The sequence below is a fragment of the Streptomyces sp. NPDC034085 genome, assembly GCF_055575555.1.
Genome location: NZ_JBVISL010000007.1, coordinates 340,576 through 393,381 on the forward strand (window position 1 = coordinate 340,576; position 52,806 = coordinate 393,381).

Here is a 52,806-nt window from a genome sequence, read left to right on the forward strand (position 1 = left end):
AGCGCGCAGGTCAAGCAGCTGGAGCGGGAGCTGGGGCAGCGGCTGCTGGACCGCTCGGGGCGGCGGGTCGCGCCGACGGAGGCGGGCGAGGCGGTCCTCGCGTACGCGCGGGCCGCGCTGGCGGCGGTGGAGGGCGTGCGGCGGACCGCCGACGAGTTCTCCGGACTGCTGCGGGGGCGGGTCGCCCTCGGGCTGATCCCGGGGGCGGCGTCGGCGGCGGTGGGCGCGGTGGACGTGGTGGGGCTGCTCGGGGACTTCCACGACGCCCACCCCCAGGTGGAGATCTCGCTCACCGAGGACACCTCGGAGCGGATGCTGGCGGCGCTGCGGCGCGGGGAGCTGGACCTGGCGGTGGTCGGGCTGGGCGGCGAGCCGCCCGCGGGGGTCGGCGTACGGGTGGTGCTGGACGAACCCCTCGTCGCGGCGGTCCGCGCCGACGACCCCCTCGTGCGGTCCGCGGTGGACGGCCGGATCCCGCTGGCCGCGCTGCGCGGGCGGGCGCTGATCGCCCTGCCGCGCGGGACGGGGCTGCGGGGGGTGCTGGAGCGGGCCTGCGCGGAGGCCGGTTTCGCGCCCCGGGTGGACTTCGAGGCGGCCGCGCCGGGGGTGCTGGCCCGGCTGGCTGCGCGGGGGCTGGGGGTGGCGGTGGTCCCGGCCGGCGCGGAGTCGGCGGGCGGGCCCGGGCTGCGGGCGCTGCGGATCACCGGCCCGGAGCTGAGCGGGCGGGTCGCGCTGGCCTGGCGCACCGACGCCCCGCCCACCCCGGCGGCCCGCCGCCTCCTGACCCGCTTCCACGCGGCCCTGGCCCCCCCCGGGGGGGGCGGGCCGTAGGGGGTGACGACGGGCCCCCTGCCGGTGCGTGACCCGCTTCACCCGGCCCTGGCCCCCGCGGGGGGCGGCGGGGCGTAGGGGGTGACGACCCGGTGCCGGCCGGGGCTGTGGCGGCGGGCCGTGACAGGGGCGGGGGGCGGGTGGGAGGATCCCGGCATGCCCCTCGTACCCCCTCGTCTCAGCCGGCGCCGCCTCATGCTGGGCCTGGCCGCCGTGCTGGTCGTGCTCGGCGGGCTGCTGTGGTGGCCCAAGCCCTTCGGGGAGCCCGGGCTCAAGGGTGAGCTGACCTTCAGCACGGGGGTGCGTACCGGCGTCTACCACCGCTACGGCCAGCTGCTGGAGCAGGCCCTCGCCCAGGACATGCCCGAGGTGAAGGTCCGCCTGGAGACCAGCGAGGGCTCACAGCAGAACCTCCAGCGGGTCGCCGCCGGGGTGGCGGACTTCACGGTGGCGACGGCGGACGCGGTCGGCAAGTACCGGGCCGACGGGAAGCCGGGCGCCGACCGGCTGCGCGGCTGCGCGCGGCTCTACGACGACTACGTCCAGCTGGTGGTGCCCGCCGGGTCGCCGGTGCAGTCGGCCCGGGACCTGCGGGGCAAGCGGGTCGCGGTCGGCCAGGACGGCTCCGGGGTCCGGCTGGTCTCCGACCGGCTGCTGACGGCGGCCAAGCTGAACCCGCGCACGGACATCACCGCCGTCGCGATCGGCATCGACACCATGCCCGCGGAGCTGGAGGCGGGCCGGATCGACGCCTTCTTCTGGTCCGGCGGGCTCCCGACCAACGCCGTGCGCGAGCTGTCGGAGCGCTTCGACATCCGGCTGGTCCAGCTGGGCGACCTGGTCGAGCCCCTCCAGGCCAACGGCAGCCCGGCGCGGTACTACCGCCCGGCGGTGATGCCGCAGGACGCGTACGCGCGGGCCCGCAACACCTCGGCGGTGGCCACCCTCGCCGTTCCGAACCTGCTCGTGACCCGCGAGGACACCGGCGCGGAGCTGACGGAGCAGTTCACCCGGACGGTGATCGCGAGCCGCGACCGGATCGGGCACCAGGTGCACGCGGCGCAGCTGGTGGACCTGCGGACGGCGATCTACACGGACCCGCTGGACCTGCACGAGGGGGCCCGGCGGTACTACCGCTCGGTCAAGCCGTAGCGGGGCCGCCGTTCCCGGCGGGCAGCAGCATCATCGCGGCGGCGGCCGCGCCGATCAGCCCGGCGTGGGTGCCGAGGGCGGCCGGGACGACCCGGAGGTCCCTGACGAAGGACAGGGCCGCGTACGCGTCCAGGTGCCGCCGGATCGGCTCGAAGAGGATGTCCCCGCTCGCGGCGACCCCGCCCCCGATGACCGCGATGTCGGTCTCCACGAGGGTGGCGGTGCCCGCGATGGCCGCGGCCAGGGCGCGCCCGGCGCGGTCGAAGGCGGCCAGGGCCACCGGGTCGCCGGCTTCGGCGGAGGCGGCGACGCCCGCGGCCGTGGGGTCGGGGCCGGTCCAGCCCTGGGCGAGGGCCCAGCGGGCGATGGCGGTGCCCGACGCGAGGGACTCGACGCATCCGTGGCCTCCGCAGACGCACCGCTCGCCGTCGAACGCGACGCTGATGTGGCCGATGTGACCGGCGTTGCCGGTGGGGCCGGGGTGCAGCTGGTTGTTCAGGATCAGACCGCCCCCGACCCCCGTGGAAACCACCATGCACAGGGCGTTGGCGTGCCCCTGGGCGGCTCCCAGCCAGTGCTCGGCGGCGGTCATGGCCACGCCGTCGCCGGCCAGGACGGTCGGGATCCGGGCTCCCCGGGCGCTCAGCTCGGCGGCGACCCGCTCCTGGACGGGGTAGTCGCGCCAGGCCCCGATGTTGACCGGGCTGACGGTGCCCCGGGAGGTGTCCACCGGGCCCGCGCTGCCGATGCCGCACCGGACGGCCTGCTCCCACTGGGGGGCCCGCGCCAGTTCGGCGACGACCTCGCGGACCGCCGCCATGACCCCGTCGGCGTCCGTCCCGCGCGGGGTCGGGCGCCGGGTCACCGCGGTCATCGCGCCGTCGGGGTGGACCAGCGCCCCGGCGATCTTCGTGCCGCCGATGTCGATCGCCACGGTCAGGCCGGCGACGGCTGCCGCCGCGGCGGTGCGCGGCGTGGGGAGGGCTGAGGCGGGGGTCGTCACGGTGGCGCTCCTGCGAAGGGGTCGGTTTTCAGTATGCGGCCGGCGGCGGGGCGGTACTCCCGCGGGGTTCCGGCCGGGCGGCGCCGGCACACCCGCCGCAGAAGGCGCGGACACCCCCGAGGCCGGACCGTACGGGATCGCGTCGCTCTCCGGCGGTCCGCTCCCGCGGCCGGCCGTGGCCGCCGCCCGCCCCCTCTGCTGCCCGGGCCGGGCCGCCCGCGTACCACCGCGGTGGAAATCCGGCCGCCCCGCCGCGGGCCCTGTTGACTCCGCCGCGCCCGGCCCGGCAGGTTGACCGGCGTCCGGCGCCTTCCCCACCTCCCCGGGACCCTCCATGCAGCGCGCCCCCCGCACCCTGCGCTTCGGCGTCAACTACACCCCGTCACGGGGCTGGTTCCACCACTGGCTCGACTTCGACCTCGGCGAGGCCGGGGCCGATCTCGACTCGATCGCCGCGCTCGGCCTGGACCACGTACGGGTGTTCCCGCTGTGGCCGCTCTTCCAGCCCAACCGCACGCTGATCCGGCCGCGCGCCGTCGAGCAGCTCGTCTCGCTCGCCGACGCGGCCGCCGCGCGCGGCCTGGACGTCGTCGTGGACGGCCTCCAGGGGCACCTGTCGAGCTTCGACTTCCTGCCCGCCTGGACCCGCACCTGGCACCGGCGGAACCTCTTCACCGACCCGGAGGTGGTGGCCGGGCAGGAGGAGTACCTGCGCACCCTCGCCGCCGCCCTCGCCGACCGGCCGAACTTCCTGGGGATGACCGTCGGCAACGAGGTCGACCAGTTCTCCGGCCCCCCGCACCCCGACCCGGACCGCATCACCCCCGAGCAGGCCGGCCACTGGCTGGAGCGGATGCTCGCCGCCTGCGAGCGGGGCGCACCGGGGCGCCTGCACGTGCACGCCGCGTACGACGCCGCCTGGTACCGGGACGGGCACCCGTTCACCCCGGCCCATGCGGCCCGGCTGGGCGCGGCCACCGTCCTGCACTCGTGGGTGTTCAACGGCACCGCGCAGCGCCACGGGCCCACCGGGACGGCGACCGAGCAGCACGCCGCGTACCTGATCGAGCTGTCCAAGGCCTGGGCGCCGGATCCGCGGCGGCCGGTCTGGCTCCAGGAGATCGGGGCGCCGGCGCCGCTGATCGCGCCGGAGCGGGCCGCGCGGTTCACGGGGGCGACGCTGGCGGCCGCGCTCGACTGCCCCGGCCTGTGGGGGGTGACGTGGTGGTGCTCGCACGACGTGTCCCGGGAGCTCGCGGACTTCCCGGAGCTGGAGTACGGCCTCGGCCTGCTCACCAACGACCGCCGCACCAAGCCCGCCGGGACCGTCCTGGCCCGCGTCGCGGCGGCGTGGCGCGACCGCGAGCACCGCCCGCCCGTACGGTCCAGCGCGCTCGTGCTGGACGAGGCCCAGGGCCGCTCGGCATGCGCCCCGGGCGGCACCTTCTTCGAGGCCTGGGCCTCCCTGACGGCCCAGGGCGCCCGCCCGGCGGTGATCCTCGCGGACCACGCCGAGGACGCGGCGCGGCTGTCGGCGCGGGGGATCACGGAGGTCCTCCGCGTCCAGGACGTCCGGTAACACCGGCGCAGCCGCCCTCCGGCACCGCCTCCGGCGCCCGCGGCAGGCGTCCACCGCACGCGCGCCACCGCACCCGCCGACCGCGCCGCCCACCGAGCCCGCCCACCGAGCCCCGTGCAGCAGCGCCGCCCCCGTTCCACGCCCGAGCCCCCCCGTACGGTTCCCGTCCGACCCGCCACCCGAGGAGCCCCGATGCCCGAGACCGGCGATGGCCCCGATCCCCGTACCCCCGACGCCCGTTCACGCCCCTCCCGGCGCACCGTCCTGGCCCTGGCCGCCGCCGGGGCGGGGGCGGCCGCCGCGCTGCCCGCGGCCACCCCCGCGCGGGCCGCCGCCCCCGCCGCACCCCCGGCCGGCCTGGCGCCGTACGCCTCCTACTGGTTCCCCGACTCGCTCCCCGAGGGCGCCCCCGGCCCGGGCGTCGTCTGGCGCTCGCTCAGGCACTGGACGCCCGAGTCTGACCCGGACCTCGCCCACAACACGGCGACCGTGCCGCTCGCCCCGCGTTTCACCCCGGTGCCGGTGACCCGGGAAGCCCGCGCGGGCCAGGCCCGGATCGCCGCGCTCGTCTCCTTCGGGCCGACCTCCCGCAACCCGTCCCAGGGTTCCGCGGGCGCCGACCACTACGCGCTGACTCACTGGGCGTACCTCGACGAGCTGGTGTTCTGGGGCGGCTCGGCCGCGGAGGGCATCGTGCTGGCCCCGAACGCGCCCGTGGTCGACGCCGCCCACCGCAACGGCGTCCGGGTGCTGGGCAACGTGTTCCTGCCGCCCGTCGCCTACGGCGGCGACCTCCAATGGACGCGGGACCTGGTGCGCCAGGAGGCCGGCGGCCGGTTCCCGGTCGCGGAGCAGCTGGTCCGGGTGGCGCTGGCGTACGGCTTCGACGGCTGGTTCGTCAACGCCGAGACGGACGGCGGCGACAGCGCCCTCGCCACCCGGATGCGGGCGTTCCTGCGGGCGCTGCGGGCGGCGGGCGCACCGCACGGGCTGCGCATCACCTGGTACGACGCCATGAACTGCACGGGGAGGGTCGGCTGGCAGGGCGCCCTGAACGCGCTCAACCAGGAGTTCTTCGAGGACCGTTCGGGCCGGGTCGCCGACACCGTGTTCGTGGACTTCCGCTGGACGGCGGACACGCTCGCCGACTCCGGCGCCCTCGCCGACCGCCTCGGCCGCAGCCGCCACGAGCTGTGGGCGGCGGTGGACGTGGAGGCCAAGGGCTGGGACTCGGAGGTGCGTTGGGACGCGATCGTGCCGCGCGGGCGCGACCACGTCGTCAGCCTCGGCCTCTACCGGCCGGAGTGGACCCGCAACCACCTGGAGGACCGCTCCCCCGGGGCCTTCCACCGCGCCGACGACCGGTTCTGGACGGGCGCCTCCCTGGACCCGGCCCGTCCCGGGCCACCCGGGCCCGGCTGGCGGGCCCCGGCCGCGTTCACGGCCGACCGCTCCACCGTCACCGGGCTCCCCTTCGGCTGCTCCTTCAACACCGGGCACGGGCTGCGCTGGTACGAGGGGGGTGCGGTCACCTCCGAGGAGCCCTGGAACCACCTCGCGCTCCAGGACCGGCTTCCGGGGCGGCGCTGGGTGGTGGACACCGCCGGGGCGCGCCCCGCGGTGACCCTGGACTTCGAGGACGCCTGGCGCGGGGGTTCCAGCCTGCTGGTGGCGGGCGCCCTGACCGCGCCCGCCGCCGTCGGCCTGCACGCGACGCGGCTGCCGCTGACCGGCGGGGCCGTCGCGGAGCTGGTCCACGCGAGCGGTGCGGGGCCGGTCGACGTCGAGCTGGGCGTCGCCGTCCGCGAGCCGGCCGCCCCCGGCGCGCCGGTGCCGTACACCTGGCTGGCGGCCGGGACGGCGGGCGCCGGCCGGGGCTGGCGGACCTCCCGCGTCCCCCTCGCGCCGCTGGCCGGGAGGACCGCGTACGCCCTTGCCGTACGGATCACCGCGCGCGGGAAGGCGGCGGTGTCCTGGCGGCTCGGGGCCCTGACGGTACGCGACACCACCGCCCGGCGGCCCCCGGCCCGGCCCGCGCACCTGGGGGTGGAGGCCTGCGCCCGGCAGGGCGACGGGGTCGAACTGCGCCTGCGCTGGGCCCGGGCAGCCGGGCCGGTCCGGCACTACGAGCTGTACCGCCGCCTCCCCGACGGCACCCGCCGCTTCCTGGCCGGCACCTGCGCCGCCGCCCTCCACGTGCCCTCCGTCACCCGCGCCGGCGGGGAGCGCGCGGCGCTCTTCGAGCTGCGGACGGTGGACGAGACGTACGCCGTCTCGGCGCCGGCCCGAACCTACTTGCCCTGGGTTTAGGCGCCGTGGGGGTCGGTGCGGGGTACCGACACGGTCACCCGCAGCCCGTGCGGCGGGTTCGTCTCGTAGGAGAGGGATCCGCCGCCCGAGGCGAGCAGGGCGCGGGAGATGGACAGGCCCAGGCCGGAGCCCTTCACGTTCTGGTGGCGGCCGCTGCGCCAGAAGCGGTCGCCGACGCGCAGCAGTTCCTCTTCCGTCAGGCCGGGCCCCCGGTCGGCGACGACGACGAGCGCGCTGCGTCCCTCGGCGGAGACGGAGACCACGACCTCCTCGCCGGCGGGGGTGAACTTCAGGGCGTTGTCGATCACCGCGTCGAGCGCGCTGGACAGGGCGATGGGGTCGGCCCAGCCGGTGACGGCGGAGCGGCCCGCCTCGGTGAGCCGTACGCCCTTCTCCTCGGCGTAGGACCGCCAGGCGGCGACCCGTTCGGCGGCGAGCTCCCCGATGTCGGTGAGGCTGATCTCGGCGGAGGCGTGCTCGGCCAGCGCCAGGTCCAGCAGGTCGTCGAGGACCTGGGCGAGGCGTTTGCCCTCGGTGCGCACGGAGGCGATCTCCTCGTTCCCCTCGGGGAGTTCGAGGGCGAGGAGTTCGATGCGCAGGAGCAGCGCGGCGAGCGGATTGCGCAGTTGGTGGGAGGCGTCCGCGACGAACGCCCGCTGCTGCTCCAGGACCTCTTCGACGTTGTCGGCCATCTCGTTGAACGAGCGGGCCAGGCGTCTGAGTTCCGGCGGGCCGCCCGCCGCGGCGACGCGGGAGTTCATCCGGCCGGTGGCGATGCCGTGGGCGGCGGCGTCCAGGGTGCGGACGGGCTTGAGCACCCAGCTGGTCAGGCGCAGGGCGGCGCCGAAGGCGAGCAGCATGGCGGCGGCGAGACCGGCGGCGATGACGAGCCAGCCGCGCAGGATCCGGCCGCGCATCTGGTCGGTGGGTGATTCGGTGGCGACGACGGCGACCACGTCCCCGTCGAGGACGACCGGGGAGACGACGAGGAGTTTGCCGCTGGTCTGCCAGGGCCAGACCTGGCCGGGGTCGTGGCTGCGCCGGCCGGCGAGGGCCTCGTCGAAAGCCCGCCGGCCCTCCCCGGACTCCGGCAGCTGCCACCAGCCGGGGGCCCGCACCATGGCGTTGTCGTCGCGGTAGAAGATGCCGGCGCGGATGCCGTACAGCTCCTGGTAGCGGGCGAGTTCGAGCTGGAGGGTCTCGCGGCGCTCGTCGGCGCCGGTGTCTCCGGAGCCTTCGGCGTCGATGACGAACTGGGCGAGGGCGGCGAAGCGGGCGCTGTCGTCGATGCGGTCGACCACCACCCGCTGCTGCTGGGCGGCGGCGAGGCTGACGGCGAGCGGGAGGCCGAGCGCGATCAGCACGCCCGCCATCAGGACGACCAGGAGCGGGAGGAGCCGGGTGCGCACGGCGGGGTCCCGCTAGGGGGCGGGCGGGGTGACGAGCCGGTAGCCCACCCCGCGGACGGTCTCGATGAGCGCGGGCATGCCCAGCTTGGAGCGCAGCGAGGCGACGTGGACCTCGAGGGTGCGGCCGGTGCCCTCCCAGCTGGTGCGCCACACCTCGCTGATGATCTGCTCGCGGCGGAAGACCACGCCGGGCCGCTGGGCGAGCAGGGCCAGCAGGTCGAACTCCTTGCGGGTCAGCGGTACGTCGGCGCCGTCCACGGTGACGCGGCGGGTGGGCAGCTCGATGCCGACGGGGCCGAGCCGGACCATGCCGGGGGCGCTCGCGGGGGCGGCGGCGGCTTCCTCGGAGGCACCGGTGCGCCGGGCGACGGCGTGGATGCGGGCGAGGAGTTCGCCGGTGTCGTACGGCTTGACCACGTAGTCGTCGGCGCCCATGTTCAGGCCGTGGATGCGCGAGCGCACATCGCCCCGGGCGGTGACCATGATGACGGGCGTGGAGGTGCGCTTGCGGATCTTGCCGCACACCTCGTAGCCGTCCTGGTCGGGCAGGCCCAGGTCCAGGAGGACCACGCCGAAGGGCTTGGCCCCGGCGGGCAGCAGCGCCTGGAGGGCCTCCTCGCCGTTGCGGGCGTGGGTCACCTGGAAGCCGTGCCGGGCGAGGATCGCCGACAGGGCGGCGGCGACGTGGTCGTCGTCCTCGACGAGCAGCAGCCTCATGGCGTCCCCCTTCCCTCTTTTTCCGCTTCAGCTTCCGTACACATGGTCACCATGCATCCACGCCCATGGGAGAGTCCCACGTCAAGGGGGTTCCGGTCCGGCGAGTCTTCCGTTATGCACCCGGTACGCGTACGCCGCGCCCCTCGCGGGGGTCCGCGTACGGAGCGTATCGGTGCGAGGCCGTTTCGTTATGCTCAATTCTCCCTCAGATGTGATGACGGTGTGCACGCGTCATCACTACTGTCCTCCCAACCGACGGAGGACGGAGCAAGAAGCCGATGAGCGGAGTATCAGTGACCAAGGACGTGCAGGATGCGGCCGGTGCCGCGGACGGCCTGGTCGTACTGAGCAACGTCAACAAGCACTTCGGCGCGCTGCACGTGCTTCAGGACATCGATCTGAGCATTGCCAGCGGTGAGGTCGTCGTGGTGATCGGGCCCTCGGGCTCGGGCAAGTCGACGCTGTGCCGGACCATCAACCGGCTGGAGACCATCGACTCGGGCAGCATCACGCTGGACGGGAAGCCGCTGCCGGCCGAGGGCAGGGAACTGGCCCGGCTGCGCGCCGACGTCGGGATGGTCTTCCAGTCGTTCAACCTGTTCGCGCACAAGACGGTGTTGCAGAACGTGATGCTGGGTCAGCTCAAGGTCCGCAAGACGGACCAGGCTGCCGCCCTGGAGAAGGCGAAGGCCCTGCTGGACCGGGTGGGGGTCGGTGCGCAGGCCGACAAGTACCCGGCGCAGCTGTCCGGCGGTCAGCAGCAGCGCGTGGCGATCGCCCGGGCGCTGGCGATGGACCCGAAGGTGATGCTCTTCGACGAGCCCACCTCCGCGCTGGACCCGGAGATGATCAACGAGGTGCTGGAGGTCATGCAGCAGCTCGCCCGCGAGGGCATGACGATGGTGGTCGTCACGCACGAGATGGGCTTCGCCCGTTCGGCGGCCGACCGGGTCGTCTTCATGGCGGACGGGAAGATCGTCGAAGAAGCCGCCCCGGAGCAGTTCTTCAGCGCCCCGAAGAGCGACCGCGCCAAGGACTTCCTCTCGAAGATCCTGCACCACTGACGCTCTCGTCTGGTAGTGATCCGATCGACGGCTCGTGCCGTCGCCCACGACGTGTCCAGCTCGTCGTCCAACAACGTCTCACCCGAGGGAAGTTCACCATGAAGGTTCTCAAGACCGGCGCGGCCGTGGCCACGGCCGTCGTTCTCGCCCTGACGGCGACCGCCTGTGGCGGCGGCAGCAAGGACACCGCGAGCGACGCGGGCCCCTCCGGCGGCGGCAAGTCGGACAAGATCGTCATCGGCATCAAGTTCGACCAGCCGGGTCTCGGCCTCAAGACCCCGGACGGCAAGTTCGAGGGCTTCGACGTCGACGTCGCCACGTACGTGGCCAAGGAGCTCGGCTACCAGCCGGACCAGATCGAGTGGAAGCAGGCGGTCAGCTCCGAGCGCGAGAACCTGATCTCCAACGGGGACGTCAAGTTCATCGCCGCGACCTACTCGATCAACGACAAGCGCAAGGTGAAGGTCGACTTCGCCGGTCCGTACTTCGTGGCCCACCAGGACCTGCTGGTCCGCGCCGACGACAGCTCGATCACCAAGGTCGAGGACCTCAACAAGCGCAAGCTCTGCTCGGTCACGGGTTCCACCTCGGCGCAGAACATCAAGAAGGACCTGGCCAAGGACGCCGACCTGCTGGAGCAGGGTGGCTACTCCGAGTGCCTCACCGCGCTGGAGAACAAGTCCGTCGACGCGCTGACCACGGACAACTCGATCCTCGCCGGCTACGCCGCGCAGGAGAAGAACAAGGGCAAGTTCAAGCTCGTCGGCCTGAACATGAGCACCGAGAACTACGGCATCGGTCTGAAGAAGGGCGACAAGGACCTCCAGACCAAGATCAACGCCGCGCTCAGGAAGATGGTCGCGGACGGCGCCTGGGAGGCGGCCGTGAAGAAGAACCTCGGCCCGGCCGACTACAAGAACGAGCCTGCCCCGCAGATCACCGAAGGCAGCTGATTTCCCGGCGGGGTGCGCCGCCGTCCGCCCGTCCGCGGGCGGCGGCGCGCCCCGCCGGCCATCCTGGGGAGAGCGCAGGGCAACGTGTTCGACTTTCTTGATTCCGGGCAGTACGACCTGCTCGGAGCCTTCTGGGTGACGGTTCAGCTCACCCTCTACTCGGCGGTGGGCTCCCTGATATGGGGCACCGTCCTGGCCGGGATGCGGGTCAGCCCGGTCCCGCTGATGCGGGCCTTCGGCACCGCGTACGTCAATCTGGTCCGCAACACGCCGCTGACCCTGCTGATCATCGGCAGCTCGCTGGGCCTCAGCCAGACCCTCGGCATGAACATGGGCGGCGACACCTTCAAGGAGACGGGCTTCCGGCTCGCCGTCCTCGCGCTGGCCGCGTACACCGGCACCTTCGTCTGCGAGGCGCTGCGCTCGGGCATCAACACCGTGCCCGTCGGTCAGGCCGAGGCGGCGCGCGCGCTGGGGCTGAGCTTCTTCCAGGTGCTCACCCTGATCGTGCTCCCCCAGGCCTTCCGGGCGGTCGTCGCGCCGCTCGCCAACGTACTGATCGCGCTCACCAAGAACACCACGGTGGCCGCGGCCATCGGCGTGGCCGAGGCGGCCCTGCTGATGAAGGAAATGATCGAGAACGAGGCGCAGGCGCTCTTCGCCGTCTTCGGGATCTTCGCCCTCGGTTTCTGCCTGCTGACCCTGCCCACCGGTCTGCTGCTGGGCTGGGTGGCCAAGCGAGTGGCGGTGAAGCGATGAGCTCCGTGCTGTACGACGTCCCCGGCCCCAAGGCCAGGATCCGCAACTGGATCTTCACGGCCGTCTTCCTGGCGGTCTTCGCGCTCGCCGCCTGGTGGATCCTGTCCGTCATGGCGGAGAAGAACCAGCTCGACGCCGACAAGTGGACCCCCTTCGTCACCGACAGCCGGATCTGGACCACGTACCTGATCCCGGGCCTGCTGGAGACCCTGAAGGCCGGCGCGATCGCCATGCTGATCGCCCTGCCCCTGGGCGCCCTGCTGGGCATCGGCCGGCTCTCCGACCACGCCTGGGTCCGCGTCCCGGTCGGCGCGGTCGTGGAGTTCTTCCGCGCCATCCCGGTGCTGATGCTGATGATCTTCGGCTCGGCCTTCTTCGTCCAGTTCGTCCCCGCGGTGTCCTCGGACTTCCGGCCGCTGTACGCGGTGATCACCGGTCTGGTCCTGTACAACGCGGCGGTCATCGCGGAGATCGTCCGGGCGGGTGTGCACTCCCTGCCGCGCGGCCAGACCGACGCCGCCAAGGCGATCGGCATGCGCAAGGGCCAGACCATGGTCCACGTGCTGATCCCGCAGGCCGTCACGGCGATGCTGCCCGCCCTGGTCAGCCAGCTGGTGGTGATCCTCAAGGACACCGCCCTCGGCGGCTCGCTGCTCGGCCTGACCGAACTGCTGGCGACGAACCGGCAGATCTCGGCGAACTACAGCAACACCATCGCCACGCTCGTGGTGATCGCCCTGATCTACATCGCGGTGAACTTCGCCCTCACCTCCTTCGCCTCGTGGATGGAGGGCCGGCTGCGGAAGTCGAAGAAGAGCACCGGCGCGGTGGTCGAGGTGGCCAAGGTCGACGACATGGCCACCGGCGCGGCGGCCACCTGATCAGGCCCGGCCGCGAGGCCGCCTCAGCGCTGACATAGGGTCAGTCATCGTGCGTAGCCCGTGTGGTGCGGCGGAATCCTCCGCCGCACCACACGCTGCTGTCCGGGGCCGGTGTCACTTGACGTAGGAACCTTCAGTGGGTTGCATACGTTCTGTGATCACATACCGGACATCGGAAGCCGCATCATGGACCCGGTGATCGTCGTCGGCGCGGGGCCCGTCGGGCTGTCCCTGTCCCTCGCCCTGGCCGGCCACGGAGTGCCCAGCGTCCTGCTCGACGAGGGGCCCGGCAAGGACGAGCCGCGGCCCGCCCGCAGCGTCGTCCTGCACTCCGACACCGCCGCCATGGCGCACCGGCTGGGCTGTACGACCCTGCGCGACGAGGGCGTCCCGTACGCGGCCTGGCGGACGATGAGGCGCCGTCAGGAGTCCCGGCGGATCACCTTCGAGGGCCAGAGCGCCCCCCTGCACCTGCCGCAGCACGCCCTCACGCGCGGACTGCGCGACGCCGCCGCGGCGCACCCCCTGGTACAGCTGGTCACCGGCACCAAGCTGGACTCCTTCGAGCAGGACGAACGCGGGGTCACCGCGCGCACCCGGGGCACCGAGAGCACCTGGTGGCGCGGCAGCCACCTGGTCGGCTGCGACGGGGCCCGCTCCACGGTGCGCAAGCTGCTCGGCATCCGCTTCCCCGGCCGGACCGCCGTCGAGCGGCACGCCGTGGCCGCGCTGCGCGCCGAACTGCCCTGGCCCGGCGAAGCGCTGCTGCACCGCAGCCCGCCGTCCGGGCCCGAGGAGATCACCGCCCGGCCGCTGCCCGACGGGGTGTGGCGGCTGGACTGGCTGCTGGCCGCCCGGGGGGAACTCGTCACGCCGGACGCCCTCGTCACCCTCATCCGGGACACCCTGGCCCTGTGGTGCGGCGGCAAGACGCCCCCGTACGACCTGATCGACACCGGCGTGCACACCCTGCACCACCGGCTCGCCCGGCGCTGGCGCGACTGCCGGGCCTTCCTCGCCGGGGACGCCGCGCACCTGCTGGGCGCGCTCGGCACCCAGGGCGTCGAGGAGGGACTGCGCGACGCGGAGAACCTCGCCTGGAAGCTCGCCCTGGCCTGGCACCAGGGCGCCTCCGAGGCCCTCCTCGACAGCTACGAGGGCGAACGGCGCACCGCCGTCGCCGCCCGGCTGCGCGCCGCCGACCAGGCCGTTCCCGTACTGCGCGGCGGGGGCGGCCTGCGCACCCTGCTGCCGGGGACGGGCCGGTCCGCCGAAACCCTGCTGACCGACGGCCACCTGGGCCGGGGCCCGCTGGGCGCGCCGCCGGTGTACGCGCCGCCGGTGGCCGTACGCGAGGTCCCGACGGCGACCGAGCCGGGCGGGCCCGTGGCGAACGTACCCGTGACCGCGCCCGACGGAGCCACCGTCCCGCTGCGCGACCTGCTGGGGCGGGGCCGGCTGCTGGTGCTGCTGGTCGCGCCGGGCACCGGGGTGTGGGACCGGCGGCACTGGCTGGGCGCCGGGCTGATGCCCCGGCTGGCGGCGGCCGTGAGCGCCCTGCCGGTGCCGGCCGACCTGCTGGTCGCCGACGGCTATCCGGGGGCGCCGGCGCACACCGTGCTCCTGGTCCGGGCCGACGGACATCTGGCGGCCACGTTCGCGGGCGTCCGGCCGGCCGAGCTGTACGAGGCGGCCGACGCCGTCCGCGCGGGGGCCCCGGCGGGGGCTCCGGCGACACCCGCTCCTGTGATCGATTGACCGTCCTCGGGGGCCCGTGGTTCACTCGCGGACATGACCGGCAACGACGTACGCCTGTGGCGGAGGGTTCACATGGACCTGCTCCGCTACGCGGGCTGCGTGTGTCGCCCCTCCTGCTGATTCGCCCTTCCTCCGCGCGCCCCCGTGCCCTTTCCGGGTAGGCGCGCGCACCTCCGCGAACCCCCAGGACGGTCACCACCCATGCCTTCTCCCGTGTCCACGCACGCCCCTGCCCGCTCCGCGGCTCCGACCGCGGCGGAACTCCTCGCCTTCGCGCTGCGCACCGCCTCCGACACCGAGATCGTCGACTCGCTCCCCCTCGACCCGGAGGGCCGCACCTGGATCCGGCTCGACGGTCCCGGCGGCAGCGAGGCCTGGCTGATCGGCTGGCCGCCGGGCACCGGCACCGGCTGGCACGACCACGCCGAGTCCCGCGGCGCGTTCGCCACGGCGCGGGGCCGGCTCATCGAGCACTCCCTGACCGTACGCCTGCCCTCGGAGGGCTGGCAGAGCCTCGAACTGGCCCCCGGGGTGGACCGCACCCGCAGCCTCGGAGCGCTCAGCGGCCGGGCCTTCGGCGAGCACCACGTCCACGAGGTGCTGAACGGCTCCGCCACCGAGCACGCGGTGTCGGTCCACGCGTACTACCCGCCGCTGCCGCTGATCCGGCGGTACGGCCGGAGCGGTCCGGTGCTGCGCCTGGAGCACGTCGAGCGCCCGGCGGACTGGCAGTGAGCGCCGTGGGCATCGACGAGCTGCTGGAGCGGGTCCGCGCGACGTACGACCGCGTCGGCCCGCGGGAGGCGTACGAGGCGTCGCTGGACGGGGCCCTGCTGGTGGACATCCGCTACCAGGCGCTGCGCGAGCGGGACGGAGTGATCCCGGGGGCGGTGGTCGTGGAGCGCAACGAACTGGAGTGGCGGCTGGACCCCTTGGGCTCCCACCGCCTCCCGGAGGCCGTCTCGCACGACCTGCGGGTGGTGGTGATCTGCAACGAGGGCTACGCGTCTTCGCTGGCTGCGGCGTCGCTTCACGCGCTGGGGCTGCGGCGGGCGACCGACCTCACGGGCGGCTTCCAGGCGTGGCGCGCGGCGGACCTCCCGGTGATCGCCCTTTCCTGACGCGCCGCACGCGCCGCCCGTCCGTGGCCGGCCACGCCTTCTCCGGGCGCCGCCGGCCTCGCACCGCCGTCGGCCCTGGCGGGCGGGGTTCGTGGGGGGGGTGCCGCTGAGCCGGGCCCGGGTGGCCGGCCGCTGCGCGGTGCGGCCCCCCTCCCCGCCCTTCGCCCGTTCCCCGGGCTCTGCCCGGACCCGCGCCTCATACGCCGGCGGGCTGGGAGAATTCGCGCAGCGAATTTCCAGCCCGCGCGGCGTTTGAGCGCACCGGGCGCGCAGCGCCCGGTACCGGGGTCAGGGGCGGAGCCCCTGGGAACGGTGGAAGGGCGGGGAGGGGACCGCACCGCGCAGCGGCTCCCCCCACCCGCCCGGCCAGGGCAAGGGCTACGCCTTCGACGTGGCCACCTCCACCGGGCGCGGCCGCAGCGCCCCCCGGCCCGCGAGGCCCGTGGCGGTGAGCGCCAGCACCCCGGCCGCACCGACCACCACCGCGTACACCAGCGGCAGCACCGCCGGCGCGGCCGACCCCGTCATGCCCACGCTGAAGGCCGTCAGCACCGCCAGTGCGATCCCGGATCCCAGCCCCACCCCCATCAGCAGCACGGCGAGCGTCTCGGTGCGGAGCATCCGCAGCACCTGCCGCCGCTTCGCCCCGGCCAGCCGCAGCATCGCGAACTCCCGGAACCGCTCCGCGGTGGACATCGCCAGGGTGTTGACCACCGCGATGGCGGTGAAGGCCAGGACCAGGCCCATGGCCAGCAGGTTGATCTCGGCCCCTGCGGCCTGCCGCCGCTCCCGCGCCGCGTCGGCGTCCGCCGCGGACAGCACCGCCACCCCCGGGACGTCCCGTACGGCCGCGGCCAGCCGCTCCCGCCCGGTCCCCGGCTCCGCCGCGACGAGCACGCTGGCGGCGAGGGGGTTGTCGACGTGCGCGGCCACGAGCGCGTGCGGCAACGTCAGGTCCCCGAAGCCGAGCCCCCGCGCGTACACGGCGGCCACCGTCAGCGTCACCGGCGTGCCGTCGCCCAGGGTCAGCTTCAGCGGGCTGCCCGGCTCCAGTCCCAGCTGGTCGGCGGCGAGTTCGCTGACGGCGGCGCCGCCCTCGCCGAAGCCGTCCAGGCTGCCCCGGGTGACCCGCGGGTCCCAGGTGCGGGTGAGGCCCGCCGGGGTCACGCCCTGGGCCGCGTACTTGGTCAGGCCGACCCGTACCGAGGTGTGCACGATCTCGGTCGCCGCCGTGACGCCCGGCGTACGCCGGATCCGCTCGGCGGCGCCGGCGCTCACGCCCGGGCCCTGTGCGGCGAGGACCCAGGGGGCGCGTACCCCTTCGCGGGCCTGCGCGCGGGCCGCGTCTGCGAGCGTGGGGGTGACGAAGAGCACGGTGCAGGTCATCCCGATCAGCAGGGTGAGCGGGGTGACGGCGGAGGCCATGCGGGTGGCGTTGCCGCGCAGGTTCGCGGTGGCCAGGCGGCCCCCGGGGCCGGTCAGGTGCAGCGGTCCGGCGAGCAGCGCCGTCGCGAGGCGGACCAGGAGCGGGCCGAGCAGCGACACCGCCCCGGCCAGCACCACCACGGCGAGGAAGGTGACGGGGGTGGAGGCGGGCTCGGTGCGCAGCGAGCCGAGGACGACCACCAGTACGGCCCCGCCCGCCAGCAGGAGCAGTCCGGCCGCGGTGCGGATCCAGGCGGGCCGTCCCCGCTCGACGGCGGCTTCGGCGAGCGCCTCGGCGGGGCGGATCCGGGCGATGCGGCGCCCGGTGATGCGCGCGGCGGCCCAGGCTCCGAGCAGGCTCGCCGCGACGGCGGCGAACATCGGGAAGATCCCGGCGGTGCGCTCCAGGGTGGCCGGGATCACTCCGGCGGCGACGAAGCGGCCGTGCAGCCAGGCGGCCAGCGGCAGTCCGGCGAGGGAGCCGGCGACACCGCCGGCGAGGCCGACGAGCAGCGCCTCACGGCCGATCATGCGCCGCAGCTGCTTGGGGGTGGCTGCGACGGCCCGCAGCAGGGCCAGTTCGCGGTAGCGCTGCTGGACGGAGAGGGCGAAGGTGCCGACGACGACGAGGACCGCGACGAGCAGGGAGGTGCCGCCCATGGCGCCGCCCATGGAGACCAGCTTGACGCGTGCTCCGGCGGCGTCGAGGAACTCGACCGGCCCGCGCGCGTCCCCGTGGGCCACCTGCGCGGTGGCGCCCTGCGGGGTGTCGGCCAGGGCCCGTCCGACCTGGCCGGCGAGTTCTGCGGCGTTCACTCCGGGCCGGGGCAGCACTCCGATGGCGGTGACCTGTCCGGCGCGGGCCGCGAGCCGTTCGGCCTCGGTGTCGCTGAAGAAGAGGGAGGTCTGCCGGCCGAGGTCGCCGCGGGCGGCCCGCGCGACGCCGCTGACGGTGTACGTCTTCGGCTCGCCGGTGGCCTGCACGGTCAGCCGGGCTCCTGCGCCCAGCCCCGCCCGGGCGGCCAGGGCCCGGTCGATGACCACCTCGTCCCCGGCCCGGGGGGCGCGGCCTTCGGCGAGCGTGAAGGGGGTGAGGACGGCGGAGGTCCAGGCGTGCCCGTACGAGGGCTGCGCCGCACCGTCCGGTTTCCCAGGGCCCGGCGCCTTGATCATCGGGACGGCCTGGAAGGTCAGCTCGGGCACGGCCCGTTCGACGCCGGGCACGGAGCGGACGGTCTCCACGGCCGAGGCCGGCAGCCAGGCCCGCTCGGCGACGGGCTTGGCCTTGTGCTTCGTCTTGGTCTTGCCCTTCTTCTCCTTGACCGTCGTCTGGTGGACGCTCTGGTCGGCGGAGACGACCACGGGGGTGCCCGCGTAGCGCTCGGAGGCGATCCGGCCGCGCAGTCCGGTCTCCAGGAGCGTGCCGCAGGCGGTGATCAGGGCCGCCGCGCACAGGAGCGCGACGAAGGCTCCGAGGAAACCGGCTTTGCGGTCCCGGACGGTCTGAAGGGCGTAACGCAGCATCATGCGGTCAACTCTGGCCGCGGGCCGGTCTTCCGGCACTGGAGCGCCCCGGCGTCCTCGCCCGGGGGCTACCCCCACCCCGGCGTCCGCACCCCGGGGCCGGCCTGCGCCTCAGGGCCCGGGGTATCCCAGGTCGTCGGCGTCCTCGCCCTCGGCCTCCAGCGCGCGCCGGACCACCCGCAGGGCCATGCCCTCCGGGTATCCCTTGCGGGCGAGCATCCCGGCGAGGCGCCGGATCCGCTTGTCCCGCTCCAGGCCGCGCGTGCCGCGGAGCTTGCGCTCCACGAGGTCCCGGGCGGTCTGCTCCTCCTGGTCGGAGTCCAGCTGTTCCAGCGCCTCCTGGACGAGGGTGTGGTGCACCCCCTTGGTCCGCAGCTCCTGCGCGAGCGCCCGGCGGGCCAGGCCCCGGCCGCGGTGCCGGGACTCCACCCAGGCGTCGGCGAAGGCGGCGTCGTCGATCAGGCCCACCTCCTCGTACCGGGAGAGGACCTCCTGCGACACCTCCTCGGGGATGCCCCGTTTCGCCAGGGCGTCCGCGAGCTGCCGCCGGGTGCGCGGCATCCCGGTGAGCAGGCGCAGGCAGATCGCCCGCGCCTGCTCCTCGGGACTCTGGGGCGGCAACTCCTGGCGGCCCTCACGGCCGCCGCCTGCGCCGCCCCTTTCCTGCTCCCGCACGGATCAGCTCTTGGCCACGGCGGCCTTGGCCGTCGTCTTGGCCTTCGACGCGGGGGCGGGGACACCGGCTGCGGCGTCGGCGGCCGGCGCGGCGGCGGGCTCGTCGGCCTCGACGTCCTTGCGGACGCCCACGCCGAGCTTCTCCTTGATCTTCCGCTCGATCTCGTTGGCGAGGTCGGGGTTGTCCTTCAGGAAGTTGCGGGCGTTCTCCTTGCCCTGGCCGAGCTGGTCGCCCTCGTACGTGTACCAGGCACCGGCCTTGCGGATGAAGCCGTGCTCCACGCCCATGTCGATCAGGCCGCCCTCGCGGCTGATGCCCTGGCCGTAGAGGATGTCGAACTCGGCCTGCTTGAAGGGCGGCGCGACCTTGTTCTTCACGACCTTGCAGCGGGTGCGGTTGCCGACCGCCTCCGTGCCGTCCTTCAGGGTCTCGATGCGGCGGATGTCGATGCGCACGGAGGCGTAGAACTTCAGCGCGCGGCCACCGGTGGTGGTCTCCGGCGAGCCGAACATCACACCGATCTTCTCGCGGAGCTGGTTGATGAAGATCGCGGTGGTCTTGGACTGGTTCAGCGCACCGGTGATCTTGCGCAGCGCCTGGCTCATCAGGCGGGCCTGGAGACCCACGTGCGAGTCGCCCATCTCGCCCTCGATCTCCGCGCGCGGGACGAGCGCCGCGACGGAGTCGATGACGATCAGGTCGAGCGCGCCGGAGCGGACCAGCATGTCGACGATCTCGAGCGCCTGCTCACCGGTGTCCGGCTGGGACAGGATGAGGTTGTCGGTGTCGACCCCGAGGGCCTTGGCGTACTCGGGGTCGAGCGCGTGCTCGGCGTCCACGAAGGCCACGGTGCCGCCGGCCTTCTGGGCGTTCGCCACGGCGTGCAGGGTCAGGGTCGTCTTACCGGAGGACTCCGGGCCGTAGATCTCGACCACACGGCCGCGCGGCAGCCCGCCGACGCCGAGGGCGATGTCCAGCGCGGTCGACCCGGTGGGGATGACCTCGATGGGGTCGTTCGGCTTGTCGCCGAGGCGCATGACCGCACCCTTGCCGAATTGCCGTTCAATCTGTGCGAGCGCGGCGTCGAGAGCCTTCTCGCGGTCGGTGCCTGCCATGGGTTCCACCCGGTTTGCTTGAGTCGATCGCTTCACGCCATTGACGCTAACGCCTGCCACTGACAATGCGCTCCCACACCCGTTCCGGCTGTGGATAACCCATCAGAATGGATGTTCGATTTCCGTGTCAAGCGAGCCACGCCCGCCCCGGCGCCCGACGGCGCGAGCCCCGGCGGCACGGGGCCGACGGGGCTCGCGGGGCGGAGCGGGGCGGGGTGAGCGGGGCGGGACGGAGCGGGCGGAGCGGGCGGACCGGGCGGCTACGGCTTCGGCAGCACGCAGCCCGGGCGGTTCAGGTCGATCTGGTTGCCGGGTCCGATGCAGGGAACGAGGGTGTAGGTCTGCTGGGCGTAGTTGATGCCCTGGCGGACCGTGACGTTGCCGCTCTCGTCCACCTCGCACGGGTTGTTGTCCGTGCAGCGCTGGCCGTCCTCGTTGCCCGTGTTGTTGACGGCGACGACCCTGCCGGTCGCCGTGTCGATCACCGGCGAGCCGGAGGTGCCTCCGATGGTGTTGCAGGAGGAGGTGTAGCGGACCGAGTCCTTCCAGGTCCAGGCGCCCTCCTTGAGGCGGTACGCGAACCCGTCGACGTTGCAGCTGTAGGTCCGCTTCCAGTACCCGGAGACCACCTTGATGGACGTGCCCTGCACCGGGTGGGTGTCGTTGAGGGTGAGGGCGCTGATCCCGTACTGGCTCTGGATCTGCGCGTACGTCTTGGTCAGCTGGTAGAGCGAGACGTCCGTGTCCGTCATCGTCCCGTACGCGATCTTGCTGGCGCGCAGCGTCGCGACCCTCGAGCCCGCGGCGTTGAGCAGGGAGAAGGAACGGCTGGACGCCCGGTTCACGAGGACCTCGCCGGGGGCCGGGAAGCCGGTCTCCAGGCAGTGGCCGTTGGACAGGACCAGCGCGGGGTCGCCCGGCTGGGAATTGGGGGTGCGGACGACGGAGCCCGAGCAGTTGCTGAGTGCGACCGTGCCCGCGTAGGTGACGGCGACGGCGGACGCGGTGTCGGGGGTCGAGGCCACGGCCGGGGCTGCTGCCACTCCTGTCAGGAGCAGGGAGAGCACGGCGCCGGCGAGAGGCTTCTTCATGTGGGGGTTCCCCTCTGGTGACGAATGCGACCGAAGATCCTTCGGTTGTCATGCGCATTCTCAAACCCTCCCGGTCAACTCACAAGAGGGCATGGCCAGTTGGAGATGCCGCCCGCCAGAACGGCTGAAAGGGGATCCGGAACCAACTATTCCAACACCCCACGAGGCGGGCGTCGGCGCCCATACCCGGGCGCATGGCCAACCACCCCGGGCTGGCGCGAAATCACCCCTCGACGGCCGGTACTCTGCGGTGCCCCCGATGACGGGGGCCGTGACATTCCGCTCAGGAGGACCCATGGCCGTCAAGAAGGCCACGATCCAGCAGCAGGTGGCAGACGCCCTCGCCCAGGCGAACCCCGCCGACCGCCCCATCGTCACCATCCAGGCCATCGCCGGCCCCAGCGTGTGGCTGATGAGCATGCTCGGCCTCATCGGCCAGGCGTTCCTCTCCTACTACTTCGTCACCGTCACCGAGCAGGCGGTGGTGCTCCACAAGGCGAGCCGGATGAGCAACCGCCCCCAGGAGATCGTCTTCGCGATATCGCCCGCCGAGGCCGTCGGCAGCATCACGGAGGTCAAGCGCAACGCCATCTGGAGCTCGTTCCGCATGCAGCTCCCCGGCCAGGCCGCGCCGACCCGGATGAACGTGCACCGCATCTGGCGCGCCGAGATGGACCAGCTGCTCGGCCTGCTGACGGGTCAGAACCAGCCCACCGCGTGACACCTGACGGCCGGTGACCGACCGGTCGGCGGAGGGGTCTCGTCCCCAGCCCCCTCCGCCCCCGGCTCACCACCAGTAGACCGGGTACCGCACCGCCCCCCGCCGTGCGCGCGAGGCGGCCATTCCCGCCAGCACCAGCAGCACCGCCGCCCCCACCAACAGCGGTACGAACACCACCGGATCCGGCGCCTGGAGCACCACCACCACGGTGGTCGCCGCCGCCGGCGAATGCGGGGTCCGGGCCAGGGTCATGACCCCCACCGCCACTCCGGCCCCGAGCGCCGCCACCCACGGCGCGCTCCCCAGCAGCGCCAGCCCCAGGTAGCCCACCGCCGCGCACAGCAGGTGCCCGGCGACGACACTGCGCGGCTGGGCCAGTGGCAGCGCGGGCACCCCGTAGACGATCGCCGCGCTCGCCGCGATCGGCGGGATCAGCACCGGCTCGTGCAGGACCGCCCCGACGGCGACGAGCGCCAGCAGCGCGGCCGCCGCGACGCCACCGCTGTGCAGGGCGGTGGCCGGGGCCGGCGGCGCGGGCGCGGGGGCACGGCCCGCGAACGGGTTCCGGGGCGCCGGGCGGGCCCGGCCGCCGGCCGCCACGGCCCGCCCGGTGCTCGTGTCACTCGTGTCCACACTCATGCGCCCGGTCTACGCGCCCTCCACATCGCGGCCCTATACGGACAGCGCGGCCGGATCCGCACACCTGGAGGCCGGCAGCCGACGACACCGGCGACGGACGACACCGGCAGCCCGACTGACAACCACGGGTTGACACCCTCCGACTGTCAACCTAGGGTTGCGCTCATGACGAACCCTTCGATGGAACCCGTTCGCATGGCCAATCCGGTACGCCTCGACGAGCTGATCGAGGCCATCAAGAAGGTCCACTCCGACACCCTCGAGCAGCTCAGCGGGGCGGTCGTCGCCGCCGAGCACCTCGGCGACGTGGCCGACCACCTCATCGGCCACTTCGTGGACCAGGCCCGCCGCTCCGGCGCCTCCTGGACCGACATCGGCCGCAGCATGGGCGTCACCCGCCAGGCCGCCCAGAAGCGCTTCGTACCCAAGGCGGACAAGGACGGCGACCCCGGCCTCGACCCGAGCCAGGGCTTCGGCCGCTTCACCCCCCGCGCCCGCGGCGTCGTCGTCTCGGCGCAGAACGAGGCGCACGCCGCCCGCAACACCGAGATCCGCACCGAGCACCTGCTCCTGGGCCTGCTCGCCGAGACCGAGGGCCTGGCCGCCCAGGTCCTCACCTCCCGCGGCATCGAGCCGGAGCCGCTGCGCGCCGCCGCGACCGCGGCCCTGCCCCCCGCCGCGGCGGAGCTCCCCGCGCTCGTCCCCTTCGACGCCAACGCCAAGAAGGCCCTGGAGCTCACCTTCCGCGAGGCCCTGCGCCTGGGCCACGGCTACGTCGGCACCGAGCACATCCTGCTCGCGCTCCTGGAGCTGGAGAACGGCGAGGGCCCGCTCAGCAGCGCCGGCCTCGACAAGGCCGCCGCCGAGGCGACCGTCACCGAAGTCCTCGCAGCCGTACTCGGCGAGGGCGAAGAGAAGTAGCCCCGCCGGCCGCGGCGCCCGTCAGCTCGTACCGCTTCACGTACGCGCCGAGGAAGGCCTGCAGGGTGGCGACGGCGGGGATCGCGATGAGCGCGCCGACCGCGCCCAGCAGGGCGGTGCCCGCGACGACCGACCCGAAGGCCACGGCGGGGTGGATGTCCACGGTCCTGGCGGTCAGCTTGGGCTGCAGGACGTAGTTCTCGAACTGCTGGTAGACCACCACGAACCCGAGGACGTACAGCGCGTACCAGGGATTGACGGCGAAGCCGATCAGGATCGGCAGCGCGCCCGCCAGATAGGTGCCGATGGTGGGGATGAACTGGGAGACCAGCCCCACCCAGACGGCGAGCGCGGGCGCGTAGGGCATGTCGAGCACCGCGAAGAGGACGTAGTGCGCGACACCGGAGATCAGCGCCATCAGCCCGCGCGAGTACAGGTAGCCGCCCGTCTTGGCCACGGCGATCTCCCAGGCGCGCAGCACCTCGCGCTGCTTCGCGGGCGGCAGCACGGAGCACAGCGCGCGCCGCAGCCTCGGCCCGTCGGCGGCGAAGTAGAAGGCGAACAGGCCGATCGTCAGCAGCCGGAAGAGCCCGCCGAGCACGGTGGTGGAGACGTCGAGCACGCCGCTCGCGCTGTTCTGCACGTACTTCTGGAGCCACTGCGAGTGCAGGAGGCTGTCCTGGATCTCCAGCCGGGAGAGCTGGGTGTGGAAGGTGCTGTTGATCGAGTCGATCACCGAGTCGAGGTAGCGCGGGAAGCCCTCGACCATGGCGACGATCTGCCCGGCGAGCATCGAGCCGAGCAGCGCGAGGAACCCGGCGCCGAAGACGAACACGGCCAGGAACACCAGGAAGGTGGCGAGCCCGCGGCGCATGCCGCGGGCCGCCATCCTGGACACGGCCGGTTCGATCGCGAGTGCGAGGAAGAACGCGATCAGGATGTTGACGAGCAGCCCGATCAGCTGGTGGAAGGCCCAGCTGCCGAGCTGGAAGCAGGCGATCAGGGCCAGTACGAGGACCACCGCGCGCGGCAGCCAGCGCGGCATCCGCGCGTCCGCACCGGCCGCCCCGCCGGTCAGGGCCGTGCCGGGCGGGACACCGCCCGCGCCGGCCGTGTCCCGGCCGCCCCCTGCGGGCCGGCCCGCCGTCCCGGGGCCCGTGTCACCGGGCCCCTCTCCGGGCCTGTCACCAGCCGCCGCACCTGCCGTGCCCGCGGCCGCCGCCGCCCCCGTCGTCCCGTCGCTTCGTCCGTCTGTCGCTGCCACGCCGTCCAGTCTGTCCCACCGGCCGCCCCGACCACGAAGCCGCGCACCCGGTCCGCGCCCCGGCGCCCGCCGCCGCGGCGGCGTCAGCGCAGCGAGGCCGGCACGTCCACCGCCGAACACACCGCGCGCCACACGTCCTTGGCCTCCCAGCCCGCGTCCAGCGCCTGGTGGACGGTGCGTCCGCCCAGTTCGGCCATCACGTGGTCCCGGGCGAAGGAGTCCGCGTAGCCCTCGCCGAAGTGCTCGGCCATCCGCTCCCAGAAAATCGTCAACCGCATGCCTCCAGTATCCCGCTCCGGAGAGTGCACCCGACCCGTTGCCGCCCTGCGCCCCGGTCCGCGCGCCCTACGGTGTCACGCATGCCTGGAGACGAAGCTTCCGCGCCGGCGGCACCGAGCCCGGCGGCCCCCTCGGCCCCCTCCGCTCCGCCGGCCGCACCGACCGCACCGGCCCGCGCCGAGCAGTTCGTCTGGCTCACGGCCAGGGTGCTGGAGCAGCGGCGGTTCGCGTTCCACTTCCTCGGCGGGAGCCCCGATCCGGTGGACACCGCCCTCGGCTCCTACCTGGGCGAGGACGGGGGCTACGGCCACGGCCTCGACCCGGACCTGCGCGGCCCGCTGAGCCAGCCTCTGCACACCGCGCACGCCCTGCGGATCCTGGACGGCCTCGGCCGGTGCGCCGGCCAGCGCATCGAGCGGCTCTGCCGCCACCTGACCCGGATCTCCACCCCGGAGGGGGCGCTCCCGCTGGTGCTGCCCGGCCCGCGCGCCTACCCCGCGGCCCCGTACCACCCGGTCTGCGACGACCCTCCGGGTTCGCTGCTGACCACGGGTCCCGTCGTCGGGCTGCTGCACCGCAACCGGATCTGGCACGCCTGGCTGTTCCGGGCGACGGACTTCTGCTGGGAGCGGGTCGAGACGCTGCGCCACTGGCACCCGTACGAGGTCCAGAGCGCGGTCGCGTTCCTCGACGGGGCCCCCGACCGGGCCCGTGCCGCGGCGGCCGCGGACCGGCTGGGGCGGCTGGTGCGCGAGCGGCGCCTGGCGGTGCTCGAACCGGAGCTGCGCGCGCAGTACCCGACCTCCCCCGGCTACGCCCCGGGCGAGCAGCTGTTCCCGTACGACTACGCGCGGCGGCCGGAGTCGCTGGCCCGCGGCTGGTTCACCGACGAGGAGATGCGGCGCTCCCTGGACTTCCTCGCGGCGGAGCAGCGGCCCGACGGCGGCTGGCCGGTGCGCCGGCGGGCCTGGGCGCCGGGCAGCTCGCTGGAGCGGCGGCCGATCGCCACCCTGGAGGCCCTGCTGACGCTGCGGGCGTACGGGCACCCGTCGACGGCGCCGGCCGGGGACGGCGGGGTCAGCCTCCCAGGGCCCGGACGCCCGCGGTGACGACCACCGCGGCGCCGACGACCAGCAGGAACGGGGCCCGCAGCAGCAGCGCGACCCCGGCCGCGGCGAGCCCGGCGGCCCGGGCGTCGAGGACCAGCTCGTGCCCGGTGCTGAAGGTCTGCTGGGCGGTGAGCGCGGCCAGCAGCGCGACCGGCAGCAGCGCGGAGAGCCGGCGCACCGCGGGCCGCTCCAGGGCGCCGGCGGGGACGAGCAGTCCGGCGAGCTTGACGGCGTAGCAGCCGGCGACGGTGAGCCCGATGGCGATCCAGACGTTCACGAGCGTCCTCCCTTCGGCGATCGGCGGCCCGTCATCCACAGCACCACGGGCGCGGCCAGCGCGGCGATCAGTACGGGCACCCCGGCGGGCAGCACGGGCAGGAAGCCCAGCCCCAGCACCAGGGCGAGCGCGGCGACGGCCCGCTCGGTGGCGCTCTTCAGCATCGGAGCGAGCAGCGCGAGGAAGACGGCCGGACCGGCGGCGTCCAGCCCCCAGGCGGCGGTGTCCCCGATGGCCTCGGCACCGAGCGCGCCCAGCAGGGTGGTGAGGTTCCACAGCAGGTAGAGGGCGAGCCCGGTGACGGTGAACCCGAGCCGGGCCGACCTGCGGTCGGGCTGGGCCAGGGCGACGGCGGTGGTCTCGTCGATCACCCAGTGCGCGGCGAGGGGCCGTACGGCCTTCGGCAGCGCCAACAGCTGGGACAGCCGCAGCCCGTAGAAGGCGTTGCGGGTGCCGAGGAAGAACGCCCCGGCGGCGGCCGTGAACGGGTTGCCGCCCGCGGCGAGCGCTCCGACCAGCGCGAACTGCGAGGCGCCGGTGAAGACGAGCAGGCTCAGCACGCACGCCTGGAGCACGCTGATCCCGGCCCCGGCCGCGGTCACCCCGAACGCGAACCCCGACAGCCCGACGGCCACGCCGACCCCGAGCGAATCCCGTACGACGGCGGCCGCGGGCCGTCCCTCGCCGACCCCTTCGGGGGCCTCCTGCATCACCATCCGATGTTCTCCCACGCCCCGAACGTACGCAGGGCGGGGCGGCCGAGTCTTGTACGTTCTTGCGGGCGGGCCGGTGACCTGCGGCCTAGCCCGCGCGCTCGCGCCGGTAGGCGCCCGGCGGGACGCCCACGATCCGGGTGAAGTGCCGGTTCAGGTGCGGCTGGTCGGTGAAGCCGACGGTGACGGCCGCCTCGGCGGGCGGGGTCCCCGCGTCGAGCAGCCGGCGCGCCCTGCGGACCCGGGCGTCGGTGAGCCAGGTGTGCGGCGGCATCCCGTAACGGTCCCGGAAGGTGCGCAGCAGCGCGAAGGGGCTGGTCCCCAGCTCGGCGGCGAGCTGCTCCAGCGAGGGCGGCCGCGCCATCCGCTCCTCCAGCACGGCCCGGGCCCGTTCGGCTTCGGCGGCGCCCCCGCCGCGGACGGTACGGGCGGGCAGCGGGCCGGCGTGCCGGGCGAGCATCCGGGCCACGACGCCCCGCAGCAGGGTGTCGGCGGCCAGCGCGTTCCCGGCCTCGGCGGCCCGGTGCACTTCGGTGATGGCCCGCGCGCCTGGCGCGTCGGCGACCATGTCGGCGGTGAAGCCGGGGGTGCCGCGCAGGGTGGCGATCTCGGCGGCGACCTCGGCGATCAGGTCCCGCGAGGGGTAGAGGGTGGCGTACGCCCAGCCTTCGGGGACGCCGGCCCGGGCGGTGTGCGCGACTTCCGGGTTGATCAGCACCACGCTGCCGGGGCCGGCCCGCACCGTGCCGCCGGGCAGGCCGATCTCCTCGACGCCGCCGGTGACGGCCGCGATGACGTACCCGTCGTGGGCGTGGCGCGGGAAGGTGTGGCGTACGTAGTGGGCGCGCAGCAGGTCCAGCCCGGGCAGTTCGTCGTACTGCCAGTGCCGTGCCCACTCCCGGTGTCCGCCGTCCGTGCCCATGTGCTCATTCTGCGCCCCGCTCCGGCGGCGCGTTTGCCCAGGTGGGGCCTGTTGTCAGTGGCGGGGTGCACGATGGGGGCATGGCAGGCGCTGCGCTCGACTCGTTCTCCCCCGCGACCCGCTCGTGGTTCACGGGGGCCTTCCGTACGCCCACCTCCGCGCAGGAGGGCGCCTGGCGGGCCATCGGGGAGGGTTCGGACGTCCTGGTCGTGGCGCCGACCGGTTCCGGAAAGACCCTGGCGGCCTTCCTCGCGGCCCTGGACCGGCTCGCCTCGACGCCGCCGCCCGCCGAGCCGGGGAAGCGCTGCCGGGTGCTGTACGTGTCGCCGCTGAAGGCCCTGGCGGTCGACGTGGAGCGCAACCTGCGCAGCCCGCTGACCGGCATCCGGCAGGAGTCGGCCCGGCTCGGCCTGCCCGAGCCGGACATCCGGGTGGGGATCCGCTCCGGTGACACCCCGCCGGCCGAGCGCCGGGCGCTGGCCACCCGGCCGCCGGACATCCTCATCACCACTCCGGAGTCGCTGTTCCTGATGCTGACCTCGGCGGCGCGGGAGGCGCTGTCGGGGGTGGAGACGGTGATCCTGGACGAGGTGCACGCGGTCGCCGGGACCAAGCGCGGCGCCCACCTGGCGCTGTCCCTGGAGCGGCTGGACGAGCTGCTGCCGCGCCCGGCCCGCCGGATCGGGCTGTCGGCCACGGTCCGGCCGGTGGAGGAGGTGGCCCGCTACCTCGCCCCGCGCGGCCGGGTGGAGATCGTGCAGCCGCCGTCGACCAAGGAGTTCGACCTGTCGGTGGTCGTCCCGGTCGAGGACATGGGCGAGCTGGGGGGCTCCCCGGCGACCGAGGGCCGCGAGGGCGGGGACAAGCCGTCGATCTGGCCCCATGTGGAGGAGCGGATCGCGGACCTGGTGCAGGCGCACCGTTCGACGATCGTGTTCGCGAACTCCCGCCGTCTCGCGGAGCGGCTGTGCAACCGGCTCAACGAGATCGCCCACGAGCGGGCCACGGGCGAGCCGCTCGGCGAGGGCGCGCCTCCCCCGGCCGAGATCATGGCGCAGGCGGGTGCGGCCCTGGGCGCTCCGCCGCTGCTGGCGCGCGCCCACCACGGTTCGGTGTCCAAGGAGCAGCGGGCGCTGGTCGAGGAGGACCTGAAGGCGGGCCGGCTGCCCGCCGTGGTCGCCACCTCCAGCCTGGAGCTGGGCATCGACATGGGCGCGGTGGACCTGGTGGTGCAGGTGGAGTCGCCGCCCTCGGTGGCCTCGGGGCTCCAGCGCGTGGGCCGCGCCGGGCACCAGGTGGGCGCGGTCTCCACGGGTGTCGTCTTCCCCAAGTACCGGGGGGACCTCGTCCAGGCCGCCGTGGTCACCGAGCGGATGCGGACCGGGGCGATCGAGTCCCTGCGGATCCCCTCCAATCCGCTGGACGTGCTCGCCCAGCAGCTGGTGGCGATGACCGCGATGGACACCTGGCAGCTGGACGAGCTGCTCGCGCTGGTGCGGCGGGCGGCGCCCTTCGCGGCGCTGCCGGAGTCGGCGTTCACGTCGGTGCTGGACATGCTGGCGGGCCGCTATCCGTCGGACGCGTTCGCCGAGCTCAGACCACGCGTGGTGTGGGACCGGGTCGCGGGGACGATCACCGGCCGGCCCGGCGCGCAGCGCCTCGCCGTGACCTCCGGCGGCACCATCCCGGACCGGGGCCTCTTCGGCGTGTTCCTCGCGGGCGCCGACCCGAAGAAGGGCGGGGGCCGCGTCGGCGAGCTGGACGAGGAGATGGTCTACGAGTCCCGCGTGGGCGACGTCTTCACCCTGGGCACCACCTCCTGGCGGATCGAGGACATCACCCGGGACCGGGTCCTGGTCACCCCGGCGCCCGGGGTGCCGGGCCGGCTGCCCTTCTGGAAGGGCGACCAGCTGGGCCGGCCCCTCGAACTGGGGCGCGCGGTCGGCGCGTTCCTGCGGGAGCTCGGCGCGCTCACCGAGGAGGACGCCCGGCTGCGGCTGCTGGCGGCCGGCCTCGACGGCTGGGCCGCCGCCAACGTCCTGGCGTACCTGGCGGAGCAGCGGGAGGCCTGCGGCCACGTCCCGGACGACCGGACCATCCTGGTCGAGCGGTTCCGCGACGAGCTCGGAGACTGGCGGGTCGTCGTCCACTCCCCCTTCGGCGCCCAGGTGCACGCGCCGTGGGCGCTGGCGCTGGGTGCGCGCCTCGCCGAGAAGTACGGCATGGACGCCCAGGTGATGCACGCCGACGACGGGATCGTGCTGCGCCTGCCGGATGCCGACCTGCTCTCCATGGACCTCCTCGACCACGACCCGGCGCAGCCGGCGGCGTTCGAGTTCGACGACGAACAGGCCCCGCTGGGCGCGGCCGACGTCGCCTTCGACCAGGGCGAGGTGGCGGGGATCGTCACCGACCAGGTGGGCGGCTCGGCGCTGTTCGCCTCCCGGTTCCGCGAGTGCGCGGCGCGCGCCCTGCTGCTGCCGCGCCGCAGTCCCGGCAAGCGCACGCCGCTGTGGCAGCAGCGCCAGCGCGCCTCGCAACTGCTCCAGGTGGCCTCGGAGTTCGGCTCGTTCCCGATCGTGCTGGAAGCCGTACGCGAATGCCTCCAGGACGTGTTCGACGTACCGGGCCTGACGGAGCTGATGGGGGACATCGAGGCGCGCCGGGTCCGGCTGGTGGAGGTCACCACCCCCGAGCCCTCCCCCTTCGCCCGGTCCCTGCTCTTCGGGTACGTCGCCCAGTTCCTGTACGAGGGCGACTCGCCGCTGGCCGAGCGGCGGGCGGCCGCGCTCTCGCTGGACTCCCGGCTGCTGGCCGAGCTGCTGGGCCAGGCGGAGCTGCGGGAGCTGCTCGACGCCGAGGTGCTGGAGGAGCTGGAGCGGGAGCTCCAGTGGCTGACGGAGGACCGGCGCGCCAAGGACGCCGAGTCGGTGGCGGACCTGCTGCGCCTGCTGGGCCCGCTGACGGACGCCGAGCTGGCCGCGCGCGGGGCGGACCCGGCCTGGCCGCAGGCGCTCGCCGCCGCCCGGCGGTCGATCCGGGTGCGGATCGGCGGCGCGGACCACTGGGCGGCGATCGAGGACGCCGGCCGACTGCGGGACGCGCTGGGGACGGCGCTGCCCGTCGGGGTCCCGGAGGCCTTCACCGAGCCCGTCAAGGACCCGCTCGGTGATCTCCTGGCCCGGTACGCGCGCACCCACGGCCCCTTCACCACGGCCGCGGTGGCCGCCCGCCTGGGCCTGGGCGCGGCGGTGACCGAGGGCGCCCTGCACCGGCTCGCGGCGGCGGGCCGGGTCGTGCAGGGGGAGTTCCATCCGGCGGGGATCGGCCAGGAGTGGTGTGACGCGACGGTGCTGCGCCGGCTGCGGCGGCGCTCGCTGGCGGCGCTGCGCCAGGAGCTGGAGCCGGTCCCGCCCGCCTCGCTGGCCACCTTCCTGCCCCAGTGGCAGCACCTGGGCGGGGCCCTGCGCGGGATCGACGGCCTGGCCCGCGCCGTGGAGCAGCTTCAGGGGGCGCCGGTGCCGGCCTCCGCGCTGGAGCGGCTGATCCTGCCGTCCCGGGTGGCGGGGTACGCGCCGACGCTGCTGGACGAGCTGACCACCACCGGCGAGGTGGTGTGGGCGGGTGCGGGGGCGCTGGCGGGCAAGGACGGCTGGATCTCCCTGTACCTGGCGGACTCCGCTCCGCTGCTGCTCCCCGATCCGCACCCCCTGGAGCTGGGCCCGCTGCACCAGGCGGTCCTGGAGAGCCTCTCCGGCGGGTACGGCCTGTTCTTCCGCCAGCTCACCCAGTCCGTCCGCGCCCGCCATCCGGAGGCGTCCGACCTGGAGCTCTCCGAGGTGCTGTGGGACCTGGCCTGGTCGGGCCGGCTGACGAACGACACCCTGGCCCCGCTGCGCTCCCTGCTGGGCTCGGGCCGTACGGCGGGCGCCACCGCGCACCGCGCCCGGCGCACCGTGCCGCGCGGCCGGTACGGCAGCCTGAGCGCCACGGCCTCGCGTACGGGGCCGCCCACGGTGTCGGGCCGCTGGTCGCTGCTGCCCGCGCAGGCCCCCGACCCGACCCACCGCGCCCACGCCCTGGCCCGCACCCTGCTCGACCGGCACGGGGTGGTCACCCGGGGGGCGGTCGCGGCGGAGGGCGTCGAGGGCGGCTTCAGCGCGGTCTACCGGGTGCTGTCGGCGTTCGAGGACAGCGGCCAGGCCCGCCGCGGGTACGTGGTCGAGGGGCTGGGCGCGGCGCAGTTCGCGATGGACGGCGCCGTGGACCGGCTCCGGGCGGCCGAGAAGAACCCTCCCCCGCTGGCGGCGGTGGTGCTGGCCGCCGCCGATCCGGCGAACGCGTACGGGGCGGCCCTGCCCTGGCCGGAGCCCCCGGCCGGCGCCTCGCACAAGCCGGGCCGCAAGGCGGGCTCCCTGGTGGTCCTGGTCGACGGCGAGCTGGTCCTGTACCTGGAGCGCGGCGGCAAGACCCTGCTGGCGTGGCCGGAGCCCGGGGACCCGCGCCTGACGGCGGCCACGGAGGCGCTGGCCGCCGCGTCGCGTGCGGGCAGCCTGCCGGCCCTGACGGTGGAGCGGATCAACGCGGCGGCGGCCCTGACCTCGCCGCTGGGCCCGGCCCTGGAGGCGGCCGGCTTCCACGCCACCCCGAGGGGTCTGCGGATGCGCAACTGACGCCCGGCTCCGCTCCGCGGTCTCGGCCCGGACACGTATGTCTTGGGCATGTCACGAAACTGCTGCCAGCCGTTCCGCGGGGCCCCCGGAGCTGGCACCGGCGCTTATCCGTGGCTTATCAAAGGTGATCACAGGCACCGCACCGGCGGTGCATTCATGGGGGAGAAGAACAGTGAGCACCCACAGCATGCGCAGAAGCACCCTCGCCGCGGCCGGCCTCGCGGTGGCCGGAACCCTCGTCCTGACCGGCTGCAAGGACGGCAACGAGGAGGTCCCGGCGGCTCCGGCCGCGCCCTCCGCCGCTGCGTCCGCACCGTCGCCGGCCCAGCCGGTGGACCCGGCCGCGCCCAGCTCCCCGGCGGGCGGCTACGACGGCTCGGCGGGCGCCTCCGCCACCCCCGCCCCGGGAGGTGCCGCCGGCGGCGCCGTGGCGAAGTCCGGGCAGGCCTTCAGGATCGGCGAGGCGGCGACCGTCCCGTTCAGCTACGGCAGCAACAAGGGCGGCCAGCTCGCCCTCGCCGTGACCTCGATCGCGCAGGGCGACCCGGCCGACCTGGAGCCGCTCAAGCTCGGCGACAAGGTCAAGGGGATGATCCCCTACTACATCAGCTACACGGTCAAGAACACCGGCACGACGGACCTGTCCTTCTCTTCCGTGGGCCACATCAAGGGCCTGCTCGGCGACGGCAGCGAGGCGCAGGGCGTCTCGGTCATCGGCAAGTTCGACAAGTGCAAGGACAACTCGCTGCCGAAGGGCTTCACCAACGGCCAGACGCAGACCAACTGCGTGATCGCCCTCGCGCCGTCGGCCCAGACGAAGGTCTCCGGCGCCGAGTACTGGGGCGACCCGTACAACAACCTGAGCTCCCCGCCCCAGAAGGCCCTCACCTGGAAGTGACGGCCGGCCCGCCGGGCCCCCGACCCTCCTGACCCCCCGGACCCCCTGCGGCGGCGCCCCGCCCAGGGGGTTCCGCGCCCTGCGGGCAGGGCGGCGCGACAATGGGCGCATGCCCGAAGGAGACAGCGTCCACCGCGCGGCGGCCCGCCTCCACGCCGCCTTCGCCGGCCGGCCCCTCACCCACGCCGATCTGCGCGTGCCGCGCTTCGCGACCGCCGACCTCACCGGCCGCACCACCCTGGACGTCACCCCGCGCGGCAAGCACCTCCTCGCCCGCCTCGAAGGCGGCCTCACCCTCCACAGCCACCTCGGCATGGACGGCGCCTGGCACCTCTTCGACCCCGGCCAGAAGTGGCGCGGCGGCCCCTCCCACGAGATCCGGGCCGTCCTCGGCACCGCCGGCACCACCGCCGTCGGCTACCGCCTCCCCGTACTGGAACTGCTGCGCACCGCCGACGAGGACCAGGTCGTGGGCCACCTCGGCCCCGACCTCCTCGGCCCCGACTGGGACCCGGCCCGAGCCGCCGCCAACCTACTCGCCGACCCGGACCGCCCCCTGGGCGAGGCCCTGCTGGACCAGCGCAACCTGGCGGGCGTCGGCAACATCTACAAGTGCGAGCTCTGCTTCCTCGCCCAGGTCACCCCCTGGACCCCGGTCGGCGGGCTGCCCGACCCCGAGGCCACGGCCGTCCGGCTCGCCTCCGCCGCCCAGCGCCTGCTGGCGGCGAACACCGGCAACGCCGGGCGCCGCAACACCACTGGCAGCCGCCTCCCCGGCCGGGAGCTCTTCGTCTACGGCCGCACCCACCGCCCCTGCCTGCGCTGCGGAACCGCCGTCCGCGAGGTCTGGCAGGACCGCAGGCCCACGTACTGGTGCCCCCGCTGCCAGACCGGCCCGGTCCCGGAACACCCGGACAGTTGACGGGCCGTCAGATTCGCTCGTACGGTCCTGGCATGCCCACACCCACCGCCTCGTACGACCTCACCGGGCGCACCGCGCTCGTCACCGGAGCCGCCGGCGGCATCGGCCGGGCCACCGCCCTGCTCCTCGCCCGGGCCGGCGCCGGCGTCCACTGCGCCGACCGCGACGAGCGGGGCCTCGCCGAGACCGCCGCCCTGATCCGCGAGGAGGGCGGCGCCGCCACCGCCCACCCCCTCGACGTCACCGACCGGGCCGCCCTGCGGGCCGCCGTGGCCGCGGCCGGGCCGCTCGACATCACCGCCGCCGTCGCCGGGGTCATGCACACCAGCAGCGTCCTGGACACCACCGACGAGGACCTCGACCGGATCCTGGACATCAACTTCAAGGGGGTGCTGCGCACCTGCCAGGAGGCCGTCCGCGCGATGATCGCCGCCGGCCGCCCGGGCTCGGTCGTCACCATGGCCTCCGGCGCGGTGGACGCCGCCCAGCCCGGCCTGCTCTGCTACAGCGCCGCCAAGGCCGCCGTGGTGCAGCTCACCAAGACCCTCGCCACCGAGGCCGGCCCGCACGGCATCCGCGTCAACGCCGTCGCACCGGGATGGATCCGCACCCCCATGACCGCCCGCCACGGCCCGGAGGTCCAGCAGCGGACCGAAGCCGCCATGGTCCGGATGTCCCCGCTGCGCCGGGTCGGCGAGCCCGAGGACATCGCCCAGGCCGTGCTCTACCTGGCCTGCGACGCCTCGTCCTTCATGACGGGCCAGATCCTGCGCCCGAACGGCGGGGTGTCGATGCCCTGGTAGCCGCCGCGCCCCGGGCCCTGCCGGGCCTGCGTACGGGCCCCGGCGCACAGTGCACCGGCAGCAGCCCCAGCCCCCAGCCGCCCACCGCCACTGCGCCCTCCACCGGCCCCGCCCCGGCCGGCGCCAGCGCCAGCCTCAGCACGGCCCACCACCAGAGCGCCCCCACCGCGAGCGCGAAGGGCACCGCCACAGGTATCCGCTGTAACCGCCGCACGGCCACCTCCCAGCGGGCCGGTTCCCGCACGGGTCATCCTCCCGCAGCCTCCCCGCCCCCGCACCCAGAACGACCGGCCCGGACCCGCACGGCCCCGCGCCACCGGCGGACAACGGCAAGGAGCCCCGGCCGGTGCTTCACGCACCCACCGGGGCTCCCGCCACGCTCACGTACCCAACGGCGCTCAAGCGGCTACGACGTTCACCGCATCCACGGGCGCCTTGATGGTCACCCGCTCGGGTCCACCCGTGACCGAGGCCACGGAGACCGAATTGAGCATCGGGCGCACCGGTGCCGGCACCGGTTCGCTTGCGGCGGCCGACTGCGCAAGCTCCGCCAGCGACAGCTCGTCACTGACTTCGCGCATCAGCTCGGACATCCGTACGTCCAACGCGTCGCAGATCGCGGAGAGCAGCTCGGAGGATGCCTCCTTCTGCCCCCGCTCCACCTCGGAGAGATAGCCGAGCGAAACTCGGGCGGACGAGGAGACTTCGCGCAGAGTACGGCCCTGGCGCTGGCGCTGCCGACGCAGCACGTCACCCAGCAGGCGACGGAGCAGAATCATCGGTGGCTCCCTCCTCTGACCGTGTAGCCGTAACCTTCACGCCCCACCGTACCGCCTCGCGCCGCGGCCGTGCGGGGAGCGATGTCGTGTTCACTCAGGGCTGCAAACATCAAATCCCCCCGTTCTGTTCCGTATCCTGCCTCCGCAGATTCTCGCGGAGTTCGCTCGAGAGGAGTTCGAGCACTGTCCGTGCACTCTCCCTACGGATTTCCGTCCGGGAGCCGTTCAACCGCAGCCGGGCTGTTTTCCTGCCCGCCGGACCCGCCACGGCGATGAAAACGGTGCCCACGGGCTGACCGTCCTGGGGGTCGGGGCCGGCCACGCCGGTCGTCGCGATCCCCCACGCGGCACCCAGCGCCCGCCGCACGCCGACCGCCATCTCCTCCGCGACCTGCGCGTTCACCGCGCCCTCGGCCGCCAGCAGCTCGGCGTCCACCCCGAGGACGCGGTGCTTCAGTTCCGTGGCGTACGCCGTGACCGACCCGCGGAAGGCCCGCGAGGCACCTGGCACCGCCGTGAGCTCCGCCGCCACCATGCCGCCCGTCAGCGACTCCGCGACCGCGAGCGTCTGGTCACGCTCCGCAAGCATCCGCAGTACGTCTTCGGCCACCGCTGCCACCCCGGCCGCCGCTTCCGCGGCCTCCGGCGCGCCCCCTGCCCCGTGTGTCACGTCGCGACCCGCTCCGCCGCGAGTCCGGCCCGGCGCAGCACCACGGCCTGCCGGATGTAATCCAGACCGGTGACGACGGTCAGCACGACGGCGAGGGCCATCACCCAGAAGCGCAAGGTCGCCAGCGGCCCGGTCAGCGCGAGCACGTACATGCCCACCGCCGTGCCCTGGGCCAGGGTCTTCATCTTGCCGCCCCGGCTGGCCGGGATCACCCCGTACCGGATCACCCAGAACCGCATCAGCGTGATCCCGAGCTCACGTCCGAGGATCACCCCGGTCACCCACCAGGGAAGATCGCCGAGCCAGGACAGACACACCAGCGCCGACCCCATGATCGCCTTGTCGGCGATGGGGTCGGCGATCTTCCCGAAGTCCGTGACCAGGTTGTACGTCCTGGCCAGGTGCCCGTCGAAGATGTCCGTGATCATGGCGACGGCGAAGGCGGCCCACGCCAGCGCCCGCCAGACGGGGTCGTAGCCCCCGTCGGCGAGCAGCAGCAGGACGAATCCCGGCACGAGGACGAGCCGGATCATCGTCAGGATGTTGGCGATGTTCCAGAGGCTGGCCTGGTTGACGGCCGCAGTCCCGAGCTTCGTGCCGGGAGCGGGCCGGCGGCCGGTCCCGCCCGCCGCCGATGCCGGGACTCCGGTCATCCGGCCGCCTCCTCGAGTTCCGTGCCCAGGGCCTCGGCGACCAGGTCGACGCCCAGGGTACCGACCACCTTGGCGGTGACGATGCGCCCGGGCACCAGGCCCGCGCCGTCCGTGAAGACGACCTGTCCGTCGGTCTCGGGAGCCTGGTGGGCCGCGCGCCCGTAGGCGCCCTCGCCCTCCTCGGCCTCGTCCAGCGGGACGACCGTCTCGACGAGTACCTCCAGGGTCTCCCCGATCCGCTCCTCCGCGCGCTGCGAGGTCAGCTCCTCGGCGAGCCGCTGCATGTGCGCGAGCCGCTCGGCGATGGTGTCCTCGTCCAGCTTGTCCTCGTAGCCGGCGGCCTCGGTGCCGTCCTCGTCGGAGTAGCCGAAGACGCCGATGGCGTCGAGGCGGGCGTGGGTGAGGAAACGCTCCAGCTCGGCGAAGTCCGACTCCTTCTCGCCGGGGAAGCCGACGATGAAGTTGGACCTGACGCCGGCCTGCGGGGCCTTGGAGCGGATGGTGTCCAGCAGCTCCAGGAAGCGGTCGGTATCGCCGAAGCGGCGCATGGCGCGCAGCACGTCGGGGGCCGAGTGCTGGAAGGACAGGTCGAAGTACGGGACGACCTTGGGCGTCGAGGTGAGGACGTCGATCAGCCCGGGCCGCATCTCGGCGGGCTGGAGGTAGCTGACGCGGACGCGCTCGATGCCGTCGACGGCGGCGAGCTCGGGCAGCAGGGTCTCCAGCAGGCGGATGTCGCCCAGGTCCTTGCCGTACGAGGTGTTGTTCTCGGAGACCAGCATGACCTCCTTGACGCCCTGCTCGGCGAGCCAGCGCGTCTCGCCCAGCACGTCGCTGGGGCGGCGGGAGATGAAGGAGCCGCGGAAGGACGGGATGGCGCAGAAGGAGCAGCGCCGGTCACAGCCGGAGGCGAGCTTCACCGAGGCGACCGGGCTCTTGTCCAGGCGGCGGCGCAGGGGCGCGCGCGGGCCGGAGGCGGGGGCCAGGCCCTCGGGCAGGTCGCTGGGGGCGGGGGCGGGCTCCTGCGCGTGGCCGGGCAGCGCCACGTCGGCGGCCTGCCGCTCGGCGGGGCTGATCGGCAGCAGCTGGCGCCGGTCGCGCGGGGTGTGCGCCTCGACGCTGCCACCGCTGAGGATGGTCTGGAGGCGGTTGGAGATGTCGGCGTAGTCGTCGAAGCCGAGGACTCCGTCGGCCTCGGGGAGCGCTTCGGCGAGTTCCTTGCCGTAGCGCTCGGCCATACAGCCGACGGCGACGACGGCCTGGGTCTTGCCGTGGTCCTTGAGATCGTTGGCTTCCAGCAGGGCGTCTACGGAGTCCTTCTTGGCGGCTTCGACGAATCCGCAGGTGTTGACGACGGCTACGTCCGCGTCGGCGGCGTCCTCGACGAGCTCCCAGCCATCCGCCGCCAAGCGGCCTGCGAGCTCCTCCGAGTCCACCTCGTTACGGGCGCAGCCAAGAGTGACAAGGGCGACGGTACGGCGTTCGGGCATGGACTCAAGACTACTTCGTCCCGGCGCCGGCCCCCGCCCCAAGTCCCCCCGCAGCAAGATCCCCGGGGCCGGCGGCGGCAGCCGCGCGGGGTCCCGGGGATCTGGAATCTTCTATTCCGTGCTGGTCAGCCCGCCTGGGCCTGGCCCTGGCGCGGGTCGTCCTTGGTGTAGGTGAGACGTTCGACCTGGCCCGACTCGAACCTCTCCTTGATCTCCTTGCCGTTCACGAACAGCTTGACGGCTCCGGCGTCGCCGAGGACGAGGTCCACGGACTCCTTGTCCGTGAAGGTCTTCGACTCGCCCAGCGCGAGGGTCCCGTCGAAGAGGAGCCGGCCGCTGTGGTCCTTCGCGGAGACCCAGCTCTCGCCCTCGTCCGCCGTCAGGACGACGGTGACGAGGTCCTTGGGGGCCGCGGCGATGGCACTGTCCGAGGGCTCGGGCTTGGGTGCCTTGGGGGTCGGGGCGGCCGGCTGCTTGCCCGCGGACTGCTTGGGCGCGGGCTGCGGGGAGGAACCTTCCGCCACCGACCGCTTGGACGGCTCGTCGCCGCCGCCGAAGGCGGTGAAGCCCACGAAGCCGATCACGGCGACGATGGCGGCGACCATGGCCGCGGTCCAGTTGGGCCGCTGCCGCTCGGGGCGGATCCGCTCGGCCTCGAACATCGGCGCCGCGGGGGTGGGGGCCGGCCGGCCGCCGTGGGCGGCGTCGTAGCTCTCGACCAGGGGTGCCGGATCGATGTGCACGGCGCGGGCCAGCGTACGGATATGGCCGCGGGCGTACACGTCGCCGCCGCACCGCGTGAAGTCGTCCTCCTCGATCGCGTGCACGATCGGGATGCGCACGCGGGTGGAGGAACTGACTTCGTCGACGGTGAGCCCGGCGGCGATCCGGGCCTTCTTGAGGGCCGTTCCGATGGACGGCCCTTCGACGGAGCGCTCGATGATGCGGTCCTCGGACTGGTCCTCGGACCGGTCGGTCGAAGGCCGCTCTTCTTCGGGGGAGTTGGAGTTGCCGATGGACACAAGGGCGCCTTTCGAGCGTGTAGCCACCTGCTGGATGTCCAGTCTAGGGGGGTGACGAAAGGGTGGGGCAACCGGAGGGTCCGCTTCCTACGCCATCCGAATGGCGAAGCGCGCACCCGCCGGTGTCTCCTCAACTTGACGCACGCCCAGGGGAAACGGTTGCCGCCCGATCCGGCGGCAATCCCATGCGGTCGGGTGAGCCCGGCGGACACCCGTTCCGGCATCCGGGGCCCCCGGATCCTGCCTAGGGCGCGTCCTCGCCGCGGATCACGGCGAGGACGCCGTCGAGCTCGTCGGGCTTCACCAGCACGTCGCGCGCCTTGGAGCCCTCGCTCGGTCCGACGACCCCGCGGGACTCCATCAGGTCCATGAGCCGCCCGGCCTTGGCGAAGCCCACCCGCAGCTTGCGCTGGAGCATCGAGGTCGAGCCGAACTGGGTGGAGACCACCAGCTCCGCCGCCTGGCACAGCAGGTCCAGGTCGTCGCCGATCTCCTCGTCGATCTCCTTCTTCTGCTTCTGCCCGACGGTGACGTCGTCGCGGAAGACCGGCGTCATCTGCTCCTTGCAGTGCCGCACGATGCCGGCGATCTCGTCCTCGGTGACGAAGGCGCCCTGGAGGCGGACCGGCTTGTTCGCGCCCATCGGCAGGAACAGCCCGTCACCCTTGCCGATCAGCTTCTCGGCGCCGGGCTGGTCGAGGATGACCCGGCTGTCGGCCAGCGAGGAGGTCGCGAAGGCGAGCCGCGAGGGCACGTTCGCCTTGATCAGACCGGTCACCACGTCCACCGAGGGCCGCTGGGTGGCCAGCACCAGGTGGATGCCGGCCGCGCGGGCCAGCTGGGTGATGCGGACGATCGAGTCCTCGACGTCGCGCGGGGCCACCATCATCAGGTCGGCGAGCTCGTCGACGATCACCAGCAGGTACGGGTACGGGCTCAGCTCCCGCTCGCTGCCCGGCGGCAGCGTGATCTTGCCGTCCCGGATGGCCTGGTTGAAGTCGTCGATGTGCCGGTAGCCGAAGGCGGCGAGGTCGTCGTAGCGCAGGTCCATCTCGCGCACCACCCACTGGAGGGCCTCTGCGGCCCGCTTGGGGTTGGTGATGATCGGCGTGATCAGGTGCGGGATGCCCTCGTAGGCGGTCAGCTCGACCCGCTTGGGGTCGACGAGGACCATCCGGACGTCCTCCGGCGTGGCCCGCACCATGATCGAGGTGATCAGGCAGTTGATGCAGGACGACTTGCCGGAGCCGGTGGCGCCCGCGACCAGCACGTGCGGCATCTTCGCCAGATTGGCCATGACGTAGCCGCCCTCGACGTCCTTGCCGAGCGCGACCAGCATCGGGTGGTCGTCCTCGGCGGCGTCCGCGAGCCGCAGTACGTCGCCCAGGTTGACCATCTCGCGGTCGGTGTTCGGGATCTCGATGCCGACGGCCGACTTGCCCGGGATCGGGCTGATGATCCGTACGTCCGGGGAGGCCACGGCGTAGGCGATGTTCTTCGCCAGCGCCGTGATCCGCTCGACCTTCACCGCGGCGCCGAGCGTCACCTCGTACCGGGTCACCGTCGGGCCCCGGGTGAAGCCGGTGACCTGCGCGTCGACCTTGAACTCGGTGAACACGTTCGTCAGCGAGGCGACGACCGCGTCGTTGGCGGCGCTGCGGGTCTTGCCGGGGCCGCCCTTCTCCAGCAGCTCCAGCGAGGGCAGGGCGTACGTGATGTCCCCGCGCAGCTGGAGCTGTTCGGCGCGCGGCGGCAGCGGCTCGGCCTTCTCCGGCGGCGCCTTCGTCAGGTCCGGCACCGACAGCGTCCCGGAGGCGGCGGCGGTGCGCTCGTGCGGCGCGCCGGAGGGCTCCGCCGGCGCCGGGGCGGCGGGCCGCTCCTCGCGGGCGGTCGGCACCGCGGCGGTGACCTCCGCCCCCTCCCCGCGGCCGGAGATCCCCTGGGTGAGGTCGGCGACCAGCGGGTTCGGCGGCAGCCCCCCGTAGACCACGCCGTCCAGCGCGGCCGCGGCCGCCGCGGCCACGTCGACGGCGTCCGGCTCCCGCTCGCCCGGCCGCGCTCCGCTCCGCCGGGGCCGGCGCCGCCGGGCCAGGGCCGCCTCCTCGGCCTCGTCCGCCGCACCGGCACCACCCGGGCCGCCGGGGCCGCCGGGGCCGCCGCTGCGGGCCCGCCACTGCCCGGCGTCATGCCGGTCGGGGCGTTCGGGCCGGCCGGCGCCCTCGTACTCCCCGTACCCCTCGTCGTACGCGCCGGCCTGGACGACCCCGAGCCGGATCCCCAGCCGGCGCAGCCGCTGCGGGACCGCGGCGACCGGGGTGGCGGTGACCACCAGCAGCCCGAACACCGTCAGCAGCACCAGCATGGGCACGGCCAGCGGCGCACCCATCGTGAAGATCAGCGGCTTGGAGGCGCCCCAGCCGATGAGCCCGCCCGCGTTCTGCATGGCGGTGGTGCCCTCGTCCCGGCCCGGCGCCCCGCAGGCGATGTGCACCAGCCCGAGGACGCCGATGACCAGGGCGGACAGGCCGATGCCGATGCGCCCGTTGGCGTCGTTCTGCTCGGGGTGGCGGATGAAACGTACCGCCATGACCCCCAGCAGGACCGGCACGAGCAGGTCCAGGCGCCCGAACGCCCCGGTGACCAGCATCGTCACCAGCTCCCCGACGGGCCCGCTCAGGTTCGACCAGGTGCCGGCGGCGACGATCAGTGCGAGGGCGAGCAGCAGCAGCGCCACACCGTCCTTGCGGTGCGCCGGGTCCAGGTTCCTCGCCCCCCGGCCCAGCCCGCGGAACAGCCCGCCGATCGCGTGCGCGAGACCGAGCCAGCACCAGCGGACCAGCCGCACCACTCCCCCGGTCGGCGACGGCGCCGGCTTGGCGGCGACCTTCTTCACCGGGGGGCGTCTGGCCCCAACGGCCTTCTTCGCGGGGGGCTTACGCGGGGCCGCCTTCTTCGCCGGCGCCGTCGTACGGCCGGTGCGGCCCTTCGCGGCGCCCGCGGTGCTCTGGGAACCCTTGCCGGACGTACTTGAGGCCATGGGCCCGAGGTTACCCGTGCGCACGCCGGTGGACACGCGTGCCCACCCCTTCACCCGTTCGTGTCGCCGTACGGGCAAGGGCTTTGACGCCCCGGCAGGACCGGCGCCCGCCAACGGGGGCCCGGGGGCGGGCCGCCGCGCCGGCGCGGAACGGGGCGTACGGCCCGGACCGCCTCAGCTCTGGGCCGGCAGGACCGGCGCTCCTCCGCTGGCTCCCGGCTCCAGCGCGTCCAGTGCCCGCCGCAGACCGGTCAGCTTGCGCTCCAGGTGGGCGGCGGTCGCCACCACCGCGGCTTCCGCCGAGTCCTCGCCGAGCTGCTTGGTCAGCGCCTCGGCCTGCTCCTCGACCGCCGCGAGCCGTGCGGAGAGCTCGGCCAGCAGCCCGGCCGTCTCCCGGCTGCCGTCGCCGTTGGTACCGCCGCCCTCCAGCTGGAGGCGCAGCAGCGCCGCCTGCTCCCGCAGCTGGCAGTTCTTGGTGTAGAGCTCGACGAACACCGAGACCTTGGCGCGCAGCACCCAGGGATCGAACGGCTTCGAGATGTAGTCCACCGCGCCCGCCGCGTACCCGCGGAAGGTGTGGTGCGGACCGTGGTTGATCGCGGTGAGGAAGATGATCGGGATGTCCCGGGTCCGTTCGCGCCGCTTGATGTGCGCGGCGGTTTCGAACCCGTCCATGCCCGGCATCTGGACATCCAGCAGGATGACCGCGAAATCGTCCGTGAGCAGCGCTTTGAGCGCTTCCTCCCCGGAAGACGCCCGGACCAGTGTCTGATCGAGCGCGGAGAGGATGGCCTCCAGCGCCAGCAGATTCTCCGGCCGGTCGTCGACCAGGAGGATCTTGGCCTTCTGCACCATGCCCTGTCCTCCTCGCCCCGGCATGGGGCCTCCCCGGCTCCTGGCTCCGGCGTGCGCGCCGGGCCCCGCCCCAGAGGACGGCATCCTTGCGCCGTCCGTCCTTGTGCCGGTCATCGTAGCCCCAGTCCTCAGATCGCCACACCCTGTCACCAAGATGTCACTGTGCACGTAGCGGAAACGTGAGGGGAGGCCCGAAGGTTCCCCTCCGGGCCGCCGCCCGCGTCCCGCCCTCCGATCACTTTCCTCGCATGTGCTGTTCCATGACCGACAGCAGGTAGTCGGGCTCGACCGGCTTCGTGACGTAGTCGGAAGCCCCGGAGTCGATGGCCTTCTCCCGGTCGCCCTTCATCGCCTTCGCCGTCAGCGCGATGATCGGCAGCCCCGCGAACTGCGGCATCCGCCGGATCGCCGACGTCGTCGCGTACCCGTCCATCTCCGGCATCATGATGTCCATCAGCACGACCGCCACGTCGTCGTGCTGCTCCAGCACCTCGATGCCCTCCCGGCCGTTCTCCGCGTAGAGCACCGCCAGCCCGTGCTGCTCCAGCACGCTCGTCAGGGCGAAGACGTTGCGCACGTCGTCGTCCACGATCAGCACCCGCTCGCCGTGGAAGTCGTACGAACGCGGCGGCGCCGGCAGCGGCTCCTGCACGTCCCACGCCGCTCCGTCGACCTGCCCCGGCACCTCGGTGCGCGGCAGCGGACCGGCCGCCGGCTTGCGCCGGCGCCGGAACAGCGCCGAAGAGCCTGGCCCGGTCGCCTCGGCCACCGGCAGCACCTCCCGCACCGGAGCCTCCTCCACCGGCGCGGCCGGCAGCGCGGCGGGCAGCGGCTGCGCGGCGGGCAGCGCCTCCGCGGCCGTCCTGCGGTACTCCCCGCGCGCCCCGCCGGGCGTCGGGGGCGCGTACCCCTGCGGCGGCAGCTCGCTCGGGTGCAGCGGCAGGTACAGCGTGAAGGTCGAGCCGCGGCCCGGCTCGCTCGCCGCATGGATCTCACCGCCCAGCAGCCGGGCGATCTCCCGGCTGATGGACAGCCCCAGGCCCGTACCGCCGTACTTGCGGCTGGTCGTCCCGTCCGCCTGCTTGAACGCCTCGAAGATCACCAGCATCTTGCTCGCCGCGATCCCGATCCCGGTGTCGGTCACCGAGAACGCGATCAGGTCGGCGTCCGCCTCGCGCAGCGACCCCGCCTCCAGCAGCTGCTCCCGGATGGCCGTCGGCACGTCCGACCCGGCGGGCCGGATCACCAGCTCCACCGCCCCGTTGTCGGTGAACTTCACCGCGTTCGACAGCAGGTTGCGCAGCACCTGGAGCAACCGCTGCTCGTCGGTGTGCAGGGTCGCGGGGAGCTCCGGCGAGACCCGCACCGAGAAGTCCAGCCCCTTCTCCGCGGTCAGCGGCCGGAAGGTCGCCTCCACGTAGTCCACGAGCTGGACCAGCGCGATCCGCGTCGGCGAGACGTCCATCTTCCCGGCCTCGACCTTCGACAGGTCGAGGATGTCGTTGATCAGCTGGAGCAGGTCCGAGCCCGCGCCGTGGATGGTCTCCGCGAACTCCACCTGCTTGGGCGAGAGGTTCCCGTCCGCGTTGTCGGCGAGCAGCTTGGCCAGGATCAGCAGCGAGTTCAGCGGCGTGCGCAGCTCGTGCGACATGTTCGCGAGGAACTCGCTCTTGTACCGCATCGAGACCGCGAGCTGCTCGGCACGCTCCTCCAGTACCTGCCGGGCCTCCTCGATCTCGGTGTTCTTCACCTCGATGTCCCGGTTCTGCTGGGCCAGCAGCTCGGCCTTCTCCTCCAGTTCCGCGTTGGCGGCCTGGAGGGCCTTCTGCCGGTTCTCCAGCTCGTCGGAGCGCTCGCGCAGCTGCTCGGTCATCTCCTGGGACTGCTTGAGCAGCATCTCCGTCTTGGAGTTCACCGAGATGGTGTTGACGCTCGTACCGATCATCTCGGCGATCTGGCTCAGGAAGTCCTTCTGGATCTGCGTGAACGGCGTGAAGGACGCCAGCTCGATGACGCCGAGCACCTTCCCCTCGAACAGCACGGGCAGCACGATCACGTGCGCCGGCGGGGCCTCGCCCAGCCCCGAGGAGATCTTCAGGTAGCCGGGCGGGGTGTTCTCGACCAGGATCGTCCGCTTCTCCTCGGCGACGGTGCCGATCAGCCCCTCCCCCGGCCGGAACGAGATGGGCATCTGGGCGCCCGCGTAGGCGTAGCTCCCGCGCATCCGCAGCTCGTACGAGCCCTCCGCGCCGCCGTCCGTCCCGATCTCGGAGGTCCCGCCGGCCGGTACCGCCAGGAAGAAGGCGCCGTGCTGCGCGGAGACCACCGGGGTCAGCTCGCTCATGATCAGCTTGGCCACGTCGTCCAGGTCCCGTCGGCCCTGCATCAGGGCCGAGATCCGGGCGAGGTTGCCCTTGAGCCAGTCCTGCTCCTTGTTGGCCAGGGTGGTGTCGCGCAGGTTCACGATCATCGTGTTGATGTTGTCCTGGAGGACCTGGATCTCGCCCGCCGCGTCCACGTCGACCTTCAGGCTGAGGTCGCCGCGGGTCACCGCGGTGGCCACCGCCGCGATGGCGCGCACCTGCCGGGTGAGGTTGCCGGCCATCTCGTTCACGGACTCGGTCAGGTCCCGCCAGGTGCCGTCGACGTCCCGCACGCGGGCCTGTCCGCCGAGGATGCCCTCGGTGCCCACCTCGCGCGCGACCCGGGTCACCTGGTCGGCGAAGGAGGACAGCTGGTCGACCATCGTGTTGATGGTCGTCTTGAGCTCCAGGATCTCCCCGCGCGCGTCGATGTCGATCTTCTTGGTCATGTCGCCCTTGGCGATGGCGGTCGTGACCATGGCGATCTGCCGCACCTGCCCGGTGAGGTTGGACGCCATGAAGTTCACCGAGTCGGTGAGGTCCTTCCACGTACCGGAGACCCCGGGGACGTGCGCCTGACCGCCCAGGCGGCCCTCCGTGCCCACCTCGCGGGCCACGCGCGTGACCTCGTCCGCGAAGGACGACAGGGTCTTCACCATCGTGTTGACGGTGTCGGCGAGCTGGGCGACCTCGCCGCGCGCCTCCACGGTGACCTTCTTGGTCAGGTCGCCGTTGGCCACCGCCGCCGAGACCTGCGAGATGTTGCGCACCTGCGAGGTCAGGTTGTCGGCCATCAGGTTGACGTTGTCGGAGAGGTCCTTCCAGATGCCGGTCACCCCGCGCACCCGCGCCTGCCCGCCCAGGATGCCCTCCGTCCCCACCTCGCGGGCGACCCGCGTCACCTGCTCGGCGAAGGAGGACAGCTGGTCGACCATCGTGTTCACGGTGGTGACCAGTTCGAGGATCTCGCCCTTGGCGTCGACCGTGATCTTCTTCGACAGGTCGCCCATGGCCACCGCCGTGGTCACCTCGGCGATGTTGCGCACCTGGGACGTCAGGTTGTTCGCCATGAAGTTGACGGACTGGGTGAGGTCCTTCCAGGTGCCCGAGACGCCCTTGACCTCGGCCTGGCCGCCCAGGATGCCCTCGGTGCCCACCTCGCGGGCGACCCGGGTGACCTGCTCCGCGAAGTTCGACAGCTGGTCGACCATCGTGTTGAGGGTGTTCTTCAGCTCCAGGATCTCGCCGCGGGCGTCCACGTCGATCTTCTGCGACAGGTCGCCGCGCGCCACCGCCGTCGCGACCTGGGCGATGTTGCGCACCTGGCCGGTCAGGTTGGAGGCCATGAAGTTCACCGAGTCGGTCAGGTCCCGCCATACCCCGGCCACGCCGGGCACCTGCGCCTGGCCGCCGAGCCGGCCCTCGGTGCCCACGTCCCGCGCCACCCGGGTCACCTGCTCCGCGAAGGCGGAGAGCTGGTCGACCATCGTGTTGATGGTGTTCTTCAGCTCCAGGATCTCGCCGCGGGCGTCCACGTCGATCTTCTGGGACAGGTCGCCGCGCGCCACCGCCGTCGTCACCTGGGCGATCTGGCGCACCTGGGAGGTCAGGTTCCCCGCCATGAAGTTGACGGAGTCGGTGAGCTCCTTCCAGGTGCCGGAGACGCCCTCGACCCGGGCCTGGCCGCCGAGCCGGCCCTCCGTGCCCACGTCCCGCGCCATCCGCGTGACCTGGTCGGCGAAGGACGACAGCTGGTCCACCATCGTGTTCACGGTGTTCTTCAGCTGGAGCATCTCGCCGGAGACGTCCACCGTGACCTTCTGCGACAGATCGCCGTTGGCGACCGCCGTGGTCACCTGCGCGATGTTGCGGACCTGCCCCGTCAGGTTGCGGAAGGCGGTGTTCACCGAGTCGGTGAGGTCCTTCCACGTACCGGCGGCACCGGGCACCTGCGCCTGGCCGCCCAGCTCGCCCTCGACGCCGACCTCACGGGCCACCCGCGTCACTTCCGCACCGAAGGACTGGAGCTGGTCCACCATCGTGTTGACGGTGTTCTTCAGCTCCAGCATCTCGCCGGCCACGTCCACCGTGACCTTCTGCGACAGATCGCCGTTGGCCACCGCGGTCGTCACCTGCGCGATGTCCCGCACCTGCGTCGTCAGGTTGCGGAAGACCGTGTTCACCGAGTCGGTGAGGTCCTTCCAGGTACCCGCGGCACCGGGCACCTGCGCCTGACCGCCGAGCAGACCCTTCGCGCCGACCTCGCTGGCCACGCGCGTGACCTCGTCCGCGAAGGTCCGCAGGGTCTCCGTCATCTGGTTGATCGTTTCGGCCAGCTGCGCCACCTCGCCCCGCGCGCTGACCCGCACCTTCTGCGACAGGTCGCCGTTCGCCACGGCGGTGGTGACCTGCGCGATCCCACGCACCTGGGCCGTCAGGTTCCCCGCCATCGTGTTGACGGAGTCGGTCAGGTCCTTCCACACGCCCGCGACCCCGGGCACCTTCGCCTGGCCGCCCAGCTCGCCCTCCGTACCCACCTCGCGGGCGACCCTCGTCACCTCGGAGGAGAACGAGGACAGCTGGTCCACCATGGTGTTCACGGTGTTCTTCAGCTGGAGCATCTCGCCGGCCACGTGCACCGTGACCTTGCGCGACAGGTCGCCCTTGGCGACCGCCGTCGTCACGAGGGCGATGTCACGCACCTGAGCGGTGAGCCGGTACGCCATCGTGTTGACGGAGTCGGTCAGGTCCTTCCAGGAGCCGGACATTCCGCGGACCTGGGCCTGACCGCCCAGCTTGCCCTCGGTACCGACTTCCAGCGCCACCCGCGTCACCTCGTCGGTGAACGCCGACAGCTGGTCGACCAGGTTGTTGACCGTACGCCCGACCTTCAGGAACTCCCCGCGCAGCGGATGGCCCGCCCCGTCGGAGGCCTGCGTACGCAGGTCCATCCGCTGGTCCAGGTCGCCCTCGGCCACCGCCGACAGCACCCGGCCCACCTCGGACACCGGCCGCGCGAGGTCGTCCACCAGCTGGTTCGAGGCGTCGATCGCGGCCGCCCAGGAGCCCTCGCAGGCCCCCGTCTCCAGCCGCTCGCTCAGCTTGCCCTCGCGGCCCACCGTGCGCCGGACCCGGGACAGCTCCCCGGTCAGGTGCAGGTTCCGGTCGGCGACCTCGTTGTAGACGGCGGCGATCTCCGCCATCACGCCTTCGCCGGAGACCGTCAGCCTCTTGCGGAAATTCCCGTCCCGCATCGACACCAGGGCCGTGAGCAGACGGTTCAGAGCCGCGCTGTCGACTTCCGTCGTGCCGCCCCGCCGGGACCGCCCCCCCTTGGGGCGCGTTCCCGTACGCCGCACCGCTGCGCCAGACTCCACCGTGTCCCTCCCGAAAGGGTCGACCGCTGTTCCACCGGACATCCGGCTGTCCAAGAGCCGGCTGTCCAAGCCTGCCCAGTGTTTCACCCCGGCCGAACCCGGCCATAACACTTCGGCACCATCGCACACCGCCCGCACCCCGCGGGTGGAATCCCGGACGACGGCCTCCTGGCGAGCGCGAAGGTAAGTAACCTGGCATCCGATGTCCAACCGCGTCGAAGGAGACTCGTGATCACGGCACGGGCGGCTGCCAGTTTCGACCCCCAGGGGCGGTCCGTCGCCGCCGCCCGCGCGTTCGTGCGCGACACGCTGCAGGGCTGGGGGTTCGCGGACATCATCGACGACGCGGTGGTGCTGACCAGCGAACTCGTCACCAACGCCGTGGTCCACGCCGGAACCCGCGCCGAGGTCCTGTGCCTGCGCGCCGAGGACGGCGTACGCGTCGAGGTCGCCGACCGGTACCCGGAGCGCGAGCTGCCGCTGGCGCACCCCGGTGAGCGCCCGTACGCCGACCCCGACCGCGAGAGCGGCCGCGGCCTGATGCTCTGCGCCGCCCTCGCCACCCGCTGGGGCGTCGAGTACACCGCCACGCACAAACACGTGTGGTTCCGCCTGGACCTCCCGGACCGGCCGGTCGGTACCCGCTCCGCGGGCCCCGTCGTCGCGGACCAGTTCCTGCCCCTGACCGACAGCCGCGTCCGCGTCGCCGTCCTCCAGGTCGACGCCACCGACGCCGTCTCCTCCTGGAACGAGGACGCCGAGCACATCTTCGGCTACCCCGCCGAGAAGGTCCTCGGCCGCCCCCTCGCCGAGCTCGCCGCCTGGCCCCAGACCCCCGGCACCGGCACCGGCGTCGCCGAGGCCCTGCGCCTGTCCCGCTGGGAGGGCAGCTATGGCATCCGCGGCGCCGACGGTCGCGTCATCCCCGTGTACGCCTCCCACCTGCGGGTCCGCGACGCCCACGGCGAGCCCTCCATCGTCTGCCTGCTGGTCCACGACGACGAGCGCGCCCTGCTCCAGACCCCCGTACGCGTCCCCTCCTCGGACGGCCAGCACGCCGACCCCCGCCCCGCGGACCCCTTCGAGGTCTTCATCGGCTCCCCCGCCCCCGACGACCTCGAGGGACTCCTCCAGCGCACCGTCGAACGCGCCCGCGACATGCTCGACGCCGACTCCGCCTTCCTGCTGCTGGCCACCGACGACGAGACCGAGCTCGAGGTCCGCGCCACCACCGGCCTCCCCTCCACACGCCAGCGCTTCGCCCGGGTCCCCGTCGAAGCCGGCACCAGCCGCTACGGCTCCGCCCGCCTGCCCGCCGTCCACGACGACCTCGCCGTCGTCCCCGGGGCCGTGCCGCTCCTGGAGGCCACCGGCATGCGCTCCGTCGTCACCGTCCCCCTCAAGGTCGAGGGCCGCCTCACCGGCTCCCTCGGCGTCGCCGCCGAGGTCCCGGGCCGCTACACCAACGAAGAAGCCCTGCGCCTGCAGTTCGCCGCCGACCGCATCGCCCTCGCCGTGGAGTCCGCCCGCCTCGGCGAACTGGAACGGCTGCGCCGCGGCTCCCTCTCCTTCCTCGTCGAGGCCTCCGACCTGCTCGCCGGCACCCTCGACCGGGACCAGACCCTGGCCCTCATGGCCCAGATGACCGTCCCGACCCTGGCCACCTGGTGTGCCGTCTACACCATCGCCGACCAGACCTCCGACCCCTACCTCGCCTACGTGCTGCACGAGGACGAGGAACGCATCGACGGTCTCAAGGCCCTGCTCTCCCGCGTCAGCCCGCCCGAGCCGGTCCGCGAGGCCGGAGCCCGCCCCTGGCCGGGGGCGACCACCGCGGTCGGCGGCGAGACGGTCGTCCTGCCCCTCCTCGCCCGCAACCGGGTCATCGGCATGCTGACCCTCGGCAAGCCCACCGGGGAGCACTTCCGCCAGGAGATCCTCGAACTCGCCGACGACCTCTCCCGCAGGGCCGCCCTGGCCCTGGACAACGCCCGCCTCTACTCCGAGCGCACGGCCATCAGCCGCTCCCTCCAGCGCAGCCTCCTGCCGCCCGGCTCCCCCGCCATCCCCGGCATGGAGGTCGAGGTCATCTACCGCGCCGCCGGCGAGGGCAACGAGGTGGGCGGCGACTTCTACGACGTCTTCCCGATCCGCGACGGCGTGTACGGCTTCGCCATCGGCGACGTCTGCGGTACGGGCCCCGAGGCGGCCGCCGTCACCGGCCTGGCCCGCCACGCCCTGCGCCTCCTGGCCCGCGAGGGCCTGGGCGGGCCCGCGGTGCTGGAGCGGCTCAACGCGGCGATCCTCGACGAGGGCGCCCGCAGCCGCTTCCTCACCCTCCTGTACGGGGAACTCCACCCCCAGCCCGACGGCGGCGCCCTGATGAAGGTCGTCTGCGCCGGCCACCCCCTCCCGCTGCGCCTGCGCCCGGACGGCCAGGTCACCCCGGCCGCGGAACCGCAGCCGCTGCTCGGCGTGATCGACGACCTCGACCTCTACGAGGAGACGCTGACCCTCGACCCGGGTGACGTCCTGCTCTGCGTCACGGACGGCGTCACGGAACGCCGCGAGGGCACCCGCATGCTGGGCGACGACGGCCTCGCCGAGGTCCTGACCACCTGCACCGGCCTCACGGCGGGCGCGGTCGCCTCCCGCGTCCTGCGCGCGGTGGAGCGCTTCGCGGCGGAACCCGCCTCGGACGACATGGCCATCCTCGCGTTCCGGGTCCCCCAGCAACGCGAGGGCTGCTGAACCACCCGCCCCTGCGGCTGCGGCTGCGGCTGCGGCACCTCAGAGTGCCGCAGCCCCAGGCCGGCTCTCCCAAGCCGCTCCCGGAAACGCAAAAAGGCCCCCGCCTGATGGCGGGGGCCTTCTTTGTGGAGCCCTTTAACGGAATCGAACCGTTGACCTTCTCCTTACCATGGAGACGCTCTACCGACTGAGCTAAAAGGGCGGGTTGTTCGGCGGCGTCCTACTCTCCCACAGGGTCCCCCCTGCAGTACCATCGGCGCTGAAAGGCTTAGCTTCCGGGTTCGGAATGTAACCGGGCGT

At 73.6% G+C, this 52,806-nt stretch carries 42 protein-coding genes, 1 tRNA gene and 1 rRNA gene (1 of these 44 only partly in view); 20 read left to right on the forward strand and 24 right to left on the reverse strand.

The genetic code is table 11. The features are described from left to right. Together ACZ501_RS24725 and ACZ501_RS24730 are read left to right on the forward strand one after the other, a co-directional pair. A protein-coding gene (locus ACZ501_RS24725) for a LysR family transcriptional regulator (protein ID WP_468798104.1) crosses the window boundary here: on the forward strand, positions 1 to 831 show its 3' portion. 96 nt of this gene lie to the left of the window's left edge; 831 of the gene's 927 nt are visible here — the last part of the coding sequence; the start codon falls outside the window, past its left edge; it ends in the stop codon at positions 829 to 831. Between the two features lie 156 nt (positions 832 to 987). Beyond that, positions 988 to 1,983: a TAXI family TRAP transporter solute-binding subunit gene (locus ACZ501_RS24730; RefSeq protein WP_468798107.1), complete on the forward strand. Its 996-nt coding sequence runs from the start codon at positions 988 to 990 to the stop codon at positions 1,981 to 1,983. Here ACZ501_RS24730 and ACZ501_RS24735 read toward each other — a convergent pair. Next, the gene (locus ACZ501_RS24735; RefSeq protein ID WP_468798181.1) at positions 1,973 to 2,923 is read right to left on the reverse strand and encodes an ROK family protein; all 951 of its coding nucleotides are present in this window, start codon (positions 2,921 to 2,923) and stop codon (positions 1,973 to 1,975) included. The two genes, ACZ501_RS24730 and ACZ501_RS24735, sit on opposite strands and share 11 nt — an antisense overlap. A gap of 397 nt (positions 2,924 to 3,320) precedes the next feature. On the opposite strand from ACZ501_RS24735, the gene ACZ501_RS24740 reads away from it, so the two are divergent. Both ACZ501_RS24740 and ACZ501_RS24745 read left to right on the forward strand, forming a co-directional pair. Further along, on the forward strand, positions 3,321 to 4,565 hold the full coding sequence (locus tag ACZ501_RS24740) for a glycoside hydrolase 5 family protein (protein ID WP_468798110.1): 1,245 nt from the start codon (positions 3,321 to 3,323) through the stop codon (positions 4,563 to 4,565). A gap of 192 nt (positions 4,566 to 4,757) precedes the next feature. Further along, on the forward strand, positions 4,758 to 6,875 hold the full coding sequence (locus tag ACZ501_RS24745; protein ID WP_468798113.1) for an endo-beta-N-acetylglucosaminidase: 2,118 nt from the start codon (positions 4,758 to 4,760) through the stop codon (positions 6,873 to 6,875). Here ACZ501_RS24745 and ACZ501_RS24750 read toward each other — a convergent pair. Together ACZ501_RS24750 and ACZ501_RS24755 are read right to left on the reverse strand one after the other, a co-directional pair. Further along, positions 6,872 to 8,284 carry a sensor histidine kinase gene (locus tag ACZ501_RS24750; protein WP_361607266.1) on the reverse strand — a complete coding sequence of 471 codons (1,413 nt, stop codon included), beginning with the start codon at positions 8,282 to 8,284 and terminating at the stop codon, positions 6,872 to 6,874. The two genes, ACZ501_RS24745 and ACZ501_RS24750, sit on opposite strands and share 4 nt — an antisense overlap. A gap of 12 nt (positions 8,285 to 8,296) precedes the next feature. Further along, positions 8,297 to 9,001: a response regulator transcription factor gene (locus ACZ501_RS24755; protein ID WP_468798116.1), complete on the reverse strand. Its 705-nt coding sequence runs from the start codon at positions 8,999 to 9,001 to the stop codon at positions 8,297 to 8,299. 278 nt (positions 9,002 to 9,279) lie between these two features. Between ACZ501_RS24755 and ACZ501_RS24760 the strand changes: the two genes are divergently transcribed. The 8 genes from ACZ501_RS24760 to ACZ501_RS24795 all read left to right on the forward strand — a co-directional run bounded on the left by ACZ501_RS24760 (position 9,280) and on the right by ACZ501_RS24795 (position 15,537). Beyond that, positions 9,280 to 10,065: an amino acid ABC transporter ATP-binding protein gene (locus ACZ501_RS24760; protein ID WP_361607272.1), complete on the forward strand. Its 786-nt coding sequence runs from the start codon at positions 9,280 to 9,282 to the stop codon at positions 10,063 to 10,065. A gap of 98 nt (positions 10,066 to 10,163) precedes the next feature. Continuing rightward, on the forward strand, positions 10,164 to 11,018 hold the full coding sequence (locus ACZ501_RS24765; protein ID WP_361607275.1) for a glutamate ABC transporter substrate-binding protein: 855 nt from the start codon (positions 10,164 to 10,166) through the stop codon (positions 11,016 to 11,018). Between the two features lie 84 nt (positions 11,019 to 11,102). After that, positions 11,103 to 11,777 carry an amino acid ABC transporter permease gene (locus ACZ501_RS24770; protein WP_361607278.1) on the forward strand — a complete coding sequence of 225 codons (675 nt, stop codon included), beginning with the start codon at positions 11,103 to 11,105 and terminating at the stop codon, positions 11,775 to 11,777. After that, positions 11,774 to 12,658: an amino acid ABC transporter permease gene (locus ACZ501_RS24775; protein WP_361607281.1), complete on the forward strand. Its 885-nt coding sequence runs from the start codon at positions 11,774 to 11,776 to the stop codon at positions 12,656 to 12,658. The genes ACZ501_RS24770 and ACZ501_RS24775 overlap by 4 nt, the downstream gene beginning before the upstream one ends. A gap of 186 nt (positions 12,659 to 12,844) precedes the next feature. Then, the gene (locus ACZ501_RS24780) at positions 12,845 to 14,416 is read left to right on the forward strand and encodes an FAD-dependent monooxygenase (RefSeq protein ID WP_468798119.1); all 1,572 of its coding nucleotides are present in this window, start codon (positions 12,845 to 12,847) and stop codon (positions 14,414 to 14,416) included. A 33-nt stretch (positions 14,417 to 14,449) separates the two neighbouring features. After that, positions 14,450 to 14,536, forward strand: a complete 87-nt coding sequence (locus ACZ501_RS24785) for a putative leader peptide (protein WP_311318651.1) — start codon at positions 14,450 to 14,452, stop codon at positions 14,534 to 14,536. An 81-nt stretch (positions 14,537 to 14,617) separates the two neighbouring features. Then, a complete protein-coding gene (locus ACZ501_RS24790) occupies positions 14,618 to 15,151 on the forward strand; it encodes a cupin domain-containing protein (protein WP_361607287.1) in 534 nt (177 codons plus the stop codon). Continuing rightward, on the forward strand, positions 15,142 to 15,537 hold the full coding sequence (locus ACZ501_RS24795) for a rhodanese-like domain-containing protein (protein ID WP_361607293.1): 396 nt from the start codon (positions 15,142 to 15,144) through the stop codon (positions 15,535 to 15,537). Before ACZ501_RS24790 ends, ACZ501_RS24795 begins: the two co-directional genes overlap by 10 nt. Before the next feature lie 378 nt (positions 15,538 to 15,915). Here the strand turns inward: ACZ501_RS24795 and ACZ501_RS24800 are convergent, their stop codons facing one another. The 4 genes from ACZ501_RS24800 to ACZ501_RS24815 form a co-directional block, all read right to left on the reverse strand. Continuing rightward, positions 15,916 to 18,489 (reverse strand): ABC transporter permease, encoded by a 2,574-nt coding sequence (locus ACZ501_RS24800; RefSeq protein ID WP_468798122.1) that lies wholly within the window; start codon positions 18,487 to 18,489, stop codon positions 15,916 to 15,918. Positions 18,490 to 18,597: 108 nt separating this feature from the next. Beyond that, complete coding sequence (gene recX / locus ACZ501_RS24805) at positions 18,598 to 19,161, reverse strand: recombination regulator RecX (RefSeq protein WP_361601102.1); 564 nt, start codon at positions 19,159 to 19,161, stop codon at positions 18,598 to 18,600. A 3-nt stretch (positions 19,162 to 19,164) separates the two neighbouring features. After that, positions 19,165 to 20,277 carry a recombinase RecA gene (gene recA / locus ACZ501_RS24810; protein ID WP_361601099.1) on the reverse strand — a complete coding sequence of 371 codons (1,113 nt, stop codon included), beginning with the start codon at positions 20,275 to 20,277 and terminating at the stop codon, positions 19,165 to 19,167. 260 nt (positions 20,278 to 20,537) lie between these two features. Continuing rightward, positions 20,538 to 21,368: a S1 family peptidase gene (locus ACZ501_RS24815; RefSeq protein ID WP_468798125.1), complete on the reverse strand. Its 831-nt coding sequence runs from the start codon at positions 21,366 to 21,368 to the stop codon at positions 20,538 to 20,540. Positions 21,369 to 21,663: 295 nt separating this feature from the next. On the opposite strand from ACZ501_RS24815, the gene ACZ501_RS24820 reads away from it, so the two are divergent. Continuing rightward, positions 21,664 to 22,089, forward strand: a complete 426-nt coding sequence (locus ACZ501_RS24820) for a hypothetical protein (RefSeq protein WP_361601093.1) — start codon at positions 21,664 to 21,666, stop codon at positions 22,087 to 22,089. Positions 22,090 to 22,155: 66 nt separating this feature from the next. Here the strand turns inward: ACZ501_RS24820 and ACZ501_RS24825 are convergent, their stop codons facing one another. Continuing rightward, positions 22,156 to 22,728 carry an HPP family protein gene (locus tag ACZ501_RS24825; RefSeq protein ID WP_468798128.1) on the reverse strand — a complete coding sequence of 191 codons (573 nt, stop codon included), beginning with the start codon at positions 22,726 to 22,728 and terminating at the stop codon, positions 22,156 to 22,158. Positions 22,729 to 22,893: 165 nt separating this feature from the next. Between ACZ501_RS24825 and ACZ501_RS24830 the strand changes: the two genes are divergently transcribed. Continuing rightward, entirely contained in the window at positions 22,894 to 23,649 is a 756-nt protein-coding gene (locus tag ACZ501_RS24830) for a Clp protease N-terminal domain-containing protein (protein WP_468798131.1), read from the forward strand. Here ACZ501_RS24830 and ACZ501_RS24835 read toward each other — a convergent pair. Together ACZ501_RS24835 and ACZ501_RS24840 are read right to left on the reverse strand one after the other, a co-directional pair. Further along, on the reverse strand, positions 23,603 to 24,694 hold the full coding sequence (locus tag ACZ501_RS24835; RefSeq protein ID WP_362464042.1) for an AI-2E family transporter: 1,092 nt from the start codon (positions 24,692 to 24,694) through the stop codon (positions 23,603 to 23,605). The genes ACZ501_RS24830 and ACZ501_RS24835 overlap by 47 nt on opposite strands. 302 nt (positions 24,695 to 24,996) lie before the next feature. Further along, positions 24,997 to 25,191, reverse strand: a complete 195-nt coding sequence (locus tag ACZ501_RS24840; protein ID WP_361601084.1) for a DUF3046 domain-containing protein — start codon at positions 25,189 to 25,191, stop codon at positions 24,997 to 24,999. An 81-nt stretch (positions 25,192 to 25,272) separates the two neighbouring features. Here ACZ501_RS24840 and ACZ501_RS24845 point away from each other — a divergent pair, with 81 nt between their 5' ends. Beyond that, the gene (locus tag ACZ501_RS24845; protein WP_468798133.1) at positions 25,273 to 26,301 is read left to right on the forward strand and encodes a hypothetical protein; all 1,029 of its coding nucleotides are present in this window, start codon (positions 25,273 to 25,275) and stop codon (positions 26,299 to 26,301) included. On the opposite strand, the gene ACZ501_RS24850 is transcribed toward ACZ501_RS24845, so the two are convergent. From ACZ501_RS24850 to ACZ501_RS24860, 3 genes are all read right to left on the reverse strand, one after another. Continuing rightward, on the reverse strand, positions 26,270 to 26,578 hold the full coding sequence (locus tag ACZ501_RS24850; protein WP_361601078.1) for an AzlD domain-containing protein: 309 nt from the start codon (positions 26,576 to 26,578) through the stop codon (positions 26,270 to 26,272). The genes ACZ501_RS24845 and ACZ501_RS24850 overlap by 32 nt on opposite strands. After that, positions 26,575 to 27,294, reverse strand: a complete 720-nt coding sequence (locus ACZ501_RS24855) for an AzlC family ABC transporter permease (protein WP_361601114.1) — start codon at positions 27,292 to 27,294, stop codon at positions 26,575 to 26,577. Before ACZ501_RS24855 ends, ACZ501_RS24850 begins: the two co-directional genes overlap by 4 nt. A gap of 85 nt (positions 27,295 to 27,379) precedes the next feature. Beyond that, entirely contained in the window at positions 27,380 to 28,213 is an 834-nt protein-coding gene (locus ACZ501_RS24860) for an AraC family transcriptional regulator (RefSeq protein WP_468798136.1), read from the reverse strand. A gap of 80 nt (positions 28,214 to 28,293) precedes the next feature. Between ACZ501_RS24860 and ACZ501_RS24865 the strand changes: the two genes are divergently transcribed. From ACZ501_RS24865 to ACZ501_RS24880, 4 genes are all read left to right on the forward strand, one after another. Further along, positions 28,294 to 32,886 carry an ATP-dependent helicase gene (locus ACZ501_RS24865; protein WP_468798139.1) on the forward strand — a complete coding sequence of 1,531 codons (4,593 nt, stop codon included), beginning with the start codon at positions 28,294 to 28,296 and terminating at the stop codon, positions 32,884 to 32,886. Between the two features lie 172 nt (positions 32,887 to 33,058). Then, a complete protein-coding gene (locus ACZ501_RS24870) occupies positions 33,059 to 33,784 on the forward strand; it encodes a hypothetical protein (RefSeq protein WP_468798142.1) in 726 nt (241 codons plus the stop codon). A 109-nt stretch (positions 33,785 to 33,893) separates the two neighbouring features. Beyond that, positions 33,894 to 34,706, forward strand: coding sequence for an Fpg/Nei family DNA glycosylase (locus tag ACZ501_RS24875; protein WP_361601066.1), 813 nt, complete (start codon positions 33,894 to 33,896; stop codon positions 34,704 to 34,706). 32 nt (positions 34,707 to 34,738) lie between these two features. Next, positions 34,739 to 35,509, forward strand: coding sequence for an SDR family NAD(P)-dependent oxidoreductase (locus tag ACZ501_RS24880; protein ID WP_362464031.1), 771 nt, complete (start codon positions 34,739 to 34,741; stop codon positions 35,507 to 35,509). Here ACZ501_RS24880 and ACZ501_RS24885 read toward each other — a convergent pair. The 9 genes from ACZ501_RS24885 to ACZ501_RS24925 all read right to left on the reverse strand — a co-directional run bounded on the left by ACZ501_RS24885 (position 35,457) and on the right by ACZ501_RS24925 (position 49,797). Continuing rightward, positions 35,457 to 35,723 carry a hypothetical protein gene (locus tag ACZ501_RS24885; protein WP_361601111.1) on the reverse strand — a complete coding sequence of 89 codons (267 nt, stop codon included), beginning with the start codon at positions 35,721 to 35,723 and terminating at the stop codon, positions 35,457 to 35,459. The genes ACZ501_RS24880 and ACZ501_RS24885 overlap by 53 nt on opposite strands. Positions 35,724 to 35,907: 184 nt before the next feature. Further along, on the reverse strand, positions 35,908 to 36,288 hold the full coding sequence (locus ACZ501_RS24890; protein ID WP_361601060.1) for a helix-turn-helix domain-containing protein: 381 nt from the start codon (positions 36,286 to 36,288) through the stop codon (positions 35,908 to 35,910). Positions 36,289 to 36,397: 109 nt separating this feature from the next. Beyond that, entirely contained in the window at positions 36,398 to 36,877 is a 480-nt protein-coding gene (locus ACZ501_RS24895; RefSeq protein ID WP_361601108.1) for a CinA family protein, read from the reverse strand. Between the two features lie 77 nt (positions 36,878 to 36,954). Beyond that, positions 36,955 to 37,611 carry a CDP-diacylglycerol--glycerol-3-phosphate 3-phosphatidyltransferase gene (gene pgsA, locus ACZ501_RS24900; protein ID WP_361601057.1) on the reverse strand — a complete coding sequence of 219 codons (657 nt, stop codon included), beginning with the start codon at positions 37,609 to 37,611 and terminating at the stop codon, positions 36,955 to 36,957. Further along, complete coding sequence (rimO, locus tag ACZ501_RS24905; RefSeq protein ID WP_468798145.1) at positions 37,608 to 39,101, reverse strand: 30S ribosomal protein S12 methylthiotransferase RimO; 1,494 nt, start codon at positions 39,099 to 39,101, stop codon at positions 37,608 to 37,610. Before rimO ends, pgsA begins: the two co-directional genes overlap by 4 nt. Positions 39,102 to 39,226: 125 nt before the next feature. Continuing rightward, on the reverse strand, positions 39,227 to 40,123 hold the full coding sequence (locus ACZ501_RS24910; protein WP_361601051.1) for a helix-turn-helix domain-containing protein: 897 nt from the start codon (positions 40,121 to 40,123) through the stop codon (positions 39,227 to 39,229). Positions 40,124 to 40,367: 244 nt separating this feature from the next. Next, complete coding sequence (locus ACZ501_RS24915; protein WP_468798148.1) at positions 40,368 to 43,160, reverse strand: FtsK/SpoIIIE family DNA translocase; 2,793 nt, start codon at positions 43,158 to 43,160, stop codon at positions 40,368 to 40,370. Positions 43,161 to 43,334: 174 nt separating this feature from the next. Beyond that, positions 43,335 to 44,015, reverse strand: coding sequence for a response regulator (locus ACZ501_RS24920; protein WP_361601045.1), 681 nt, complete (start codon positions 44,013 to 44,015; stop codon positions 43,335 to 43,337). Between the two features lie 235 nt (positions 44,016 to 44,250). Continuing rightward, positions 44,251 to 49,797 carry a HAMP domain-containing protein gene (locus ACZ501_RS24925; protein ID WP_361601042.1) on the reverse strand — a complete coding sequence of 1,849 codons (5,547 nt, stop codon included), beginning with the start codon at positions 49,795 to 49,797 and terminating at the stop codon, positions 44,251 to 44,253. Between the two features lie 186 nt (positions 49,798 to 49,983). Here ACZ501_RS24925 and ACZ501_RS24930 point away from each other — a divergent pair, with 186 nt between their 5' ends. Then, positions 49,984 to 52,506, forward strand: a complete 2,523-nt coding sequence (locus ACZ501_RS24930; protein ID WP_361601039.1) for a SpoIIE family protein phosphatase — start codon at positions 49,984 to 49,986, stop codon at positions 52,504 to 52,506. A 126-nt stretch (positions 52,507 to 52,632) separates the two neighbouring features. Here the strand turns inward: ACZ501_RS24930 and ACZ501_RS24935 are convergent. Together ACZ501_RS24935 and rrf are read right to left on the reverse strand one after the other, a co-directional pair. Next, a tRNA-Thr gene (locus tag ACZ501_RS24935) sits at positions 52,633 to 52,708 on the reverse strand. Between the two features lie 5 nt (positions 52,709 to 52,713). Further along, positions 52,714 to 52,806: ribosomal RNA gene (rrf, locus tag ACZ501_RS24940) — 5S ribosomal RNA — on the reverse strand; the annotation flags it as partial.

What these genes read in the sequence shown, in the direction of transcription:
- ACZ501_RS24730 (WP_468798107.1), top strand. Translation starts at nt 988, where the DNA reads ATGCCCCTCGTACCCCCTCGTCTCAGCCGGCGCCGCCTCATGCTGGGC.
- ACZ501_RS24740 (WP_468798110.1), top strand. Translation starts at nt 3,321, where the DNA reads ATGCAGCGCGCCCCCCGCACCCTGCGCTTCGGCGTCAACTACACCCCG.
- ACZ501_RS24745 (WP_468798113.1), top strand. Translation starts at nt 4,758, where the DNA reads ATGCCCGAGACCGGCGATGGCCCCGATCCCCGTACCCCCGACGCCCGT.
- ACZ501_RS24755 (WP_468798116.1), bottom strand. Translation starts at nt 9,001, where the DNA reads ATGAGGCTGCTGCTCGTCGAGGACGACGACCACGTCGCCGCCGCCCTG.
- ACZ501_RS24760 (WP_361607272.1), top strand. Translation starts at nt 9,280, where the DNA reads ATGAGCGGAGTATCAGTGACCAAGGACGTGCAGGATGCGGCCGGTGCC.
- ACZ501_RS24765 (WP_361607275.1), top strand. Translation starts at nt 10,164, where the DNA reads ATGAAGGTTCTCAAGACCGGCGCGGCCGTGGCCACGGCCGTCGTTCTC.
- ACZ501_RS24775 (WP_361607281.1), top strand. Translation starts at nt 11,774, where the DNA reads ATGAGCTCCGTGCTGTACGACGTCCCCGGCCCCAAGGCCAGGATCCGC.
- ACZ501_RS24780 (WP_468798119.1), top strand. Translation starts at nt 12,845, where the DNA reads ATGGACCCGGTGATCGTCGTCGGCGCGGGGCCCGTCGGGCTGTCCCTG.
- ACZ501_RS24785 (WP_311318651.1), top strand. Translation starts at nt 14,450, where the DNA reads ATGACCGGCAACGACGTACGCCTGTGGCGGAGGGTTCACATGGACCTG.
- ACZ501_RS24790 (WP_361607287.1), top strand. Translation starts at nt 14,618, where the DNA reads ATGCCTTCTCCCGTGTCCACGCACGCCCCTGCCCGCTCCGCGGCTCCG.
- ACZ501_RS24800 (WP_468798122.1), bottom strand. Translation starts at nt 18,489, where the DNA reads ATGATGCTGCGTTACGCCCTTCAGACCGTCCGGGACCGCAAAGCCGGT.
- recA (WP_361601099.1), bottom strand. Translation starts at nt 20,277, where the DNA reads ATGGCAGGCACCGACCGCGAGAAGGCTCTCGACGCCGCGCTCGCACAG.
- ACZ501_RS24815 (WP_468798125.1), bottom strand. Translation starts at nt 21,368, where the DNA reads ATGAAGAAGCCTCTCGCCGGCGCCGTGCTCTCCCTGCTCCTGACAGGA.
- ACZ501_RS24820 (WP_361601093.1), top strand. Translation starts at nt 21,664, where the DNA reads ATGGCCGTCAAGAAGGCCACGATCCAGCAGCAGGTGGCAGACGCCCTC.
- ACZ501_RS24825 (WP_468798128.1), bottom strand. Translation starts at nt 22,728, where the DNA reads ATGAGTGTGGACACGAGTGACACGAGCACCGGGCGGGCCGTGGCGGCC.
- ACZ501_RS24830 (WP_468798131.1), top strand. Translation starts at nt 22,894, where the DNA reads ATGACGAACCCTTCGATGGAACCCGTTCGCATGGCCAATCCGGTACGC.
- ACZ501_RS24835 (WP_362464042.1), bottom strand. Translation starts at nt 24,694, where the DNA reads ATGCCGCGCTGGCTGCCGCGCGCGGTGGTCCTCGTACTGGCCCTGATC.
- ACZ501_RS24840 (WP_361601084.1), bottom strand. Translation starts at nt 25,191, where the DNA reads ATGCGGTTGACGATTTTCTGGGAGCGGATGGCCGAGCACTTCGGCGAG.
- ACZ501_RS24845 (WP_468798133.1), top strand. Translation starts at nt 25,273, where the DNA reads ATGCCTGGAGACGAAGCTTCCGCGCCGGCGGCACCGAGCCCGGCGGCC.
- ACZ501_RS24855 (WP_361601114.1), bottom strand. Translation starts at nt 27,294, where the DNA reads ATGGTGATGCAGGAGGCCCCCGAAGGGGTCGGCGAGGGACGGCCCGCG.
- ACZ501_RS24860 (WP_468798136.1), bottom strand. Translation starts at nt 28,213, where the DNA reads ATGGGCACGGACGGCGGACACCGGGAGTGGGCACGGCACTGGCAGTAC.
- ACZ501_RS24865 (WP_468798139.1), top strand. Translation starts at nt 28,294, where the DNA reads ATGGCAGGCGCTGCGCTCGACTCGTTCTCCCCCGCGACCCGCTCGTGG.
- ACZ501_RS24875 (WP_361601066.1), top strand. Translation starts at nt 33,894, where the DNA reads ATGCCCGAAGGAGACAGCGTCCACCGCGCGGCGGCCCGCCTCCACGCC.
- ACZ501_RS24880 (WP_362464031.1), top strand. Translation starts at nt 34,739, where the DNA reads ATGCCCACACCCACCGCCTCGTACGACCTCACCGGGCGCACCGCGCTC.
- ACZ501_RS24890 (WP_361601060.1), bottom strand. Translation starts at nt 36,288, where the DNA reads ATGATTCTGCTCCGTCGCCTGCTGGGTGACGTGCTGCGTCGGCAGCGC.
- ACZ501_RS24895 (WP_361601108.1), bottom strand. Translation starts at nt 36,877, where the DNA reads ATGCTTGCGGAGCGTGACCAGACGCTCGCGGTCGCGGAGTCGCTGACG.
- pgsA (WP_361601057.1), bottom strand. Translation starts at nt 37,611, where the DNA reads ATGACCGGAGTCCCGGCATCGGCGGCGGGCGGGACCGGCCGCCGGCCC.
- rimO (WP_468798145.1), bottom strand. Translation starts at nt 39,101, where the DNA reads ATGCCCGAACGCCGTACCGTCGCCCTTGTCACTCTTGGCTGCGCCCGT.
- ACZ501_RS24915 (WP_468798148.1), bottom strand. Translation starts at nt 43,160, where the DNA reads ATGGCCTCAAGTACGTCCGGCAAGGGTTCCCAGAGCACCGCGGGCGCC.
- ACZ501_RS24920 (WP_361601045.1), bottom strand. Translation starts at nt 44,015, where the DNA reads ATGGTGCAGAAGGCCAAGATCCTCCTGGTCGACGACCGGCCGGAGAAT.
- ACZ501_RS24925 (WP_361601042.1), bottom strand. Translation starts at nt 49,797, where the DNA reads ATGTCCGGTGGAACAGCGGTCGACCCTTTCGGGAGGGACACGGTGGAG.